The organism is Thalassospira lucentensis (genome assembly GCF_050516545.1).
GTDB lineage: Bacteria > Pseudomonadota > Alphaproteobacteria > Rhodospirillales > Thalassospiraceae > Thalassospira > Thalassospira lucentensis_C.
The window spans coordinates 502,501-560,171 of sequence record NZ_CP191544.1 but is presented as its reverse complement, the minus strand read 5'-3'; the positions used below and the strand labels follow the sequence as shown (position 1 = coordinate 560,171).

At 53.7% G+C, this 57,671-nt stretch carries 48 protein-coding genes (2 of these 48 only partly in view); 16 read left to right on the top strand and 32 right to left on the bottom strand.

What is annotated here, in order from left to right; all coding sequences use genetic code 11:
* On the top strand, positions 1 to 539 hold the 3' portion of the coding sequence (locus ACQ0MK_RS02430) for a fumarylacetoacetate hydrolase family protein (RefSeq protein ID WP_430474673.1). 646 nt of this gene lie to the left of the window's left edge; only the last 539 of its 1,185 coding nucleotides appear in the window; its start codon lies off the left edge, out of view; it ends in the stop codon at positions 537 to 539.
* A gap of 114 nt (positions 540 to 653) precedes the next feature.
* The gene (locus ACQ0MK_RS02425; protein ID WP_430474672.1) at positions 654 to 1,928 is read left to right on the top strand and encodes an ROK family protein; all 1,275 of its coding nucleotides are present in this window, start codon (positions 654 to 656) and stop codon (positions 1,926 to 1,928) included.
* A gap of 85 nt (positions 1,929 to 2,013) precedes the next feature.
* On the opposite strand, the gene ACQ0MK_RS02420 is transcribed toward ACQ0MK_RS02425, so the two are convergent.
* The 4 genes from ACQ0MK_RS02420 to araD form a co-directional block, all read right to left on the bottom strand.
* The gene (locus ACQ0MK_RS02420; RefSeq protein ID WP_430474671.1) at positions 2,014 to 2,739 is read right to left on the bottom strand and encodes a ribonuclease activity regulator RraA; all 726 of its coding nucleotides are present in this window, start codon (positions 2,737 to 2,739) and stop codon (positions 2,014 to 2,016) included.
* A 62-nt stretch (positions 2,740 to 2,801) separates the two neighbouring features.
* Positions 2,802 to 4,316 (bottom strand): aldehyde dehydrogenase (NADP(+)), encoded by a 1,515-nt coding sequence (locus ACQ0MK_RS02415; RefSeq protein ID WP_430474670.1) that lies wholly within the window; start codon positions 4,314 to 4,316, stop codon positions 2,802 to 2,804.
* Between the two features lie 28 nt (positions 4,317 to 4,344).
* Positions 4,345 to 5,256: a dihydrodipicolinate synthase family protein gene (locus ACQ0MK_RS02410; protein WP_430474669.1), complete on the bottom strand. Its 912-nt coding sequence runs from the start codon at positions 5,254 to 5,256 to the stop codon at positions 4,345 to 4,347.
* 79 nt (positions 5,257 to 5,335) lie between these two features.
* On the bottom strand, positions 5,336 to 7,081 hold the full coding sequence (gene araD / locus ACQ0MK_RS02405; protein ID WP_430474668.1) for an L-arabinonate dehydratase: 1,746 nt from the start codon (positions 7,079 to 7,081) through the stop codon (positions 5,336 to 5,338).
* Between the two features lie 349 nt (positions 7,082 to 7,430).
* Here araD and ACQ0MK_RS02400 point away from each other — a divergent pair, with 349 nt between their 5' ends.
* The 4 genes from ACQ0MK_RS02400 (at position 7,431) to ACQ0MK_RS02385 (ending at position 11,849) form a co-directional block, all read left to right on the top strand.
* The gene (locus ACQ0MK_RS02400; protein ID WP_430474667.1) at positions 7,431 to 8,477 is read left to right on the top strand and encodes a hypothetical protein; all 1,047 of its coding nucleotides are present in this window, start codon (positions 7,431 to 7,433) and stop codon (positions 8,475 to 8,477) included.
* Positions 8,478 to 8,638: 161 nt separating this feature from the next.
* Positions 8,639 to 9,064, top strand: a complete 426-nt coding sequence (locus tag ACQ0MK_RS02395) for a tripartite tricarboxylate transporter TctB family protein (RefSeq protein ID WP_430474666.1) — start codon at positions 8,639 to 8,641, stop codon at positions 9,062 to 9,064.
* Between the two features lie 50 nt (positions 9,065 to 9,114).
* Positions 9,115 to 10,617, top strand: coding sequence for a tripartite tricarboxylate transporter permease (locus ACQ0MK_RS02390; protein WP_430474665.1), 1,503 nt, complete (start codon positions 9,115 to 9,117; stop codon positions 10,615 to 10,617).
* Between the two features lie 191 nt (positions 10,618 to 10,808).
* Positions 10,809 to 11,849 carry a LacI family DNA-binding transcriptional regulator gene (locus tag ACQ0MK_RS02385; RefSeq protein ID WP_430474664.1) on the top strand — a complete coding sequence of 347 codons (1,041 nt, stop codon included), beginning with the start codon at positions 10,809 to 10,811 and terminating at the stop codon, positions 11,847 to 11,849.
* A gap of 38 nt (positions 11,850 to 11,887) precedes the next feature.
* Here ACQ0MK_RS02385 and fdhD read toward each other — a convergent pair whose 3' ends face one another.
* The 8 genes from fdhD to ACQ0MK_RS02345 all read right to left on the bottom strand — a co-directional run bounded on the left by fdhD (position 11,888) and on the right by ACQ0MK_RS02345 (position 20,999).
* Positions 11,888 to 12,697 (bottom strand): formate dehydrogenase accessory sulfurtransferase FdhD, encoded by an 810-nt coding sequence (gene fdhD / locus ACQ0MK_RS02380; protein WP_430474663.1) that lies wholly within the window; start codon positions 12,695 to 12,697, stop codon positions 11,888 to 11,890.
* The gene (locus ACQ0MK_RS02375) at positions 12,694 to 12,918 is read right to left on the bottom strand and encodes a formate dehydrogenase subunit delta (protein WP_350043112.1); all 225 of its coding nucleotides are present in this window, start codon (positions 12,916 to 12,918) and stop codon (positions 12,694 to 12,696) included. The genes fdhD and ACQ0MK_RS02375 overlap by 4 nt, the downstream gene beginning before the upstream one ends.
* A 94-nt stretch (positions 12,919 to 13,012) precedes the next feature.
* Positions 13,013 to 15,892, bottom strand: a complete 2,880-nt coding sequence (gene fdhF, locus ACQ0MK_RS02370) for a formate dehydrogenase subunit alpha (RefSeq protein WP_430474662.1) — start codon at positions 15,890 to 15,892, stop codon at positions 13,013 to 13,015.
* A gap of 5 nt (positions 15,893 to 15,897) precedes the next feature.
* The gene (locus ACQ0MK_RS02365) at positions 15,898 to 17,049 is read right to left on the bottom strand and encodes a complex I 51 kDa subunit family protein (protein WP_430474661.1); all 1,152 of its coding nucleotides are present in this window, start codon (positions 17,047 to 17,049) and stop codon (positions 15,898 to 15,900) included.
* A gap of 106 nt (positions 17,050 to 17,155) precedes the next feature.
* Positions 17,156 to 17,455, bottom strand: coding sequence for a hypothetical protein (locus tag ACQ0MK_RS02360; protein ID WP_430474660.1), 300 nt, complete (start codon positions 17,453 to 17,455; stop codon positions 17,156 to 17,158).
* Positions 17,452 to 17,925: a formate dehydrogenase subunit gamma gene (locus ACQ0MK_RS02355; RefSeq protein ID WP_430474659.1), complete on the bottom strand. Its 474-nt coding sequence runs from the start codon at positions 17,923 to 17,925 to the stop codon at positions 17,452 to 17,454. The genes ACQ0MK_RS02360 and ACQ0MK_RS02355 overlap by 4 nt, the downstream gene beginning before the upstream one ends.
* 134 nt (positions 17,926 to 18,059) lie before the next feature.
* A complete protein-coding gene (locus ACQ0MK_RS02350) occupies positions 18,060 to 18,953 on the bottom strand; it encodes a LysR family transcriptional regulator (protein WP_430474658.1) in 894 nt (297 codons plus the stop codon).
* A 309-nt stretch (positions 18,954 to 19,262) separates the two neighbouring features.
* Complete coding sequence (locus ACQ0MK_RS02345; protein WP_430474657.1) at positions 19,263 to 20,999, bottom strand: OFA family MFS transporter; 1,737 nt, start codon at positions 20,997 to 20,999, stop codon at positions 19,263 to 19,265.
* A gap of 502 nt (positions 21,000 to 21,501) precedes the next feature.
* On the opposite strand from ACQ0MK_RS02345, the gene ACQ0MK_RS02340 reads away from it, so the two are divergent.
* Positions 21,502 to 21,924, top strand: coding sequence for a VOC family protein (locus ACQ0MK_RS02340; RefSeq protein WP_430474656.1), 423 nt, complete (start codon positions 21,502 to 21,504; stop codon positions 21,922 to 21,924).
* A gap of 2 nt (positions 21,925 to 21,926) precedes the next feature.
* Here the strand turns inward: ACQ0MK_RS02340 and ACQ0MK_RS02335 are convergent, their stop codons facing one another.
* The 17 genes from ACQ0MK_RS02335 to ACQ0MK_RS02255 form a co-directional block, all read right to left on the bottom strand.
* Complete coding sequence (locus ACQ0MK_RS02335; RefSeq protein WP_430474655.1) at positions 21,927 to 23,933, bottom strand: sensor histidine kinase; 2,007 nt, start codon at positions 23,931 to 23,933, stop codon at positions 21,927 to 21,929.
* Positions 23,933 to 25,363 (bottom strand): sigma-54-dependent transcriptional regulator, encoded by a 1,431-nt coding sequence (locus ACQ0MK_RS02330; RefSeq protein WP_430474654.1) that lies wholly within the window; start codon positions 25,361 to 25,363, stop codon positions 23,933 to 23,935. The genes ACQ0MK_RS02335 and ACQ0MK_RS02330 overlap by 1 nt, the downstream gene beginning before the upstream one ends.
* Positions 25,364 to 25,604: 241 nt before the next feature.
* Complete coding sequence (locus ACQ0MK_RS02325) at positions 25,605 to 26,000, bottom strand: RidA family protein (protein ID WP_350046354.1); 396 nt, start codon at positions 25,998 to 26,000, stop codon at positions 25,605 to 25,607.
* A complete protein-coding gene (locus tag ACQ0MK_RS02320; protein WP_430474653.1) occupies positions 25,993 to 26,424 on the bottom strand; it encodes an acyl-CoA thioesterase in 432 nt (143 codons plus the stop codon). Before ACQ0MK_RS02320 ends, ACQ0MK_RS02325 begins: the two co-directional genes overlap by 8 nt.
* A 1-nt stretch (position 26,425) precedes the next feature.
* On the bottom strand, positions 26,426 to 27,115 hold the full coding sequence (locus ACQ0MK_RS02315; RefSeq protein ID WP_430474652.1) for an ABC transporter ATP-binding protein: 690 nt from the start codon (positions 27,113 to 27,115) through the stop codon (positions 26,426 to 26,428).
* A gap of 1 nt (position 27,116) precedes the next feature.
* Complete coding sequence (locus ACQ0MK_RS02310; protein WP_430474651.1) at positions 27,117 to 27,866, bottom strand: ABC transporter ATP-binding protein; 750 nt, start codon at positions 27,864 to 27,866, stop codon at positions 27,117 to 27,119.
* A complete protein-coding gene (locus tag ACQ0MK_RS02305; protein ID WP_430474650.1) occupies positions 27,859 to 28,845 on the bottom strand; it encodes a branched-chain amino acid ABC transporter permease in 987 nt (328 codons plus the stop codon). Before ACQ0MK_RS02305 ends, ACQ0MK_RS02310 begins: the two co-directional genes overlap by 8 nt.
* Before the next feature lies 1 nt (position 28,846).
* Positions 28,847 to 29,764, bottom strand: coding sequence for a branched-chain amino acid ABC transporter permease (locus ACQ0MK_RS02300; protein WP_350162591.1), 918 nt, complete (start codon positions 29,762 to 29,764; stop codon positions 28,847 to 28,849).
* An 81-nt stretch (positions 29,765 to 29,845) separates the two neighbouring features.
* Positions 29,846 to 30,985, bottom strand: a complete 1,140-nt coding sequence (locus ACQ0MK_RS02295) for an ABC transporter substrate-binding protein (RefSeq protein ID WP_350046360.1) — start codon at positions 30,983 to 30,985, stop codon at positions 29,846 to 29,848.
* A 138-nt stretch (positions 30,986 to 31,123) separates the two neighbouring features.
* On the bottom strand, positions 31,124 to 31,975 hold the full coding sequence (gene kynA / locus ACQ0MK_RS02290) for a tryptophan 2,3-dioxygenase (RefSeq protein WP_430474649.1): 852 nt from the start codon (positions 31,973 to 31,975) through the stop codon (positions 31,124 to 31,126).
* Positions 31,972 to 33,165, bottom strand: a complete 1,194-nt coding sequence (kynU, locus tag ACQ0MK_RS02285; protein ID WP_430474648.1) for a kynureninase — start codon at positions 33,163 to 33,165, stop codon at positions 31,972 to 31,974. Before kynU ends, kynA begins: the two co-directional genes overlap by 4 nt.
* A complete protein-coding gene (locus ACQ0MK_RS02280; RefSeq protein WP_430474647.1) occupies positions 33,162 to 34,787 on the bottom strand; it encodes an AMP-binding protein in 1,626 nt (541 codons plus the stop codon). Before ACQ0MK_RS02280 ends, kynU begins: the two co-directional genes overlap by 4 nt.
* Before the next feature lie 22 nt (positions 34,788 to 34,809).
* Positions 34,810 to 35,964 (bottom strand): acyl-CoA dehydrogenase family protein, encoded by a 1,155-nt coding sequence (locus ACQ0MK_RS02275; protein ID WP_430474646.1) that lies wholly within the window; start codon positions 35,962 to 35,964, stop codon positions 34,810 to 34,812.
* Entirely contained in the window at positions 35,964 to 36,776 is an 813-nt protein-coding gene (locus tag ACQ0MK_RS02270; protein WP_430474645.1) for an enoyl-CoA hydratase family protein, read from the bottom strand. The genes ACQ0MK_RS02275 and ACQ0MK_RS02270 overlap by 1 nt, the downstream gene beginning before the upstream one ends.
* The gene (locus ACQ0MK_RS02265) at positions 36,769 to 37,260 is read right to left on the bottom strand and encodes a MarR family winged helix-turn-helix transcriptional regulator (protein WP_350162595.1); all 492 of its coding nucleotides are present in this window, start codon (positions 37,258 to 37,260) and stop codon (positions 36,769 to 36,771) included. The genes ACQ0MK_RS02270 and ACQ0MK_RS02265 overlap by 8 nt, the downstream gene beginning before the upstream one ends.
* Before the next feature lie 2 nt (positions 37,261 to 37,262).
* Positions 37,263 to 38,021, bottom strand: coding sequence for an SDR family NAD(P)-dependent oxidoreductase (locus ACQ0MK_RS02260; protein WP_430474644.1), 759 nt, complete (start codon positions 38,019 to 38,021; stop codon positions 37,263 to 37,265).
* A 6-nt stretch (positions 38,022 to 38,027) separates the two neighbouring features.
* A complete protein-coding gene (locus ACQ0MK_RS02255) occupies positions 38,028 to 40,322 on the bottom strand; it encodes a bifunctional salicylyl-CoA 5-hydroxylase/oxidoreductase (RefSeq protein ID WP_430474643.1) in 2,295 nt (764 codons plus the stop codon).
* 203 nt (positions 40,323 to 40,525) lie between these two features.
* On the opposite strand from ACQ0MK_RS02255, the gene ACQ0MK_RS02250 reads away from it, so the two are divergent.
* The 4 genes from ACQ0MK_RS02250 (at position 40,526) to ACQ0MK_RS02235 (ending at position 46,360) form a co-directional block, all read left to right on the top strand.
* Positions 40,526 to 41,362 (top strand): alpha/beta hydrolase, encoded by an 837-nt coding sequence (locus tag ACQ0MK_RS02250; RefSeq protein WP_430474642.1) that lies wholly within the window; start codon positions 40,526 to 40,528, stop codon positions 41,360 to 41,362.
* Between the two features lies 1 nt (position 41,363).
* Entirely contained in the window at positions 41,364 to 43,322 is a 1,959-nt protein-coding gene (locus ACQ0MK_RS02245) for a 3-hydroxyacyl-CoA dehydrogenase NAD-binding domain-containing protein (protein WP_430474641.1), read from the top strand.
* Positions 43,323 to 43,964: 642 nt separating this feature from the next.
* Positions 43,965 to 45,230, top strand: a complete 1,266-nt coding sequence (locus ACQ0MK_RS02240) for an aromatic ring-hydroxylating oxygenase subunit alpha (protein WP_430474640.1) — start codon at positions 43,965 to 43,967, stop codon at positions 45,228 to 45,230.
* Positions 45,227 to 46,360: an FAD-binding oxidoreductase gene (locus ACQ0MK_RS02235; RefSeq protein ID WP_430474639.1), complete on the top strand. Its 1,134-nt coding sequence runs from the start codon at positions 45,227 to 45,229 to the stop codon at positions 46,358 to 46,360. The genes ACQ0MK_RS02240 and ACQ0MK_RS02235 overlap by 4 nt, the downstream gene beginning before the upstream one ends.
* Before the next feature lie 57 nt (positions 46,361 to 46,417).
* Here ACQ0MK_RS02235 and ACQ0MK_RS02230 read toward each other — a convergent pair whose 3' ends face one another.
* Positions 46,418 to 47,419 carry a GlxA family transcriptional regulator gene (locus tag ACQ0MK_RS02230; protein ID WP_430474638.1) on the bottom strand — a complete coding sequence of 334 codons (1,002 nt, stop codon included), beginning with the start codon at positions 47,417 to 47,419 and terminating at the stop codon, positions 46,418 to 46,420.
* Between the two features lie 324 nt (positions 47,420 to 47,743).
* Here ACQ0MK_RS02230 and ACQ0MK_RS02225 point away from each other — a divergent pair, with 324 nt between their 5' ends.
* A complete protein-coding gene (locus ACQ0MK_RS02225) occupies positions 47,744 to 50,305 on the top strand; it encodes a GcvT family protein (protein ID WP_430474637.1) in 2,562 nt (853 codons plus the stop codon).
* Between the two features lie 85 nt (positions 50,306 to 50,390).
* Here ACQ0MK_RS02225 and ACQ0MK_RS02220 read toward each other — a convergent pair whose 3' ends face one another.
* Entirely contained in the window at positions 50,391 to 51,383 is a 993-nt protein-coding gene (locus tag ACQ0MK_RS02220; RefSeq protein ID WP_430474636.1) for a GlxA family transcriptional regulator, read from the bottom strand.
* A 121-nt stretch (positions 51,384 to 51,504) separates the two neighbouring features.
* On the opposite strand from ACQ0MK_RS02220, the gene ACQ0MK_RS02215 reads away from it, so the two are divergent.
* From ACQ0MK_RS02215 to ACQ0MK_RS02200, 4 genes are read left to right on the top strand one after another with little or no spacing between them, the layout of a single operon-like run.
* Positions 51,505 to 52,758 carry a sarcosine oxidase subunit beta family protein gene (locus ACQ0MK_RS02215; protein WP_430474635.1) on the top strand — a complete coding sequence of 418 codons (1,254 nt, stop codon included), beginning with the start codon at positions 51,505 to 51,507 and terminating at the stop codon, positions 52,756 to 52,758.
* A gap of 11 nt (positions 52,759 to 52,769) precedes the next feature.
* Positions 52,770 to 53,090: a sarcosine oxidase subunit delta gene (locus ACQ0MK_RS02210; protein WP_430474634.1), complete on the top strand. Its 321-nt coding sequence runs from the start codon at positions 52,770 to 52,772 to the stop codon at positions 53,088 to 53,090.
* Positions 53,087 to 56,080, top strand: coding sequence for a sarcosine oxidase subunit alpha (locus ACQ0MK_RS02205; protein ID WP_430474633.1), 2,994 nt, complete (start codon positions 53,087 to 53,089; stop codon positions 56,078 to 56,080). The genes ACQ0MK_RS02210 and ACQ0MK_RS02205 overlap by 4 nt, the downstream gene beginning before the upstream one ends.
* A gap of 43 nt (positions 56,081 to 56,123) precedes the next feature.
* A complete protein-coding gene (locus ACQ0MK_RS02200) occupies positions 56,124 to 56,675 on the top strand; it encodes a sarcosine oxidase subunit gamma (RefSeq protein ID WP_430474632.1) in 552 nt (183 codons plus the stop codon).
* Between the two features lie 11 nt (positions 56,676 to 56,686).
* Here ACQ0MK_RS02200 and ACQ0MK_RS02195 read toward each other — a convergent pair whose 3' ends face one another.
* Positions 56,687 to 57,671, bottom strand: the 3' portion of a protein-coding gene (locus tag ACQ0MK_RS02195; protein ID WP_430474631.1) for a TRIC cation channel family protein. Its footprint extends 602 nt past the window's final position; 985 of the gene's 1,587 nt are visible here — the last part of the coding sequence; its start codon lies beyond the right edge, outside the window — the gene reads right to left on this strand; its stop codon occupies positions 56,687 to 56,689.

Genomic DNA, 57,671 nt, shown 5'->3' with positions numbered 1-57,671 from the left:
TGGTTCTTGCGGTAACCTCGAACGGGAAAATCGTTGGGGCCAGCCTTGGCAATGACGTCAATCTGCGCGATGTCGAAGGCCGATCCGCCCTTCTGTTGGGCAAGGCCAAAGACAATAACGGCTCTTGCGCAATCGGGCCGTTCATTCGCCTGTTTGATGATCATTTCACCCTTGAAACCATCAAGGGTGCCGATATCGCCATGGCGGTTGATGGACAGAATGATGGCTATCACCTTGATGCCGTCAGCTCCATGAGCCAGATCAGCCGTACCCCCGAAAGCCTTGTCGGTCAGGCCATTGGCAAACATCACCAATATCCCGATGGCTTCATGCTGTTTTTGGGAACCATGTTTGCCCCGACCGATGATCGCGGCGGTGCGGGTAAAGGCTTCACCCACCAGATGGGCGATCTTGTCACCATCGCCACGCCAAGCCTTGGCAAACTGGTTAATCAGGTGGATCGATCTGATGCCATCAATCCATGGCAGTTTGGCATCACCGCCTTGATGACCAACCTTGCGGCGCGCGGGTTGCTTTAGGCACCCAAACGCTCCCTGTCCTAATCCCTTGCCAAAACGGGACAAAAAATGCCCATATCTACAAGGCGGGTGCAAAACCCGCCTTGTCCATTTCACAGGATACATACCAGCCCCATGAACCGCCGCACGGACAGCGACACCCCACGCCAACCATCCCAGATCGCGATCTTGCGTTATTTGCGCATTCACGGCCCGGCTGCACGTATTGATATCGGCAGCGCCACGGGCCTTAGTCCGGCAACGGTAACGTCCCTTACCGCTGATCTGATGACCCAAGGGTTGGTACAGGAAAGCCAAAGCGCGAACGCACAAGCTACGGGCACCGGAAATGGCAACGGCAACGGAAATGCGAATGGCAATCACGGCGCCACACGTGGCCGCCCCAAGGTTCTGCTTGATCTGGTGCCAAATGCCGCCTGTGTCATCGGGGTTAAAATCACCATCAATCTGATTGAAATCGCCCTTGGCAATTTCAAGGGCGAGATCGAACACAGCTCGGAACACAGCATCAATACCCGCGATCTTGATGAAGCCGAACTGATCGCGACCCTGATCAAACTGATTGATCGCTTTATCGATAAGCACAAAAACTTTTCAGCCCGCCCGCCTGTCGGGATCAGCATCGCCGTCCAAGGTGTCTGCGACAGTAATAGCGGCGAGATCATCTGGTCGCCTGCCTTGCGTCAACGCAACATCGCCCTAACCAAGGCACTGAGCGAACGGTTCGGCGGCATTGTGCAAATGTCGAACGATGCCAACTGCATCGCCACCGCCATTTCGCAAAACACCAACTTGCATCGCGGCGGTGATTTTGCCGTGATCATGCTGGGCTATGGCATTGGTATGGGACTGGTTTTAAACGGGTCGGTTTATAATGGTGATTTCGGAACGGCCGCCGAATTTGGCCATACGAAATACCAACCTGACGGTCCGTTATGCAATTGCGGACGCCGTGGCTGTCTTGAAGCCTATATCGGTGATTACGCCATTTTGCGCGATGCACGCGGGATCATTGATCTGCCTGACGCCAACAGCCTGCATCCCAGCGAAGAACAAATGATGGATCTGGTCGCCCGTGCGCGCGGTGGTAACGAAGATCTGGCCGATTTGTTCCGCCATGCGGGCAAGGTTCTTGGATACGGCATTGCCAATCTGATCGCGCTTTTAGGTCCGAAACAGATTTTCATCACCGGATCGGGCGCACGGGCGTACGACATGATGGAACCGGAACTCATGCGCGGGCTGAGCTTGGCGCAAGTGCCCGAGCTGCGCCGAGGACCGGAAATCGTCCATCTGGCATGGGACAAGGATCTGGCCCTTCAAGGGGCCATTGGGCAAAGCCTTTTGCGCCACGACGAAAATATGTTTCAGGCAGCCGTCGCTGTCTGATCCGCAGCACGACGATCCTGCACTGTTGTCATAAAAAAGCCGCCCCGGTTCAGGAGCGGCTTTTGTTTTGGCTGTCAAAACGAACTTAACGCCCGTTTTTCTTGCGCCATGCTTCAAAGTTGGCCTTGGTTTCATCCTTGGTCGGCGGATACAGACCAATGATTGATGTGCCTGACATGACTTCTTCAAGAACGAAGTCTTCAAAGCTTTCCATGCCTGCACATTCTTCGGCCAGTTCATCTGCCAGATGGGCCGGAATAACCACAACGCCGTCTTTATCACCAACCAAAACATCGCCGGGGAAGACAGGCGCATCGCCACAGCCAATCGGCACATTTATGTCATAGGCTTCATGCAGGGTCAGGTTGGTCGGTGCAGACGGGCGCGAGTGATAGGAATGAATGGCAAGCTTGCCAATGCCATCGGCATCGCGAAAACCACCATCGGTCACAACACCTTCAACGCCGCGCTTCATCAGACGGGTGATCAGGATCGAACCCGCCGATGCAGCACGCGCATCTTTACGGCTGTCCATCACCAAAACATGACCGGCCGGGCATTGTTCGACGGCAACGCGCTGCGGATGATTGGGATCGCGAAAAACGTCAATCGGGTTGCGGTCTTCGCGGGCCGGGATGTAGCGCAGTGTATAAGCCTGCCCGACCATGTGTTCATCCTTAGGCGCAACCTGCTGCACATTCTGGATGTACTGGTTACGAATGCCGCGCTTGTAAAGCGCTGTGCAAAGCGATGCGGTACTTACGCGTTTAAGCTTGGCGCGAGTTGCGTCGCTCAGGACATAATCGCTCATATTTCATACTCCGGGGAGTGCCCGGCTGATCACAGCCGGGCGATATCATGGTGAAAAAGAGATCAGGCAATATCAGTCGGCAGGACATCCGCCGGAATGTTCTGATAGCAAACCGGACGCAAGAAACGCCGGATCGACATCGTCCCAACCGATGTTGCGCCAAAGTTGGTCGATGCCGGATACGGCCCGCCATGAACCATGGTGTCGGAAACTTCCACCCCGGTCGGGAAACCGTTGGCCAGAACACGCCCTGCTTTGCGTTCCAAAATCGGAAGCAATGAACGGGCATCGGCCGCATCATCGGCGTCCAGATGCAGCGTGCAGGTCAACTGACCTTCAAGCGATTTGGCAATAGTGCGCATTTCCACGACATCTTTAACCCGCACGACCAGACCAAGCGGTCCAAAGACCTCTTCACCCAGTTCATGGTTTGAAAGCCAGTTCTCACCGGTGGTTTCAAACAGATAAGGCGTTGCATTGCGAAGATCACATGACGTGGTCAGAACGTCTTTCACACCAGACGTTCCGGCAATCCGTTTGGCACCGGCGCGATAGGTTTCTGCCATGCCATCGGTCAGCATGGTCTGGGCGGCAACGCCCGACAAACCTTCTTTGGCCGATGCGATAAAGGCATCTGCATCCGGCCCGTCAATCACAACCGCAATCCCCGGATTGGTGCAGAACTGCCCCGCACCCATGGTCAGTGACCCGGCCCACCCCGTACCAAGCGCAGCACCGCGTGCCTTAACGGCAGCAGGCATCATAAACATCGGATTGACCGAACCCAGTTCGCCAAAGAACGGGATCGGTTCCGGGCGTGCCGCACACAGATCAAACAGCGCACGACCACCGCCAAGCGATCCGGTAAAGCCAACCGCCTTGATCAATGGATGCTGCACAAGACTTTGGCCGACATCACGCTTGCCACCCTGAATAAGGCTGAACACGCCGGGATGAACACCGCATTTTTTAACAGCGACATCAATTGCCTGTGCGACGATTTCACCGGTTCCCGGATGGGCAGAATGGCCCTTCACGACAACCGGGCAACCTGCGGCCAGGGCCGGTGCTGTATCGCCACCGGCAACCGAAAACGCCAGCGGGAAGTTCGAAGCACCGAATACAGCAATCGGGCCAATCGGACGCTGCATCAAACGCAGATCCGGGCGCGGCAATGGCGCACGATCGGGCAATGCTTCGTCATAACGACGATCCAGATAGGCCCCATCAAGGATATGACTTGCGAACAAGCGCAACTGGCCAACGGTACGACCGCGCTCGCCCTGAAGACGGGCTGCGGGCAGACCGGTTTCCTGCGTGCCGATTTCGGTGATTTCATCACCGCGTGCATCGATTTCATCGGCAATGGTGTTGAGAAGCTTGGCGCGTTCTTCACGGGTGGCATAGCCAAACGTCCAGAATGCGTCTTCTGCAGCCTTGGCTGCCTGATCAACAAGGGCCGGGGTTCCGACCGGGAATGTATTGGCCGGGCCGTGGGCCGGTTCGGACTGAAACGTCGTCTCACCTGCGACCCAGTCGCCTGCGATAAGATGTTTGCCGGTTAGTGTATAGGTCATAGATGCCTCCTTCGTGCGGCGGGGCCGCTTATTTCACAAGATTATTTTGACGCATGAAACCGACCAGCTTTTCGTGCTGCGTATCGGTCAGTGGCCAGGCAGATGGCGGGCGCGTTGCACCACAATCATCACCCAGCAATTTAAGAGCCGCCTTCACACCGGTCACGTTGGTGCCGTTCATTTCTTCGGCACGGACTTCTTCGAAGGCTGCCATGTCATGGATAAGCTGACGGGCCTTGGCATAGTCACCACCTTCTAGCGCGGCATGAATGGCCATGGAGCGTTCCGGCCAGACATTGATCAAACCCGATGTAAAGCCACGCGCACCGACCGCATAAAATGCCGGCGCCCAGGTTTCAGCCAACCCGCCGACCCAAACAATATCAGGGTCACATGCGTTAATTGCTTCGGAAAGCTTCATGGCATTTGGCGTTGCCCATTTCACACCAGCAACACCTTCGATCGCGCACAGATCGCTGATTGCTTTGGTGCCAATCGTATCGTTGCGCAGATACAGCATCATCGGAAGCCCGCCCGATGCGTCTGCAATGCGCTTGATATAATCAACAACCCCGCGGGGTGCGACAAACGGGTCTGGCGGCTGATGGATCATCAATGCTTCGGCCCCGGCCTCTGCCGATGCCTTGGCCAATGCGCAGGCATCGCGCACACCGCGCCCAATCCCGGCCAACATCGGTGCGCGACCATCAAGCATCTCGGTAACAGATTTTGCCATGGTGATAGCTTCATCGGTGGTCAGCGCATAAAATTCGCCGGTATTGCCATTCACCACCGGAAAATGCACACCCGCGGCAAGCGCACGGTCAATGATGGGGTTTAGCTTGGCGGGTGCCAGATCGCCATTATCGTCATAAGGTGTGACAAGAATGCCGGAAATGCCCGACAGCACGCCACGCAGGTCGGCTTTGGAAAGTGCCATGGATCGATATCCCTGAATGATGCAGTTCGCAAGGGTGCCAATCACACCCCTGCATCGTGTTTTTATGTCTGTCTATTGCTTAATAGATGTCCGGCTCGCCCGCCGTTTCGCCAAATTCCGGCGACAGGAAATCAAAGTCACAGCCTTCATTGGCCTGTGTGACATGCTTGCCAAACATCCAACCATATCCGCGCTGAAAACGTGGCTCCGGTTTTTGCCAAGCGGCCCGGCGACGTTCGATTTCATCTTCCTCGACCAGCATGTCCAAACGACGATTATCAAGATCAAGCTTGACGATATCGCCAGTTTTCAACAGTGCCAGCGGCCCACCAATATAAGATTCCGGCGCAACGTGAAGCACACAGGCGCCATAGGACGTACCCGACATTCGCGCATCTGAAATGCGCAGCATATCTCGGTGTCCCTGTTTGATCAGAGCCTTGGGAATTGGCAACATACCCCATTCCGGGAAGCCCGGCCCACCAAGCGGCCCGGCATTGCGCAGTACCAGAACATGATCAGGCGAGACATCAAGGTTCTCGTCATCGATCGCCTTTTTCATTTCCGGATAGCTGTCAAAGACAAGGGCTGGTCCCTGATGATTGCGGAACCGCTCATCACAGGCAGCCGGTTTGATCACCGCCCCATCCGGGCACAAGTTCCCGCGCAGAACCGCAAGCGATCCTTCATGATAGACCGGGTTCGACAAGGGTCGAATGACATCGTTATTATAAACCGTCGCACCTTCAAGCGTCTCGCCCAGCGTCTTGCCCGTCACCGTGATGACCGACCGATCAAGCTTGTCGCCAAGTTCCGCCATCAGGGCACGCAAGCCACCCGCGTAATAGAAATCTTCCATCAGATAATCGCCCGTGCCCGATGGGCGAATATTGGCGATCAGCGGTGTTGACCGACCAAGTGCATCAAGATCATCAAGTGTCAGTTTGATCGACGCACGGCGCGCCATGGCCAGCATGTGAACAACCGCATTGGTCGAACAGCCGGTTGCCATGGCAACAACCGCGGAATTTTTGATCGATGCCGGGGTGACGATTTTTTCCGGGGTCAAATCTTCCCAGACCATATCGACAATGCGGCGACCACATTGGGTCGACATCCGAATGTGACCAGCATCTGGTGCCGGAATAGATGACGCACCGGGAAGACAAAGACCCATCGCCTCGGCAATCGCGGTCATGGTTGATGCGGTGCCCATGGTCATGCAGTGACCGTAGGAACGGGCAATGCCGCCTTCGACACCGACCCATTCTTCGTCACTGATGTTACCAGCACGGCGTTCATCCCAGTATTTCCACGCATCCGACCCGGATCCCAGAATTTTACCGGCATAGTTTCCGCGCAGCATCGGACCGGCCGGCAGATAAATCATCGGCACACCGGCCGACAATGCGCCCATCACCAGACCCGGCGTGGTTTTATCGCACCCACCCATCAACACCACACCATCAAGCGGGTGCGAGCGGATCATTTCTTCGGCTTCCATCGCAAGCAGGTTGCGATACAACATCGACGTTGGCTTGGTGAAACTTTCATCAACGGAAATAGTCGGCAGCTCAACCGGGAAACCGCCAGATTGATGGACACCCTTTTTGACATCACCAACGCGTTCGCGGAAATGGGCGTGGCATGGGTTAAGCTCAGACCAGGTATTCAGGATACCGATCACCGGACGCCCGGTCCAATCTTCGGGATCAAGGCCCATCTGCATCAAGCGTGATCGATGACCAAATGAACGCAGATCGTCCGGCGCAAACCAGCGTGCACTTCTAAGATCTTCTGCGGATTTTTTAACTTTGTCGGACATGGCGTTCCTCCCGTCTTTTGGCTTTTGCCGATCATAACACTCTATACGCGATCAGGGTTGGCCTGTACTTTTCATTGATGATCTATGTATGCGCATACACTTACAAGATGTCAAGCATCCTTACAGGCTAAAACGGCAGAAACATTCACGCTAAACAATCGACATATTCAGCGATTGACAGGGATCGCAACAAGATGTATCAAATTATGTATGCGCATACATGCGGCTTGAAAATTTACAAGTTAAATAACAACAAGAACAAGCAACGCCAACGCCTTATGGGAACCACACCATCAGGTTATTCGGGGACACCCCTATATTCAGGACAGCGTCATTTGGGAGGAATCTTATGACCACACTCTTTAAATCCATCGCCGCAGCAGCCGGTTTTGCTGCCATGGTTGCATCACCAATTCTGGCTTCTGCTGCTGATCTGCCCAGCAACATTCGCCTTGTAATCGGTTCAAAATCAACCGGTGGTGACACCTATCAGAACAGCGCCATCGTTGCCGACGCACTGGCCAAAAAACTCGACATCAATGTAAAGGTTGATGCGGTTGGTTCAAGCGAAGCTTTCAAGGCCCTGCAGCGCGATTCGCGTGGCACCACGATCATGATCTTCCATGATCAGTCCTATCTCGGGAACCTGTATGGTGTTCGTGGCTATGACGACATCTTTGATAATTATGTTGTCGGCCCGACCGTCGCGATCAATCCGGGCAATGCTTACCTTGTTCCGAAAAACTCGCCGATGCAGTCCATGGAAGACGTGATCGCAGCAGCCGCTGCCGGTCAGCGCGTCCGTGTTGCCATTCAGGCAGGCGGTGTTTCCGAAATCGGTTTCTCGGCACTTAAAAACGCTGTCAAAGTTATGCATCCGGGTTCAGAAGGCAACATCGTCCCGGTCAATACCGGATCGCAAGCTGATAAAAACCAGTTGATGTTTGATGGTCAGGCCGACGTAATCAACGGTTCGGTTCAAGCCAACGAACAGTTCACCCAGCTTGATGCCGATGATCAGAAAGCAATGCGCTTCATCTGGCTGACCGCACGTGAAGAAACCATCGCACAGGCAAATGCCGAAGGCATGGGCGACACCACCCGTGACGAACTTCTGGCCTTCACCACCCCGAATGTCAGCGTCACCCTTGATGGTTCCAAAGACTTCACCTTCGACAAAGAATTCTTCTTGTTGTTCAACAAAGACATGGATGCTGAACAGATTGCGGTCATTGATACCGCATTGAAAGAAATCTACGAAGCAGGTGAAATCCAGAAAACCCAGAAAGCTTCGTTCTTCATCCCGAACTACAAGCCACAGGCTGAAGCAGCGGCGTATCTGAAAGCAAAGCGCGACGAATACCGTCACGTCATCGACGCGATTGCAACCAACTAAAATACTGGCTGGCCCGGCATTTCTATGCCGGGCCCCTTTTGCCTGATCTGGTGGAACGCATGTGAACCCACCGCCAATCCCATAAAACACCCCCTGCCCGATTTCCCTATTGCCTGGAAATCAGCACCATGGGGGAAACAGGCACAGTCCGGAGGCGTCCCATGTCGTTTGACTCCCCCTTTCATGTGACGATTGATTTCAGCACGTCACACACGATTTTTCCCACGATTATCGCCGTAATTTTGGGGATTTTGTTTATTTCCATTCTGATCACCCGTGGCCGCACCATGCTGGCAACAGTGACCAATGGCGCTTGGTGGCCCGCAGGCATCGACCATAAGCGTTTCTTTGGCACGCTGGTTCTTACCGTGATCTATTTTATGGCCATGCCCTCGGTCGGGGACATTTTCCCCAATACAGGACTTGGATTTTACCTGTGCTCGATCCCGTATCTGTTCGCACTAAGCACATTGTTCTTACATGAACGAAGCCGTCGAACCCTTACCATCGCAGCCGCAAACGCGATCATCGCGCCAAGTGTCGTCTGGTACATCCTGTCCGAACTTTTCAATATTTCGCTGCCTTAAGGGTCCGATACAGACCCCGTTCTGGCGCGGATTGAGCCAAGAGATTTATCATGGAACTCCTATCCATTCTGACACCGCTGTTCTTCGCCTTGGTTGCTGTCGGCACCGTGATCGGCATCATTTTCGGGGCCATCCCCGGCATGACGGCAACCATGGCCGTTGCTGTCTGCTTGCCGCTGACATATTCGCTTGGTCTTGAAAACGGGTTGGCCCTTTTGCTTGGCCTATATGTCGGGGGTATTTCCGGCGGTCTGGTCCCGGCGATCTTGCTGAACATTCCGGGCACGCCATCCTCGATCACGACCACCCTTGATGGCTATCCGATGACCCAGAAGGGCGAAGGCGAACGTGCGCTTAAAATCGGCATCACATCCTCGCTTGTCGGTGGTTTGATCAGCCTTGCTGCACTTTACCTGTTTGCTCCGGCACTGGCCGATTTTGCGATCAAATTTTCCTATATCGAAAAATTCCTGATCATCTTCTTTGCCCTGACTGTGATGGCCGCCCTTTCAAGCAGCCTTCTGGTCGGGATTTTCAGCGGTTTTCTGGGCATTTTCATCAGTCTGATTGGCGCCTATGACATATCGCGCGGCGGCAATGGCGAATTGCGCCTCGTCCCGGAATTCCTTGAATATTATCTTGAAAGCGGGTTTTCCCTGCTGCCGGTTCTGATCGGCCTGTTTGGGTTGGCAACCATCCTGATTGAAGCCGAACAGGGCATGAAAGAAGGTCAGGGACTTTCGGGTGTTAAAATCGGCGGCAAGCCTTTCAAGATTTCAGTGTTCAAAGGTCAGATCGTTAATCTGTTTCGGTCATCGGCCATTGGCACCTTTGTCGGCATTCTTCCCGGCGTTGGCGGCAGTGCGGCGTCCATTCTGGCCTATAGTCAGGAAAAGAACTTTTCCAAGAACCCGGAGAAATTCGGCAAGGGCGCACCAGAAGGTGTGATTGCATCGGAAAGTGCCAATAACGGCCTGACCGGTGGTGCCTTGGTCCCGTTATTGTCGCTTGGTATTCCCGGTGATTCAACCACCGCCATTCTGATCGGTGCCTTTACCCTGCAGGGCATTCAGGTTGGCCCGCTTTTCATCGGCAACAATCCGGTGACGTGGAATGCCATGATCATTGCCATGCTGGTAGCAAATATCGTGATGTTTCTGGTCATGGTCTTTGCCATCCGTCATCTGGCCAAGGTGGTCACGGTTCCGAAAAATATCCTGTTCCCGATCATCCTGATGATGTGCGTGGTTGGTGCCTATACGATCAATTACGGCGTGATGTTTGATGTCTGGACGCTTTTGATCTTTGGCTTGTTTGGCTATTTCGCCCACAAGGTCGGGCTTGAAATTGCGCCCTTTATCATCGGCTTTATCCTTGGTCCGTCGGCCGAAATATATTTCGTCAAAAGTCTGGAATCATTTGGCACACTTTCGATCTTCTTTACCAAAAGCTGGATCGCCGGATTGCTATGGGTCCTGATTGCCCTGTCGATTGCCTTTTCGATCTCGGTCGCGCGTAAGAAACACCGCATGGAAAATGGATCAGACAGCTAAATGAAATACACCTGGGCAAGAAGCGACAGTTCCCTCCCTGTGCTGTAACACGGTCATCACCCAGACCACGCTTCTTGCCCGCCTTTTATCGCTGATGTAATGTCCAAAACAGGTTGTTTCAGCCGGTTATGGACTTCACAATCGCCCTGCATTTCAACGTGCACGGCCAATAGATCAAGAGACAAAAACACTTGTCAGCCACACCGAAAAACAGTGATCCGATCATTGCAACCGAGATCAAAGGCGGCACTGTCACGATGGAGACAGTCGGTCGAATTGCAGGTGTATCGCAAGTCACAGTTTCACGGGCGCTGAGTGATCCCAAAAAAGTTTCCGCCAAAACCATGCAACGTATTCAGGATGCGATTGAGCTGACCGGATATGTGCCCAACATGGTGGCCGGTGCTTTGGCCTCCAAACGCAGCAAACTGATTGCTGCCCTGGTGCCATCGATTACCAACGTGATCTATGGCGACCTGATGCAAAACTTTATCGATGTTATTCGCGGGTCCGGCTATCACGTTCTGATGGCTGAAACCGGCTTTTCCCAGGAAGAAGAACAGGCCGTTGTCGCCACCATGCTCAGCCGCCGCCCCGATGGTGTTCTTCTCACCGGCATCCATCATTCAGCGGGCTGTAAACGCATGTTGCTTGGTGCGGGTATTCCGGTGGTGGAAGTCTGGGACCTGACGGAAAGTCCGCTTGATGTCTGTATCGGGTTTTCGCATATCAAGGCCGGTGAAGCCGTGGCCCGCCATGCGGTTGAACGCGGCTATGACAAGGCGTTGATTGTATCGGCCGGGGATGAACGCGCCCTTCGCCGCAAGGACTCATTTGCCGCCCAGTTCGGACAATTGACCGGGAATGTGCCCATCGAAGTTCTTTATGAAGCCGGGGCAACAATTGAACGCGGGCGTAATGGCCTGTCATCCGGATTGGAAAAGGGTTTCAAGAACGGCATCATCATGTGCAGTTCGGATCTTTTGGCCCATGGTGTCCTGATCGAAGCACAGGTGCGCGGTCTTCGTATCCCGCAAGACATCGCCGTGATTGGCTTTGGCAATCAGAACTTTTCACCCTTTACCCTCCCGGCCTTAAGCACGGTTGAAGTCAACCGCCCCTATCTTGGCAAACAGGCGGCAGAAGCACTGGTGGCCCGGATTGATAACAAGCCGCTGCCAACCAAATCAATTGATATTGGATTTGAAATTATTGCGCGGGATTCGACCTAAGACGTTTTTTTTTGGGTACCGTCCCGAAAAGTCGACTGTTACGCAAAGCGGCGAAATAGCCCGCGTCTTTCGCGACAAATCAATGTCAGCCCTGCTTGGCGCGCAAGGTTCACAGCCGTCAATGTTGGCCCGGACAAGGTCACAAGCCCCCCGACACCGCATTGAACGGTTTTGGTGACGATTTCATATGAACAGCGACTGGTCATCAGGATAAATCCCCCAGCGGTGTCAATCCCCTGACGGGCAACAGCCCCCAGCACCTTATCAAGGGCATTATGGCGGCCGATATCTTCGCGGGTAAGGGTGATGTTACCGCTAACATCGACAAACGCACTGGCATGCAACAGCCCACCGCCTTCGCGGTTGCGCGTTTGATGATCGGGTAAAGCATCAATGGCCTGCAGGACAATATCCTGTGGCATATTGCCCGGTGTGACCGTGCCGATTTTATCCATCGCAACCGCGTCAAGCGACTGAACCCCGCACAGACCGCAGCCTGATCGACCTTCTAACGTGCGTTGGCGCGCATCCAGTCGATCAAAAACGTCTTCATGCAAATCGGCCTCAACCACATAGCCCTGAAGGGTTTTGCGCACATCGCGCAATGTGATCTGGGATATATCATCGGCAATGCCTTCGGACAGGGCAAATCCGATCATGAAATCTTCGAGATCATGCGGGGATACCATCATCACCGCATGGGATCGCCCGTTAAAGGTCAGGGCTGCGGGGACTTCGGCCTGCAAGGCCATTGGCGCATCATCATTGCCGTCTGAATGCGCAACAGCACGGGCGAGATCAAGGTCCCGACCATCAACAATATAATTGTCTGATGATTTGGAATTCATGCGGTTTCTTTGACCTTGCGGATCGCAGGGGCTGCTTCGAGAACCAGCGGGTCAATCCCGTCATACTGATCGGCGATCAGGCCAAACAGCTGTTTGCGCATGCGGGGTTCCCAAAAATCATTGATATGGCCTGCAACACCAGCAACCCCTTCTGCGTGGGGTTTGGATTTGAAAAAGGTCGCGATCTGATTGGCCATATAGACAAGCTTGTCAGGTGCCATGAACTTTACTCTTTGACTGTAAACTTTTCTGTACAGGACAGGATTACCGGGCGCTGAACGATAACGATCATAGCACAGTGCCCGGCAGTATATCCTATTCGGCGGCATCCACACGCGGTTTGATCCGGCGCGACTGTTCGGCCTGACGATCATATTCCACCTGCCAGTCGCTTGGCCCGTTACTTGACGAGACCTGAACGGCTGTCACCTTATATTCCGGGCAATTGGTCGCCCAGTCGGTGAAGTCGGTGGTGATCACGTTGGCCTGTGTTCCCGGATGGTGGAAGGTCGTGTAAACGACCCCCGGTGCGACCCGATCTGTAATGGTGGCGCGAAGGGATGTTTCGCCAGATCGGGATACCAGACGGATCCAGTCACCATCGCGAACACCACGTTGTTCGGCATCATGGGGATGGATTTCCAAAAGGTCTTCCTGATGCCATGTGGTGTTTTCGGTACGGCGCGTCTGTGCACCAACGTTATACTGGCTCAGGATACGTCCCGTTGTCAGTAGAAGCGGGAAGCGCGGTCCGGTACGTTCATCGGTTGCGACATATTCCGTGACAACAAACTTGCCCTTACCGCGAACAAAGCCATCCATATGCATGACCGGCGTTCCCTTGGGTGCCTTGTCATTACATGGCCATTGAACCGAACCGTCGCGGTCCAACAGATCATAGGTAACATTGGCAAAGCCCGGTGTGGTGGCGGCAATTTCGGCCATCACCTGCGACGGATGGGTGTAATTCCAATCAAGTCCCATCGCCCGGGCAAGGTTCTGGGTGACTTCCCAATCGGCAAAGCCGTTAAGCGGTGTCATCACCTTGCGCACACGGTTAATGCGGCGTTCGGCATTGGTGAATGTCCCGTCCTTTTCAAGGAAGGTCGATCCGGGCAGGAACACATGGGCGTAGTTCGCCGTTTCGTTCAAAAACAGGTCGTGAACGACAACACATTCCATCGCGGCAAGACCGGCAGCGACATGTTTGGTATCCGGATCAGATTGAAGAATGTCTTCGCCCTGAATATAGATGCCCTTGAACGTGCCTTCGACAGCTGCATCAAGCATATTGGGAATACGAAGCCCCGGTTCATCATCAAGTTTGACACCCCAGATATCTTCAAAGATATCGCGGGTCGCCGTATCTTGAATATGACGGTATCCCGGTAATTCATGCGGGAAGGAGCCCATATCACAGGCCCCCTGCACATTGTTCTGACCGCGCAGCGGGTTAACACCCACACCCGGACGTCCGATATTACCGGTCGCCATGGCAAGATTGGCAATCGCCATTACGGTGGTTGAACCTTGGCTATGTTCGGTCACACCCAGTCCGTAATAAATCGCGCCATTGCCACCCATGGCAAATTCGCGGGCCGCTGTACGCATGATTTCCGGATCAACACCCGTAATCAGAGCAATCGCTTCGGGGCTGTGTTTTGGATCGGAAACGAATGTTGCCCAATCCTGGAATTCATCCCAGTCACAGCGTTCACGCACGAATGCCTCGTCAAACAGGCCTTCGGTCACGATGACATGGGCCAATGACGTCAGAACCGCAACGTTGGTTCCCGGACGCAGCGGAAGATGTGCCACGGCTTCGATATGGGGGGAGCGGACAAGATCAATCCGGCGCGGATCAATCACGATCAGTTTTGCCCCCTCGCGCAGACGTTTTTTCAAACGCGATGCAAAAACAGGATGCCCGTCGGTCGGGTTGGCCCCGATCAGGATCACAACATCGGTATGTTCAACAGAATCAAAATCCTGCGTCCCGGCAGATGTCCCGAAGGTGGTTTTAAGGCCGTAACCGGTTGGCGAATGGCAAACACGCGCACAGGTATCAACATTGTTATTGCCAAACCCGGCACGGATCAGTTTTTGAACAAGGAAGGTTTCCTCGTTCGTGCAGCGCGATGACGTGATCCCGCCCAATGCCCCCTTGCCGTATTTCGCCTGAATGCCTTTGAACTTATCAGCGGTATAGCGAAGGGCTTCTTCCCAACTGACTTCCTGCCAGGGATCATCAACACTTTCGCGGATCATGGGATTAAGAATGCGGTCTTTGTGGCTGGCATAGCCATAGGCAAAGCGCCCTTTGACACAGGAATGCCCGCGATTGGCCTTGCCATCCTTATAGGGCACCATGCGCACCAGTTCTTCGCCGCGCATTTCCGCCTTGAACGAACAACCAACCCCGCAATAGGCACAGGTGGTGACAACCGAATGTTCCGGCTGTCCGATTTCGATCACGGATTTTTCCTGTAGCGTGCCCGTCGGGCAGGCCTGGACACAGGCGCCGCAAGATACACATTCGGAATCAAGGAAATCTTCGTGCATGCCCGGTGATACGCGGCTTTCAAAACCACGGCCTTCGATGGTCAGGGCAAAGGTGCCCTGCACTTCTTCGCAGGCCCGCACACAGCGCGAACAGACAATGCATTTTGACGGGTCATAGGTGAAATACGGGTTTGTCTCATCCTTTGCCATATAGCGCGGATTTTCTTCGCCGTTCTGGCGGACCTTGACATGGTTGCCGCCGTCATAGCCATAGCGCACATCGCGCAGGCCAACGGCCCCTGCCATGTCTTCCAGTTCGCAATCGCCATTGGCCGCACAGGTCAGGCAATCGAGCGGATGGTCGGAAATATAAAGTTCCATCACGCCTTTGCGGATTTTCTTCAGACGATCGGTCTGGGTATGCACAACCATGCCATCAGCAGCGGGCGTGGTGCAGGATGCCGGTGTGCCGTTACGGCCTTCGACCTCTACCAGACACAGGCGGCATGACCCGAACGCATCGACCATATCGGTCGCGCACAGTTTTGGCACCTTGATGCCCGCCTCCATCGAGGCGCGCATCACCGATGTGCCTTCCGGTACGGTTACGTCTTTGCCATCAATCTTGAGCGTGACGGTTTTATCCGATTGGGCGGCGGGGGTTCCGTAGTCGACTTCTTTGATCAAGGACATCGTTCTCACTCCGCAGCTACATCAAGCGCACGTGGCTTGAAATCATCAGGGAAATGGTTAAGCGCGCTCATGACGGGATAAGGCGTAAAGCCCCCCAATGCGCACAGCGATCCGAACTTCATGGTTTCACAAAGATCACGCAGCAATTCGATCTGCAATTCCGGGTCTTCACCGCGTTCGATTTTATCGACAACTTCGGTGCCCCGGATCGATCCGATGCGGCACGGGGTGCATTTGCCACAGGATTCAATCGCACAGAATTCCATGGCAAAACGGGCCTGTTTCATCATATCGACCGTGTCATCAAAAACGACCACGCCTGCATGACCGATCAGACCGTTTTGCTTAGTGAACTCTTCGTAATCGAACGGCGTATCAAACAGCTCCTTGGGGAAATAAGCCCCCAACGGACCGCCAACCTGAACCGCCTTAATCGGGCGCCCGGTTGCCGTTCCACCGCCAATCTGTTCAACGATTTCGCCCAATGTCAGGCCAAATCCAATCTCGTAAAGACCACCATGCTTCACATTGCCGGCAATCTGGATTGGAATGGTGCCACGCGACCGGCCCATGCCAAAATCGCGGTAATAGTCCGATCCTTTTTCAAGAATAACCGGGACCGAACACAGCGAGATAACATTGTTAACAACGGTCGGGCGCCCCATGAAACCTTCAAGGGCGGGTAATGGTGGCTTGGCACGGACGACACCGCGCTTGCCTTCCATGCTGTTTAAAAGCGATGTTTCTTCACCGCAAACATAGGCCCCCGCACCCACGCGGACTTCCATGTCAAACGCCTTGCCAGACCCAAGGACATTATCGCCCAAAAGCCCGGCAGCACGGGCGACTTCGATGGCCTCGTTCATCACGTCAATGGCAACCGGATATTCCGAACGGATATAGACATATCCCTTGGTCGCGCCAGTGGCGAGACCCGCAATGATCATGCCTTCGATCAGAACGAACGGGTCGCCTTCCATAACCATGCGATCGGCAAACGTACCGCTATCGCCTTCATCGGCATTACAGACAATGTATTTTTGATCACCCGGTGCTTGGCGAACCGTATTCCACTTAATACCGGTTGGGAAACCCGCCCCGCCACGACCGCGCAGGCCGCTATCGGTGACGGCTTTGACAATGTCGGCATCCGACATCTTAAGCGCCTTTTCAAGACCGGCCAGACCATCATGCGCCCGGTAATCTTCAAGCGACAGCGGATCAATGATGCCGCACCGCTGGAAGGTCAGGCGTGACTGGTTTTTAAGGAAGGAAATATTCTGTGTCTTGCCAAGGGAAAGCTTGTGTTCCCCCCCCGCTTAGGAAATCCGATGCAAACAGATCATCGACATCTTCAACCGCGACAGGACCATAGGCGAGACGGCCATCAGGTGTTTCGACCTCGACCATCGGTTCAAGCCAATACATGCCAAACGATCCGTTGCGCACGATTTTGACATCGTCACCATTCGTTTCGGCCTTTTTGGCAATTGCGGCGGCAACATCATCTGCGCCCAAGGCAACAGAACCGGAATCAAGCGGGATATAGACTTTGATACTCATGACCGCACCTCTTCAAGGATACGGTTCATGCGATCCGGGCTGACCCGACCGACAACCTTACCGTCAACCATGGCGGCTGGTGCGCAGGCACAAAGGCCAAGGCAAAACACTGGTTCCAAGGTGACTTTGCGATCACTGGTGGTTTGTGACCAATCCACTTTCAAATGGCGGCGCACCTGTTCACCAAGCTGATCGGCCCCCATCGCCTGACAGGCTTCGGCCCGGCAAATTTTGATCACATGCTTCCCGGCTTTTTCTTCGCGGAAGTCATGATAGAAACTGGCAACCCCGTGGACTTCTGCCCGGCTCAGGTTCAGCTTCTTTGAAATGGTTTGGATTGCGCCATCAGGGATATAGCCAAATTCCTCCTGCACTTCGTGCAAGATTGGTAATAACGGGCCTTCCAGCCCGGACATCTGGTCGCAAATATCCGCAACCCGGACGCTGTGTTCCTCGATCTGATTTGACATGCCAGCCTCTCTCACTAAGCAGTCTATGTAATTTTTTATTCTTCTTACGTTCTTCTAAGCAGTGTCAGCGATATAGATCGCCTGTTCAATAAAGCCGTCCCGTTACGCGATAGCGTAAACCTATCAAGCCGCTATCACGCCTTTTCCAGTTCAGACAAAAGCTTTGCCTCTTTGAGCAAGGCCGAGACAACCGGTGTTGCCGGTTCACGTTTGGCCGCAATCATGCCGACCAGATGTGCCGCATCGGGTTCAATGATCGGGATGGATTTGACCCGGTCATGCATGCTGAATTCCTTGATCATTTTAACCGGCATGATGCTGGCCCAGTTTCCTGTATGAACATGGGTAAACAGGGCAATCATTGAATCACTTTCAAGTGTGGGACTGATCGGTGCCCCGGCTTCTTTCAAGTGCTGATTGATGATCCGTCGGTTTTGCATATCGGGGGTTAGCAGGCATAACGGGAATTCTGCCGCTTCGCGCCAGGTGATGCTTTCACGATCACCGATGTCGGCGAAGTTTGACGTCACCAGATGATAGCGTTCGTAATAAAGCGGGATCGATGTCACCCGACCAAGCGGTTCGTTATCAAGATAGGTAATCCCGACATCAATTTGCAGATCATCCAGCAGCGCCTGAATTTCGCTCGACGTGCGGGACAAAATTGCAAAGGTTACATCGGGATGTTTTTCCCGAAACGGTGTCGTCAATTCCTGCACCATTGAAAGGGCCGTGGGAATGACCGCAATCTGGACTTGTCCGGTCAGGCCGAACCGCATGGCGCGCATTTCATCGCGCATGGACCGGGTGCTGCCAACAATGTGACGCGCCCATTCCAGAACACGTTCACCTTCGGGAGTTAATCCTTGATAGCGTGATCCACGCCGAACCAATACCACGCCAAGATGGTCTTCAAGCTGGCGCAAGGCGCTTGACAGCGTTGGCTGCGTCACGCCGCATTCTTCGGCGGCATGGCCAAAATGCTGCTGTCGCGCAAGCACCATAAACATTTCAAGCTTATCGATCATTTTCTATCCAGCATGGCGTATGTGGCATCCGCTTTAAGATGCTTTGCTCTGGCAATGGTTGCGGTCTGTTTCGGGACCGCTTGTTTTCGGTCAAACACCATTTTGGGGCAGGTGTTCTAGTTGCAGGATAACCGATTGCCCTTACACGCCAAAAGGTTATTCCTGCAACAGAACGTGGGTCCAAACCGGATGAAGAAGCCCGGACCCGGGACATGACTATGCCATCTTGCCCCCGATTGGCTGACGGACAGACTACGTCAGCCAATCGGGCGTCGATCACGGGTGCGGTGATCGACGCCCAAAGTCAGGTCAGGCTTTGGACGTTGCTTCGCGTCCGGATGCCGTTGCACCACTTTCCTTGGTTTCCATGTAGTGTTTTTCGTCGATTGGACGGATCAGTTTGTTCGCGACCAAAGCAATCGCCAACAGAGCCGCCATCGCATACATGGTCGTGTTATACAGGCTTGAAGTCGGATCAACCGTTCCCGCCGGTGCAATTTCCATCAACCGCCCGATGGTGACGGTTTTGGCTGCAACCAGTTGGTCAAGCTGTTCAACGCCGGCCCCGAACTTCGCTTGGAAGGCTGCCGGATCGACCTTGGATGCCAAATCCTTGATCGAACTCACGACCGAGGTTTGACGCAGTTGGGTAATGGCCAACGGACCAAGCACACCTGCGGTACTCCAGGCTGTGAGAAGACGCCCATGAATACCACCGACATATTTGGTGCCAAAGATATCGGCAAGATAGGCCGGGATCGTTGCAAAACCACCACCATACATCGTGAAGATGATCATGGTCGCGGCATAGAACATCACCAGATAGGTGACAGCCGGGTTGATGCTGACCTGTTGGGCAGAATACGGAATCGACAGATACAGCACGATGCCAAGAATAACAAAGCAGTAATAGGTGTTCTTGCGTCCGATATAATCGGAAATCGATGCCCAGAAGAACCGCCCACACATGTTAAAGACCGAAATCATAAACACATAGGTCGCCGCAAAGGCGGAGTTAACGATCAATGGCAAGGTCGAGCCAAAGATTTCAAACATCATGGTCTTGGCAACGCCAATCACCCCGATACCTGCCGTCACGTTAAAGCACAACACAATCCAGATCAGATAGAATTGCGGTGTTTTAAGCGCCTGATCAATGTGAACGTTTTTCTGCGTGATCATGCGTTTTGATGCGGCATCCGCAGTCGGCGGAGTCCAGCCTGCTGGCAACCAGCCTTCGCGCGGTACGCGGTAGGAGAATGACGCAATGATCATGACGATGAAATAGGCAACGCCAAGAGTAAAGAAGGTCCCCGCAGCACCGGTATTGCCCGTGCCTGCGACGTAAACGCCTGCCTCAATCGGAACCGGGGCGGCTGCGACTTGTGCGGCACCGGCAATCACGACTTCGACCATCTGGCCGCCGACTTCTGCCATGCGCTTGCCACCTTCGGTCACAAGATTAACAGCACTTTCCGGGCCCAGATAATCAGGCACCTTGTAGAACGCCCCAAGCAAGGCTTCCTTGATCGGGGTTGCGATCATTGCACCACCGCCAAAGCCCATAATGGCCATGCCGGTTGCCATGCCGCGCCGATCCGGGAACCAGCGGATCAAGGTTGAAACCGGCGAGACGTAGCCAAGGCCAAGTCCGGCCCCGCCAATCACACCATAACCAAGATAAACCAGCCACAATTGATGCGAGGCAATCCCGAGACCGCCGATGATGAAACCACCACCCCAGCAGAATGCGGCAACAACGCCAACCATGCGCGGGCCGACTTCTTCAAGCCACTTGCCGCCAAAGGCCGCTGCAAGACCAAGACTTACGATCGCAACAGAGAAAATCCAGACAACGGACTGCAGTCCCCAGTCGCCCGAGCTTGCCGCAACCACACCGAATTCCTTGATCAGGGCCGGGTTGAAGATACTCCAGGCATAGACAGAACCGATACAAAGATGGATGGCAATCGATGCTGGCGGCACTTTCCAGCGATTGAAATCGTCGCCCGCGACGATGTGCTCTTTCTTTAGCTTATCAAACATGACGTTGTTTCCTCCCGGTATTATGGTTTTCTTGCCCCCCTTCCACACCAAATGCGGAGATGGTGCAGGGCAAACGCGGTTAAATCCGGAACTCTCAACATCGCAATCTCTATGCCATTCAGTTACTTGCCTGATTTTCTGTCATTTTAAGATGTAAAACCCTGATAGTGCAGCGCACGCGCATGGACAAAATGTCCAACCTTTGCCGCGCCAAAATTCACCGCTTGGACAAAATGTCCACTCGCAATCGCAGCATTTCCAAGGAAAAACGAGGATGCAATGCGGGCAAGTACGCCAAGCTTTCGCTGTGAAAACTGCGCTGGATTTTGGTTTGGCTTTTGCCAAAGCAGATCTGCTTTGGTATAAATTCCCCTGTCTGAAACAGGTTAGGTTCGGTGCGGTTAGCCCGGCCCCCGCAAAGCGGGTCCTTCCGTTGCATTGTAACGGCCCAAGACTTTCACACCGTGCGCACTTCCGTGCACGTCAAAAGAAAGTAATGGCCATGCAACAACAGATTTCCGTCATCACACTTGGCATCAAAGACCTTTGCCGTTCACGCAATTTCTATACAAACGGGTTTGGCTGGGTCCCGGTCTTTGAGAATGCCGAAATCATTTTCTATCAAATGAACGGGCTGGTGCTGGGCACTTGGCTTGAAGATGCCCTTCTTACCGACATGAAACGCCCTGCCCCAGTTGCTGCTGCGGCCAGTTCATTGGCGCATAATGTGCCCATAATGAATGATGTCGAACCGCTTATGGCGCGGTTGATTGATCATGGCGGCAAGGTGCTGCGCCCTGCCGATGCGCCGCCATATGGGGGATTAAGGGGATACATTTCCGACCCCGACAACCATGCGTGGGAAATCGCATGGAACCCGGCATGGGCTATTGATAACAAGGGCCATGTGACTTTTGGTCTTTAGGGTCAATTCACCTCGGGCAGCCAGATGGTAAAGGTGGTGCCCTGACCGGGCTTGCTTTGCACATCAAGCGCACCACTTTGCCGATCAATCAGGGTCTTGGTAATAGACAGACCAAGACCCGTCCCTTCACGGCGTTTGGTGGTGTAGAACGGATCAAAGATACGGTTCAGCACCTTTGCGTCCATGCCCGATCCGGTATCGCGCACCGTGATCAGAATGCCCGGTTTGCCATCGCGATCCGTATCGGCGTCGATCAGGGTCAAAGTGCCGCGGTCCGGCATGGCATGCAGGGCATTGACCATCAGATTAACCAAGACCTGTTGCAGTTCGGTTCGGTTCATCAAAACCAGTCGGGTAGATGTTTGTTCGCGGACAACCTCGATCTCGGCTCGACCCAGCAAATGGGCGACCAGCGGCAGGCAATCATCAATCACCTGCCCAACACTATGGCGCTCAACGAAACCGGCATATTCTTCGGGTTTGGCAAATTGCAGAAGCTTGGTCACGATCAGATTGATGCGATTAACCTGTTCATCAATCAGGCGAATTTCTGTATCGGCCAGCCTTACGTGATCGCCCAGAAGTTCGCGCAAAACATCAAGGTTGCCCTGAATAACCGCAACCGGGTTATTGATTTCATGGGCAACGCCAGCGGTGATTTCACCTATGGCGGCCAGCTTTTCGGACATGATCAATTGCTTGGTGGTGGTTTCAAGTGCCTGATTGGCTTCGCGCAATTCGCGCGTCCGGGCATCAACCCGGGCATTAAGTTGATCATTCCACGCCCGCAGACGCTTATCGCGTTCCTGCACCTGATCAAGCAGATCATCAAGATGTTCTGCGACAAGCGAAATTTCGTCATGGACCTGATTAAGGTTGGTCCGTGCCGAAAAGTCACCATTTTCGACCCGGCCAATTGTATTGGTCATCCGTTCAAGTGGTTTGAATATACCCCGTGCCCAACGCAGGAATATCGGAACAGACAGGGCCGCAACGAACAAAAACGCCCCGATCAGGATCAGCAGGCTTTCATATTTGGTCTGGGCAAAGGGGGCTTCGAGAAAGCCGACATAAAGCATCCCGACCCGCTTGCCATAGCTGTCCTTGATCGGCTCATAGGCCGATATATACCAGTCATTGACGACAAAGGCCCGGTCCAGCCAAATCTTGCCATCTTCAAGCACGGTCTTGCGCACAATACTTGAAACCCGTGTGCCCAATGCGCGGCGATCGGCAAACAGGCGGACATTGGTGCTGACCCGGACGTCATCAAGAAACAGCGTTGCCGTGCCCTGACTTCCTTCGGGCAGGCTGCTTTGTCGATAGACCAGATCATTGATCGTGTCGATGAACCCCAAATTCTGATTAAGCAAAATACCGCCAACCAAGGCCCCGTCCCCACCCGATGGCAGGGTAACGTGGCTGGCGGAATGCACGACCATGCCACGTGTTTCGGCATCTCGACTGGTTGGCACCGCATTAGGTGTTTCAACCAAATCAAGCTGCGCACGCGCCGCCAGATCAGGCGAGATCGCGGCAAGATCAGTATTGCTGAAAATATCAACGCTGGTGGATGATTGCCCGGCAAAGGCGCTTGCGACAACCGGCCAGTCTCCATCGCCATTGGGCGCACCACCTTGATCCACCCGGTCGATCAGATACAGGAAATCAAGCCCCAGGTCGTGCTGGCGTTTGGCCAGCAGGGCATTAACCGCATCGGAATCTTCGGATGTCAGAACGGTGCGAAAGGCCACCGATTGTCCCAAAGATTCGATCTGTTCGCCGGTATTTTCAAGAATGTGGGCGAAATATTGATGGGCAATGGTCAGATCGCCGCTGACCTTTGAAGTCAGAAGGGCATCAAACTTGGAATTCCACCGCACCATCATCACGCCAAGCAATAAGGGCAAGATGACAAGGGTTGGCAAAAGTGCAATCGCCAACAGCTTGAACCGCACCGAGCGGGTGCGTTGGGGGCGCTTCAAACCAAACAGTGACAGTGGTTTCATCACAGATCCCAGCTTGCGCATTTACGATCAATCGTCTTGCGCGAGACCCCCAGACGCCGGGCGGCTTCGTTACGATTTCCGCCGGTTTTATACAGCATCGCCAAAATGTGGCGGCGTTCCATTTCATCAAGTGTTTCATCGCCTTCAACCACCGATCCCTGATCTGCGCGTTCTTCGCGAAACTCATCAGGGAAGCGGCCAAGGATCAAGGTCCGTTCAATCAGATTGCGCAATTCACGCACATTGCCCGGCCAGTCATAACGCGTAAGCCCGGCACGAACCGCCCCATCCATCGGCACCTGTCGCACGCCAAGCTGTTTGGAAAGCTTGGTCATAAACAGTTCCGCCAGTTCCAGCACATCATCACCGCGCTCAGACAAAGGCGGCATTTCAATATGCATGACATTGATCCGGTAAAACAGATCCGCCCGGAAACGCCCGGCTTCGACTTCGGCCTCAAGATCGGCATTGGTGGCAAAGATAAACCGCAAATCCACCGGGGCTTCGCGTTCTGATCCCACGGGGCGGATACGGCGGCTTTCAATTGCGCGCAAAAGTTTGCTTTGGGTAGCAAGCGACAGCTCGCCGACTTCATCCAAAAACAGGGTTCCGCCCTGTGCATGCATGAACAATCCATCGCGCGCCGATTGCGCGCCGGTAAAGGCGCCTTTGACATGACCAAACAGCTCGGCCTCGATCATTTCAGACGGGATGGCGGCACAATTGATCGGCACAAACGGCTTTTGCACACGGTCCGATAAGGCGTGCAAAGAACGTGCTGTTACTTCCTTACCCGTCCCGCTTTGCCCCGAAATCAGGATCGAGGTTGGCAAGGGCGCAACACGGGCGATGGTTTCGCGGATTTCCTGAATTTGGGCGGAATAGCCAATCAGTTTGTCGCGCAACAACACATGATCGGATGTCGCGCGCAGTTCGTGACGCAACACATGGTTTTCACGGCGCAACCGCATGCGGTCAAGACAGCGGGCAACCGCGTTTAAAATCTGGTTGGAGCGAAATGGTTTTAAAACAAAATCCACCGCCCCGGCCCGCAATGCCTTGATCGCAGTATCAAGATCGGCATAGGCCGTCATTAGGATCGCGTCAGAGAAAAAGCCGATCTCGCGCTGTTCGGTCAGCCATTCCACCCCGCTTTTGCCCGGCATGATGTTATCAAGAATAACGACATCGAAATGGTGTTGATCCAAAAGGGCGGTGGCAGCTTCGCAATCGGCGGCCTCTTCAACCCGCTTGGCCCGCGGACCAAGGGTACGGACCAGAAAATTGCGCATTCCCGGTTCGTCATCGACAATCAGAATGGACGCCTTTTCCAGCCACGGGCCAAATTCCGGGCCCGGCGCGCTGTAATTTTCATCATTGCCAACGGCGGGTGTCGCCGTTTCGGGCGCACCCAAGACGTTCGATTTCATAACCTTCCTCCGTTGAAACTTATTTTTATTTTCAAAAAGCTTAGATCAGCAGAGGCGGAAAAGCAAAACCGTTGGCAGCAGGCCGGTTATTATCGCACGCAATTGGCGCATGCCGTAGCGTCAATTGCGACGATTTTGTTCTATAATAGACTGCATGTAAGGAAAGCCTGACACCCCGAACGGACAAAGGACAGCATTCTGATGCTGCCCTTTGCGTCTCGGAATGTGATCGATAACAGCCTTAGTGCGGAATAACCGCCGTTGCTTCGATCTCGATCATGGCTTCATCTTCAACCAATGCATTGACCACAACCATGGTCATTGCCGGGAAGTTTTTGCCAAGAACATTGCGGTAGGCCTGACCAACTTCGCGCTGTTTGGCGAGATATTCCTTTTTGTCAGTCACATACCATGTCAGGCGTGTCAGGTGTTCCGGTTTGCCACCGCCAGCTTCAAGAACGGCGGCAATGTTTTTAAGCGCCTGTTCCATCTGACCGACAAAATCCTTGGCAACGAAGACCTGATCGGCGTTCCAGCCAATTTGTCCTCCGATATACAGTGTCGCACCTTCTGCCAACACGCCGTTTGCATATCCCTTGGGCTCTTTCCATCCGTCTGGCTGAACGATTTTATGCATTTTTTTCTACCACTTGATTGATTTCTTTTTCGATTTTGGCACGCAAGTCATCCGGCCATGCCACCGACTTTCCGGCCCCTTTTTTCGTAAAGACCAATGTTAAACTTGTTTTCAGGCGTTGTTCGTCCCCGGCAAGCGCGACGATTTCCAGATCAAGGCTGGATCGTCCGATGCGCACCGGTTCGAGTTTAAATTCCAGCAAATCACCCAACATGCTTGGCGCGGTAAAGGAGATGGTCAGGCCCGCTGTCGGAACAGCGACCTGCATCGGGCCATGCATGGTTGGAAAACCACAGCCGATCACAACATCAAACCATTCTTCGACCGTGGCATTCACCATTTCAAAATAGCGGGGGTAAAAGACAATCCCCGCCGGATCGCAATGTTGAAACAGGACTTTCTGCCGATAGGTGAAGACTGCCATATCAGATCCCCAGATACCGGTCGGCAAGTTCGTCGGTCAGCTCGTTTACCGCACCGGTCCACGCTGTGACGCCCTTTTCGACAACCACGTATCGATCGGCGACACCTGAAAGTTCCTTAAGCGACTTGTCGACGACAAGGATCGTCAAACCCGACTGTTTCAACTGATTGATCGCAGCCCAGATTTCCTTGCGGACAACGGGTGCCAACCCCTCGGTCGCTTCATCCAAAATCAGCAAACGCGGATTGGTCATCAAGGCCCGACCAATCGCCAACATTTGCTGTTCCCCACCCGAAAGCGTCATCGCCTTTTGATCACGCCGTTCGGCAAGGCGCGGGAACAATCCGGCCACCCGGTCAAAATCCCATTCGCCGGGACGGGCAGCGGCAATCAGGTTTTCCATCACACTTAACCGGGCAAAGCACCGACGGCCTTCCGGCACCAGACCAAGGCCAAGACAGGCGGCCTTGTGCGATGGCATTTTCGCCAGATCCTGTCCGGCAAAGCGGATTGAACCATCCCGATGTTCCATCATGCGACAGATGGTTTTGATCGTGGTGGTTTTTCCCATGCCGTTGCGGCCCATAAGGGCGACGGCCTCGCCTTCATTTAACGACAAATCAATGCCAAACAAAGCCTGAGAGGCACCGTAAAAGGCCGTAACCCCACTAAGTTCGAGAAGTGCAGTCATATCAGGCATCCTCCCCGAGATAGGCACGTTTCACATCATCATTCGCACGAATGTCATCAACCGTGCCGGTGGCAATGATCCGGCCATAGACCAGAACAGAAATCCGGTCTGCCAAGGCAAAGACCGCATCCATATCATGTTCGACCAAAAGGATCGGGGCCTGCCCACGCAAACCATCAAGGAAGCCGGTCAGGCGTTTTGATCCTTCGGGGCCCATGCCCGCCATTGGTTCATCCAAAAGAAATGCTTTGGGTTCAAGGGCCAAGGCCACCGCCATTTCAAGTTGGCGACGTTCGCCGTGCGAAATATCGGCCGCCCGCATCTGTGCGCGATCAGCAAGGCCAACCCGTTCAAGCTGTGCCATGGCCGGTTCGATCAATGATGCATCACTTAGAACCGGGCGGAAGAAACGAAACACCTTGCCGCTAACCGATTGGCGGGCAAGCATCACGTTCTGCAAAACCGAGAACTCCGGCATCAAGGATGATACCTGAAACGTTCGGGCAAGCCCCATGCGCGACCGCGCCACCGCATCCAATTCGTTGATGTTTTGGCCATTGAAATGGATGTCGCCACTGTCTGATTTAATTTCGCCCGCGATCTGTTTGATCAGGGTCGATTTCCCGGCCCCGTTCGGACCGATCAAAGCGTGAATTTCGCCGGGACGCAGATCAAGCGTTACCGCGTCACTGGCCAAAAGCGATCCAAATTGCTTGGTGACGTTTGAAAGTGAAAGAATGGCATCAGGCATGTTTGCGTTCCCCCGCCAATACACCGACAAGTCCGCCACGGGCAAAAAGAACAACAATCAACAGCAACACACCAAGCGGCAATTGCCAAAATTCCCAAACACCACCCAGAAGATGTTCAAGGATGATGTAAAGCCCGGCCCCTGCAAGTGGTCCGAACAAACGTCCGACCCCGCCCAGAATGACAAACACCATGATCTCGCCCGACATATGCCAAGACAGCATGCTTGGGCTGACAAACCGGTTGAGATCGGCATAAAGCGCCCCTGCCAAGGCCGTGATCATTGCCGAAATGACAAAGGCCACCAGACGAATGCGGAAGGGCGCAATGCCAACGGCGGTCATACGCTGCGTGTTCTGACGCGCCCCTTGCAATGCCAGACCAAAGCGCGACCGGATCAGGACGGCAGAAAACGCCATCGCAATGCCAAGCATCACCACACACAGGGCAAAGAAGCTGATCGGATCAAGGGTATTAAGCCCCGGGAACCCGTTGCGCACATAGATCGACAATCCATCTTCCCCGCCATAAGCCGGCCAGGAAATCGCGAAATAATAGATCATCTGCGCGAATGCCAACGTGATCATGATGAAATAGACACCACTGGTCCGCAGCGTAATCGCACCGATGGCCAGCGCAATCAGGGCCGATGCGATGAGTGCCACAATCCAGATAATGATCATCTGGGTGGTGCCTTCAAGTTCGAACGGCCAGGACAGGATCGGTTCGTAATTCAGCGCATGGCTGGCAAGGATACCGGCAGCATATCCGCCAATCCCGAAGAACGCCGCATGGCCAAAGGACACAAGCCCGCCATAACCCAGAACAAGATTAAGCCCGACACCCGCCATGGCAAAAATCGCCACCTTGGTTGCCAATGTAATGATGAACGGTTCATCCATGCCAAGCGCGATCAGCGGTACAGCAATCAGTGCAATGGCAAGAATGGAATTGATAAGTGTTTCGCGGTTCATGGTCATATCAGGCTTCCGTCCCGAACAAACCGCTTGGACGCAGGAATAAAACCAACGCCATCACGATATAAATCAACATGGATGCAAGTGCGGAACCAATCGCGGTTGCACTGGCCGGATCAAGGAAGGTTGCGAAGGCGTGCGGCAACAAAAACCGCCCCATCGTGTCGGTAAAGCCAACCAGAAGCGATCCGATCAACGCCCCTTTGATCGATCCGATACCGCCAATAACAATCACAACGAATGCCAGAATAAGAACCGGCTCGCCCATCCCGACCTGAACCGACTGGGTGGTCCCAACAAACGCACCGGCAAGACCGGCAAGCGCAGCACCAAGGGCAAAGACAATCGTGTAAAGACGATCAATATTCACACCAAGGGCGGCAATCATGCCGCGATCTGCTTCGCCTGCACGGATACGGATACCAAGCCGGGTTTTCCCGATCAAAAGGAACAAGCCGGCGGCAACGGCAAGCCCGGCAACAATAATCGCCAGACGGAAAATCGGGTATTGCGATCCGCCCGGCAGGATGACGGTTCCGGTCAGAAAATCGGGAACACTTAAAAACAGCGGGAAGGATCCAAAAATCCAGCGCGTGCCTTCGGAAAAAATCAAAATAAGCGCAAAAGTCGCCAGAACCTGATCAAGGTGGTCACGGTTATACAAGCGGCGAATAATCAGTATTTCGACCAGCGCACCGGCAAGGGCGGCGGCCATCAAGCTGGCGACAAGGCCAAGCCAGAACGAACCGGTCCATGCCGCAACAGCCGCGCAGGCAAATGCACCAACCATATAAAGCGAGCCATGGGCCAGATTAATCAGCCCCATCACGCCGAAAACCAGCGTCAGTCCCGATGCCATCAAAAAAAGCATCACACCGGACTGAAGGCCGTTTAACAGCTGCTCGATGAAAAGAGAGAACATTATTAAATAACTCCGTCACAAGGTGGTCGGGGGCCGATTGTTAATATCGGCACCGGCCCCCACCGTCTTGTTCGCTCGTGATTACATCGAGCATTCCGACGCATAGGCGTCAGAGTGGTCTTTAAGAGCAACGCCAACGATTTTGTTGGTCAGAACGTCGCCTTCTTTCACGACTTCACGGACATAAATGTCCTGAATCGGATGCTGGTTCGGACCAAAGACAAACTTGCCACGGACCGAATTGAAGTCAGCTTCGCGCAATGCATTGCGGAACGCTTCCTTGTCCGAAACGCTTGCTTTGCCCATTGCCGAAAGCAACAGGTTTGCAGTGTCAAAGCCGTAAGACGCATAAAGCGACGGCAGACGACCATATTCAGCCTGGAAGGTTTCAACGAATGCCTTGTTGGTGGCATTGTCGATGTCTTTCGACCAGTTCGAGGTATTTTTGAAACCAAGTGCGTCATCACCAACGGCACCAAGGATACCCTGATCCATCGAGAATGCTGGACCGATCAACGGAAGATCAACACCCGACTGAGCATACTGTTTCATGAACGCAATGCCCATGCCACCCGGAAGGAAGAAGAAGACGCTGTCTGCACCCGATGCGCGGATTTCCGCGATTTCGGCTGCATAATCGGTCTGGCCAAGCTTGGTGTAAACTTCGCCTGCAATATCACCAAAGAAGAAGCGTTTGAAACCTGCGAGGGAATCTTTGCCTGCTGGATAGTTCGGCGCAAGAATGAAGGTCTTGTTATATCCTTCAGTCGAGGCATAACCACCAGCTGCTTCATGCAGGTTGTCGTTCTGATAAGAAACCGAGAAATAGTTCGCGTTGCAACCTTTGCCCGCCAGCTGCGACGGGGCAGCATTGACCGAAAGATACAATTTGTCCTGTGCAACAGCAGACGGCACAACAGCCATCGCCAAGTTCGACCAGATGATACCGGTCAGAACATCGACTTTTTCCTGCTGGATCATTTTGTCTGCAAGCTGAACAGCAACGTCCGGTTTGCGCTGATCGTCTTCGATCACGACTTCAAGGTCAGGATTGTTTGCCTGTTTAACGGCAAGCATAAAGCCGTCACGTGCATCAATTCCCAAACCGGCACCACCGCCCGAAAGCGTTGTAATCATGCCCACCTTCACCGGATCAGCATGAGCCGCCCCGGCAACAAGCAATGCAGCCACTGCTGCAATGGTTGTCTTAATACCCTTCATTTAAGCCTCCGTGTTTATACATTTTATTCATTTAGCAACACGTTGATCCCACGACATTTATGTCTTTTCGCGTCGTGGTTTTTACGAACTTGATGCCTGCCCCTGATCTTGCAGTATTTGCATCATGTCCGTCCATCCTCAAAGCGTGGTTCGCACCCGCCAGAGTTCCGGAAACAGTTCTACTTCCAGCATTTTCTTCAGATAACTGACACCGCCTGTACCACCGGTCCCGCGTTTAAAACCAATCACGCGTTCGACCGTGGTGACATGGTTAAAGCGCCAGCGACGGAAGTAATCTTCGAAATCCACCAGCTTTTCAGCCAGTTCATACAGCGACCAGTGTTTGGCAGGGTCGCTGTAAACCTTGTGCCAGGCGGCAATTACCGCATCATCTGGCGTATAGGGCTGTGACACATCCCGGTTCAAAATATGATCGGGAACATCAATGCCTTCGCCCGGCAACAGATGAAGTGCTTCGTCATACAGGCTGGGCGTTGCAAGTTCGTTTTCCAGCATCGCCAGAATATCCGCGCGGTGCGCATGGGGGCGCAACATCGCAGGGTTGCGGTTGCCCAACATGAATTCGATCTGACGATACTGATAGGACTGGAACCCCGATGACGGACCAAGCGCATCGCGAAACGTCGTGTAGTCGCTTGGCGTCATGGTCCGCAAAACGTCCCATGCGTTATTAAGCTGCTCAAATATCCGCGATACGCGGGCCAGCATTTTAAATGCCGGACGTAAATCACCGCGATGAATGGCACTTCGTGCGGCGTTGATTTCACGGATCGCAAGCTTCATCCAAAGTTCGGACGTTTGATGCTGAATGATAAACAGCAATTCATCATGGGCATCTGATTGCGGATGCTGAGCGGTCAGGATCGCATCAAGCGACAGATAATCCCCATAGGACATCTGGTCGGAGAAATCAGTTCGCGCACCTTCGGTGCTGGGATCATAGGGTTTGGTTTCTGTTTTTTTAATCATGTTACCGCATTCCGTTTATGGAATTCCGGTTTGTCCCATGCCTTGGTTTCCATGATCTCAGCCAAAATCTTGACCGCACCATCGACATCAGCATTATCGATATAAAGCGGGGTAAAGCCAAAACGGATCACATCGGGCGCACGGAAATCGCCAATGACACCGCGTGCGATCAGTGCCTGCATCACGGCATAGCCCTGATCAAACTTGAACGATACTTGCGATCCACGATGTTCCGGATTGCGCGGACTGACAAGGTCCAGCATTGGGCAGGTTGCTTCTACACCGGCAATGAATTGTTCGCAAAGCTCAATACTGCGTTTGCGGATATCGGCCATATCAACGCCATCCCACGTCTTCAATGCTTCTTCAAGAACCGTCATTTGAATGACCGGCGGCGTACCAACACGCATGCGCGAGACATCAGGTGCCGGGGTATATTCTGGATCAAAGGCAAATGGTGCGGCATGGCCCAACCAGCCCGACAAAGCAGGTCGGATGGTTTTGGCATGGTCCGGGCGGACATAGATAAAGGCCGGGGCACCGGGGCCACCGTTCAGGTATTTGTAGCTACAGCCAACTGCAAAGTCGGCATTACATCCGGCAAGATCAACCGGCACGGCACCCGCCGAATGGGCAAGATCCCAGATCACAATCGCACCCGCTGCGTGGGCCAGATCGGTGATGCGTTTCATGTCATACATGCGCCCGGTGCGGTAATCGATCTGGGTCAGCATCAAGACAGCCAGATCTTCGTTGATCAGGCTTTCGACATCTTCCGGGCTTGGTGCTTTAAGAACATGGCCCTTATCAAGGCTTCTGATCAGGCCGTCGGCCATATAAAGGTCGGTCGGAAAGTTCCCGTTATCGGAAACAATGACCTTGCGATCCGGGCGCATTTCAAGCGCGCTTGCCAAGGCCTGATAAACCTTGATCGACAAGGTATCGCCCATCACGACAGTACCGGGTGCCGCCCCAATCAAACGCGCAACCAGATTGCCGACACGTTCGGGTTGCTCCATCCATTTGGCATCATTCCAGCCCCGGATAAGCATTTCCCCCCATTCATCTTCAATCATCGACTTGGCACGATTTGCCGCCGATTTCGGCAGCACGCCAAGCGAGTTCCCATCAAGGTAAATCACACCTTTGGGGATATGAAACAAAGATTTGGTGGCGGCAAAGTCGATCATGCAGACGGTTCCTGTTTCAGTCTGAAGCGCTGAATTTTTCCAGTCGCGGTTTTTGGCAGTGTCTCGATAAAGACGATGGAACGCGGGTATTTAAACGGCGCGATCGTCGCTTTTACATGATCTTGAAGCTGTTTGGCCATCTCAGCAGTTGGATGGAAACCATCCGCCAGCACGATATGGGCCTGAACAATTGTACCGCGTTCTTCATCGGGGGCGCCAATGACCCCGCATTCCGCGACAGCAGGATGAGACAGCAAGGCTGATTCAACTTCCGGCCCGGCAATGTTATAGCCCGACGAGACGATCATATCGTCATTGCGGGCAGCAAAATGGTAATAGCCGTCTTCATCAACAAAGAACGCATCCCCGGTCAGGTTCCAGCCATCGCGGACATAAACACACTGGCGCACATCCCCCAGATAACGACAGCCCGTTGGCCCGCGCACTGCAAGTCTGCCAACGGTGCCAACCGGAACTTCGTTCATGTCGTGATCAACAATTTTGGCTTCGTACCCGCCCACCGGACGTCCGGTGCAGGCAGCGTGACTGTCGCCAAAACGGTTGGAGATAAAGATATGGAGCATTTCCGTCGCACCAATGCCATCAAGCATCGGTTTCCCGGTTTTTGCCATCCATGCGTCATAAACGGGTGCGGGCAACGTTTCCCCGGCCGAAACGGCGGCACGCAGCGATGACAAATCGGCACCTTCATCCATTGCCGACAGCATCACACGATAGGCCGTTGGTGCGGTAAAGCACACGGTTGCCTTATAGGTTTCGATGATTTCGATCATGTTGGGCGGGGATGCTTTTTCAAGCAAGGTTGCCGTCGCCCCAAAACGAAGCGGGAAGATCGCAAGCCCACCAAGACCAAAGGTAAAGGCAAGTGGCGGTGATCCGACAAACACGTCATCCGGGGTGACGTTCAGCACTTCTTTGGCATAGCCATCAGCAATGATCAAAAGATCACGGTGGAAATGCATGGTCGCCTTGGGGCTTCCGGTCGTGCCGGATGTAAATCCAAGAAGGGCGACATCATCGCGCCCGGTTTTGACCGCTTCGAATTTGACCGATTTGGTCAGGGCAATGCGATCAAGTTCCGCATCATGGTTAGCCGTACCATCAAACCCGATAACCTTTTTAAGGAATTTGCTTTCTTTGGCACAGGCAACCAGTTCATCCATCAGGCGCGTATCGCACAGGGCAAATTCAATTTCGGCCTTATCAACGATCTGGCCCAGTTCGCCCGCGCGCAGCATCGGCATGGTATTGACCACAACCGCACCTGCCTTGGTTGCCGCCAACCAGCACGCGACCATTGCCGGGTTATTGGCCGACCGGATCATAATGCGGTTGCCCGGCTTAACGCCGTAATCTTCGACAAGGGTATGGGCGATACGGTTGGTCCAGTCGGCGAGTTCCTTATAGGTCCGCTGACGACCATTTCCGATCAGAGCCGTGTTATCGCCAAAACCCTGTTCGACCATCTTGTCGGTCAGTTCAACCCCGGCATTCAGATATTCCGGATAGTCAAACCCGTCCAGATTGAATTCTGGCCATTCTGCGACCGGGGGTAAATTGTCCCGTGTGAAGCTATCGGTATGTGCGGTTGGTCCGAGCATTTTGAAGTCCCTGATACAGCCATTATTGCGCCAGCGTTTGCCGTGCGATGATTATTTTCTGGACGTCTGACGCGCCTTCATAAATGCGAAGGGCGCGAATTTCCCGGTAAAGCGTTTCGACGATGTGGCCACTGCGCACACCATCGCCGCCATGAATTTGCACCGCCTTATCAATGACGGTTTGTGCATGATCGGTTGCATAAAGTTTTGCCATCGCGGCTTCGCGGCTGACCCGTGCGGCACCGCTGTCTTTGAGCCACGCTGCGCGATAGACAAGAAGCGCACTTGCATCGATATCCAGCGCCATGTCAGCAACATGGCCCTGAACCATCTGAAGATCAAAAAGCGGTGCGCCAAACAGTTGGCGTTCGGAAACGCGGGTTACGGTTTCATCCAGCGCACGGCGGGCAAAGCCAAGCGCGGCTGCCGCCACGGTCGAGCGAAACACATCGAGAACCGACATCGCGATTTTGAACCCATCCCCGCCTTTGCCAATCAGGGCACTTGCCGGAATGCGGCAATCGGTGAATTTCAAACGTGCCAGCGGATGTGGGGCAATGGTGTGAAGACGTTCAGCAATTTCAAGACCCGGTGTGTCGCCCGGAATGACAAAGGCCGAAAGTCCCTTGGCCCCCGGTGCTTCACCAGTGCGGGCAAAGACACAATAAAAGTCGGCAATGCCACCGTTGGAAATCCAGGTTTTCTCGCCATTCAGAACAAAGTCATCGCCATCGCGCTTGGCATCAAGGGCGATATTGGCAACGTCTGATCCCGATTGCGGTTCGGTCAGGGCAAAGGCAGCGATCCCTTTGCCGGAACGTACTTTTGGAAGCCATTCCCCCCGGAGGGCCTCCGTTCCAAACAAAGAGATCGCGCCACTGCCCAGCCCCTGCATGGCAAAGGCAAAATCGGCCAACCCGTCATACCGCGCAAGCGTTTCACGGATCAGACAAAGGGAGCGTACATCAAGTTTTGAAGTGTCATCGGTGTGATCAATCGCAGCATGGGAAAGCCATCCACCACCCGCCAGCCGGGCAACGAGATCGCGGCATGCATCATCAACATCGCTGTGATCGATGCCATCAAGATTGGCCGACGCCCATGCATCAAGCTTTGCCGCCAACTCACGGTGACGGTCTTCGAAAAACGGCCAGTCAAGGTAGGATGTATCTGCCATCAGTTACCCTCAAACACCGGTTTTTCTTTGGCGACAAAGGCCTTGTAAGCGCGATTGAAATCTTCGGTCTGCATGCAAAGTGCTTGTGCCTGTGCTTCGGCCTCAATCGCCTGTTCGATCGACATATTCCATTCTTGTGCCAGCATGGTCTTGGTCATCATGTGACCGAAAGTCGGACCTTGGGAAATGCGGGTCGCCAATGTAATTGCTTCGGCTTCAAGAACATCCGCTTCGACCACACGGTTATAGAATCCCCAGCGTTCGCCTTCGTCCGCAGACATCGACCGCCCGGTATAAAGAAGCTCGGCCGCGCGGCCCTGCCCGATGATGCGCGGCAGGATGGCACATGCCCCCATGTCACATCCGGCAAGACCAACACGGGTAAACAGGAATGCTGTTTTCGACGCAGCCGTTGCCAGGCGAAGGTCGGATGCCATGGCAATGATTGCCCCCGCACCCACACAAACGCCATCCACTGCCGCAATCACCGGCTTACCACAGCCAATGATCGACTTGACCAGATCACCGGTCATGCGGGTGAATTCCAAAAGACCTTTCATGTCCTTGGCGATCAGGGGACCGATAATGTCATGCACATCCCCGCCAGAGCAGAAATTGCCACCATTCGATCCAAAGACAACCGCCTTAACATCCTCGGCATAGACCAGATCGCGGAATGTATCGCGCAGCTCGGCATAGCTTTCAAAGGTCAGCGGGTTTTTACGGTCCGGGCGATCCAGCGTAATGACCGCAACGTCACCTTCCATCCGCCAATTGAAATGGGTTGGTTTGATGTTGGCCATTTTAGTCATGGGGCGCCTCGTTATGATGAGAAATGGTACGCAAAATCCGGATCAACGCATCGGCATCACCAGATGACAGATCGGAAAACAAATCCGACACCCAGCTTTCATGCACCAATGCCCGTTCGGCGAAATCCTTTTCGCCGTCACTGGTCAGGCGCACGATCGATGCGCGGCGGTCATTTTCGACCGGCACACGCACAATCAATCCTTCGGCCACCAAACGATCAACAATGCCTGTGACATTGCCGTTCGATACCATCAGGGATTTGGAAAGTTCGCTCATGCGCATGCCGTCGCGTTCACGATAAAGGGCGGCCAGAACATCAAATCGCGGCAAGGTTGATCCAAATTCAAGGCGCATTTTTTCGCGCAACTCGCCTTCGACCTTCCGCGAGACTTTCAGTATCTGAAGCCATGCGCGCAGACGAGCCTTGGACAGGTCAGACGTTTCGTTCTCCGCGTGACCGGGAAGCCCTTCGGAATTGTTCATATTCATATTTCTCCTCCCGAAACGGAAATCGTCTGTCCGGTCATAGAGGCCGCATTCGGGCTGCAAAGCCACATCACGGTATCGGCAACCTCTTTGGGTTGGATAAGGCGGTTTTGCGGATTGATTTTGGCCAGGCTTGCGCGCGCATCATCGGCACTCATGCCGGTTTTTGCGACAATGTTATCCACCGATTTTTCAAGCATCGGCGTTTCCATAAAGCCCGGACATACCGCATTGACCGTGATCGGGGTTTTGGCAAGTTCTGCTGCCATGCCCTTGACCAAACCAACAACGCCATGCTTTGCCGCGCAATAGGCCGTGACATAGGCATACCCCTTAAGCCCGGCGGTTGATGCGATTGAAATCAAACGCCCCGGCTTGGTCTTGTCCATCACAGCCAAGCCTTCGCGGAAGGTCAGAAACGTTCCGGTCAGATTGACATCAATCGTGCGCTTCCACAGATCAACCGATGTTTTTCCAATCGGTGCACTTTCTGCCATGCCTGCATTGGCAATCACCAGATCAGGTGCGCCAATCACACCAATCATGGTCGCATACATGTCACGGACGGACGTTTCATCCGTGACATCAGCAGAGATCGCTGTGATGTTTTTATGATTTGCGACCTCGGCCAAGACATCTGCACGACGACCAGAAACAGCAACCTTTACCCCGGCATCCGCCAGCATGCGGGCCATGACGGCCCCCACCCCGGAACCACCCCCGGTAATCAATGCTGTTTTGACGGCAAGATCAGCCATGGGTGCTTATACCTTTCCGGTCATGGTTTCAGCCCGCTCGGCCAGGCGGTGCATCTGATCCCGACCCGGGTAATAGGGGGCCGGCCAGTTTTGTGTCTGGCTGCCAAGGGTCGCTGCCTGATGCAACGTCCAGTACGGATTGGCCAAATGCGGACGGGCCAGACACACAAGATCGGCACGCCCGGCCATCAGGATCGAGTTAACGTGATCAGGTTCGTAAATATTACCAACCGCCATGGTCGCAATCTTGGCTTCGTTGCGAATACGATCAGAGAACGGCGTTTGGAACATCCGACCATAAACCGGGCGGGCTTCCTTGGTCGTCTGACCGGCCGAGACATCACAAATGTCAACGTCATTGGCCTTAAGAATACGGGCAATTTCAACCGCTTCTTCGGGTGTCACACCAGCATCCCCGACCCAGTCATTGGCCGAAATACGAACAGATAACGGTTTATGCGCAGGCCACGCGGCACGCACCGCATTGATAACTTCAAGCGGATAACGCATGCGGTTTTCAAGTGACCCGCCATATTCATCAGTGCGGATATTGCTGACCGGGCTGATGAAGGATGACAGAAGATAACCATGGGCGGCATGGACTTCGATCATGTCAAACCCGGCACGATCAGCCATCTTAGCACCAGACACAAACTGATCCCGGACCATGTCCATATCGTCGCGTGTCATTGCCTTTGGTGTCGCATTCCGATCCGACCATGCAATGGCAGATGCCGACAAAAGCGGCCAGTTACCATCAACAAGCGGTGCGTCCATTTCTTCCCAACCAAGCTGGGTCGACCCCTTACGCCCGGAATGACCAATCTGCATGCAAAGCTTGGCATCGGTTTCGCTGTGAACAAAATCGACAATGCGTTTCCATGCCTGTTCGTGCGATCCATCATACAGCCCCGGACAGCCGGGCGTGATGCGACCATCGGCCGATACACAGGTCATCTCGGTATAAACCAGCCCGGCACCACCTTTGGCCCGTTCGGCATAATGCACCAGATGCCAATCGGTCGGGCAACCATCAACCGCCTTATACTGGGCCATTGGCGATACAACGATGCGGTTCTTCAAATCCATATCGCGCAATTTGAATGGCACGAACATCGGATGGCGCACCGGTTCATTTGCAGGAACACCTGCCTTACGCTGGAACCAGCCTTCTGCTTGCCCAAGCCATTTGGCATCGCGGACACGCAGGTTTTCGTGGCTGATGCGTTGGGATCTGGTCAGCAGGGAATAGGTGAACTGGACGGGATCGAAATCAAAATACCGTTCAATTTCTTCGAACCATTCCATCGAATTGCGTGCAGCCGATTGCAGGCGCAGCACTTCAAGACGGCGTTCGTCTTCGTATTTGCCAAAGGCAGATTTCAAATCCGGTTCGGAATGCAGATAGTTTGCCAGCGCAATCGCACTTTCAAGCGCCAATTTGGTGCCCGACCCGATCGAGAAGTGGGCAGTCGCCGCAGCATCCCCCATCAGCACGATATTGTCATGCGACCAGCTTTCACACAGCACACGCGGGAAGCTGATCCAGGCTGAACCACGGACATGGTGCGCGTTGCTGATCAGGTTATGGCCGCCCAGATGATTTTTGAAGATTTCCTCGCAGGTTGCGATGGAGTCTTCTTTGCTCATCTCGCCAAAGCCAAAGGCATCCCACGTTTCCTGCGAGCATTCGACAATGAAGGTCGCTGTTTCATCATCAAACTGATAGGCATGCGCCCAAACCCAGCCTTTGTCGGTTTCTTCAAAGATAAAGGTAAAGGCATCATCAAATTTCTGATGGGTTCCCAACCAGACAAATTTGCATTTTCGGTTATTGATATCGGGTTTGAACTGCTCGGAAAATTCGGTGCGGGTTTTTGAGTTCAGACCATCACAAGCAACGACAAGGTCATATTCCTTGGCATAAACCGATGCACTTTGTGCTTCGGTTTCAAAGCGCAGCTCAACACCCAATTCACGCGCACGGGCTTGTAAAAGAATCAGAAGTTTTTTGCGCCCGATGCCACAAAAACCATGGCCTGTCGAAATGGTCTTTTCACCGCGATACTCAACCGCAACATCATCCCAATAGGAAAAATGCGCCCGAATGGCTTCGGCACTTTTGGCGTCGTTTTCAGCAAGGTTCGTAAGAGTCTCGTCAGACAGCACAACGCCCCAGCCAAACGTATCGTCAGGCTTGTTGCGCTCGATCACCACGACGTCATTCGCGGGATCACCCAATTTCATTGATATTGCAAAATACAGCCCCGCAGGACCACCACCCAGACAAGCTACTCTCACCAGCTTTTCCCTTCCTGATTTGTTTGGTTGTTTCGGGAAACTGATAAAACGGTACGCCTCGAATTGTTTTATTTCAAGCATAAATATTTTGAGTTTGAAATATCTGCGAATTTGCCTAGAATTTGGCTTATAAACATTCTGTGCTCATCGCTCGCACGCGGCATCGGGCACACAACCAAATCGACGTCAGGGAAGACCATCATATGATTACCGACTGGGACGATGCTTATGCCAATGGCGATTACATTGCGGATGCCGGATCATATCCGGGCATGTGGGCCAAGCAATCCGGTCAGTTTCGCGAAACGCTTTTGAACGCCAACCGGGCCGAGCTTGACATTGCCTATGGCGATGGACCCCGCAAAAAATATGATCTGTTCCTGCCTGACGGCACGCCCAAGGGCCTTGTTGTGTTTGTCCATGGCGGCTATTGGAAGGCGTTTGATAAATCAAACTGGTCACATCTTGCCCATGGTGCGGTTGCCAAGGGATGGGCGGTTTGCATGCCAAGTTATGTCCTGGCACCCGATGCACGTCTGTCGCAAATCACCCGTCAGGTCGCAACCGCCATCACCCACGCCGCCAAACGGATTTCAGGTCCCGTTCATCTGGCCGGCCATTCCGCAGGTGGACATCTTGTCAGCCGCATGGTCAGTGAAACGTCCCCACTGTCGCCGGCAATCCTTGCACGTGTGGAAAACACAGTTTCCATCAGCGGCCTTCATGATCTGCGACCGCTTTTGCAAACATCGATGAATGATGTTCTGGGGCTTGATGCCGACGAAGCAGTTGTTGAAAGTGCAGCCCTTCTGCGCCCCACTCTTCCATGTTCGATCACCTGCTGGGTCGGTGCGGATGAGCGCCCTGAATTTGTGCGTCAAAATGATCTTCTTGCCAATATCTGGACCGGGCTGGGTGCCTCCACCCGTGCGGTTCACGCTCCCGATAAACATCACTTTGATGTCATTGCCGATCTGGCCGATCCGGACTCTGATTTAACCGCCTGTCTTCTCACCCCGATCAATCCGGAGGACATTTGATATGGCGACCGTCACGCTAACCCTTGCCGATGATGTTGCCGTCATCACGATTAACAATCCCCCCATCAATGCCACCAGCCATTCGGTCCGGGCCGGGTTGGTCGATGCCCTTGATAAGATCGAAAAGGATGCAGCGATCAAAGCGGCCATCCTGATATGTGACGGCAAAACCTTTATCGCCGGTGCGGATGTGAGCGAATTTGGCCAACCGCCCAAGAATCCGATCCTACCCGATGTGATCAAACGTCTGGAAGCATCGACAAAACCGATTATTGCCGCGATCCACGGCCATGCTTTGGGCGGCGGGCTTGAAGTTGCCTTGGGCTGTCATTACCGGATTGCCGACACATCTGCCAAACTTGGCCTGCCGGAAGTCAATCTTGGTCTTATCCCCGGCGCGGGCGGCACAGTGCGTTTACCACGCCTGATCTCGACCGAAAATGCCATCTCCCTGATCACAGGTGGCAAACCGGTTTCGGCCTCAGCGGCAAATGATATGGGCCTGATTGATGCCATTGCCCATGGCGAATTGATCGATGCGGCCAAGGATTTTGCCAAAACCATTATCGATCAACCCTGCCCGACCCCCCTTGTGGACCGCGCACCTGTTGACACCCTTAGCGATGATCAATGGCAAGAAACTTTTGCCGCCGTCACAAAGAAGGCCCGCGGTCAGATTGCCCCACAGATCGCCGCAACCGCCATTCGCACCGGGATCGAACAGGGAGCAGAGGCTGGCCTTCTGCATGAGCGCGAAAAGTTTGTTGAGCTTCGCGACAGTGATCAGTCCAAAGCCCTGCGTCACATATTCTTTGCCGAACGATCCGTTGGCAAACTTCCTGACCTTGATGGGGTTAAACCCAACACTCTTTCAGAAATTGGCGTCATTGGCGGCGGCATCATGGGGGCTGGCATTGCAACCGCCTCGCTTTTGGCCGGGTTCAAAGTCAAGATCATTGAACGCAACGAAGATGCCTGCGCAACTGGACACGCAACTGTTGAAAAGCACCTTACTGGGAGTCTTAAGCGCGGCCTGATCAGTCAGGAACGGTTTGATAGCTTGATGGCATCGCTTTCAACCAGCATGGATTATGCCGATCTGGGCAATGCCGATCTTGTGGTTGAAGCGGTCTTTGAAGACATGTCTGTCAAACATGATGTCTTTGGCAAACTCTCTCTTTACTGCAAACCCACAGCGGTTCTGGCATCGAACACCTCATATCTTGATATCAACGAGATTGCGGTGAAATGCGTTAACCCTGCGCGGGTGATCGGGCTTCATTTCTTCTCGCCCGCCCATATCATGAAACTTCTTGAAATCGTCCGCACCGACAAGGCCGATGCCCAAAGCCTTGCGACCGCCTTTGCCTTTGCCCGTAAGCTTGGCAAAATTGCCGTGCCGTGCGGAGTGTGTGATGGCTTTATCGGCAACCGGATCATGTCGGCCTATCGCAAACATTGTGAATACATGCTCGAAGATGGCGCCCTTCCCCATCAGATTGACGATGCGATGGTGGCGTTTGGTTTCCCGATGGGGCTGTTTGCCATGCAGGATATGGCCGGCCTTGAAATTTCATGGGCCACCCGCAAACGCCTGGCCCCCTTCCGTGATCCGTCTGAACGCTACGTCGCTCTTGGCGATTATCTGTGCGAAATGGAACGGTTTGGCAAAAAGAACGGCCTTGGCTGGTATCGTTATGACGAAACCGGCAAGGCCCAACCAGACGCAGATGTTGACGCATTGGTCATTGCCGATTCCGCAAAAAAAGGCATCACGCGCCGCAATTTCACCCATGACGAAATCATCGAAACCATCCTGTCGGCCATGCGAAACGAAGGCGACAAGATATTGGCAGAAGGCATTGCCAACAGTCCCGATGCCATCGACGTTGTCATGATCAATGGATACGGCTTCCCAAGGCATAAAGGCGGGCCGATGTTTTTGACCCGGTCCAAGTAACAACAGGGCCCTGGCAGAAGGCAAAGACTTTACGAGTCCAATTGCTTTCTGCCGCCTTTCGCCTGACCTTACGATCTGGTCATCTACCGACATTAAGCACCAAACCAACACTCTGAACTGACGTCAAAGTCATGGCTATTGTGCCTTTTGGTCGCACAATACAGCACAGCGTCGCAAACCTACTGCACATTTGACTTAACATTTCTGCCACCTAAAGATCATTCCGAAATAGATTTTCGGATTGTCAAACCTTCGCGTTTGGCGATCAAAGAGCAGGCTACCTGCCGACGACGATTAGGGAGATTTTGGGTGAGAGAGACAGCCCATGACGCCGACAGTGCTTGGCACGTGACTGAATATATGTGTTTTGCATCCTGTCGAAACGCATATCGCCCCCTGATCGATGATCGCGCGGCGAAAGATCAATCACGACCTGCTTTCAGGTCGACGTCATTGTATCCTGTCTGTCCAATACCTCGGCCAACTTGGCTGTAACGCGTCCAAACCCTTTCTGATCAAAAATTAGGAAGGTTGAACGACAAGAATGTATACTTGTTCCATAAGACGCTAAGGATCTGCTGCGGAAGTTGCGCTCTGCACTGCCCCTTTTCAGGCGCCACATAGAAGCCGAGGTATTTGACCATGCCTGACATTAAACAACTCCTGCACCGTCGCGAAAAAGGCAAAAGCCTCGAAGCGCCATTTTATAACGCGCAAGATATCCTTGATCTCGACATTGAGGTGATTTTTGGTCAGCACTGGATTTTCGTCGCAACCGAGCCAGAGCTCCCGGAACCGGGCGATTGCGTCACGGTCGAGGTTGGGCAGGCCTCGCTTCTTTTGCTGCGCGGCGACGACATGCAAATTCGCGGGTTTCACAATGTCTGCCGCCACCGCGGCGCGCGCCTGATTGATGAACGCGCAACAACGATTGGCAACATTGTCTGTCGCTATCATGGCTGGACCTATAACGAAGATGGCGAGCTGATCCTTGCCGACCATATGGGTGCCGGGTTTGATAAAAGCTGCCACGGGCTTAAATCCATTCATGTGCGGTCCATTGCCGGTCTGGTCTTTATCTGTCTGGCGGAAAATGCGCCCGATGACATCGAAGAGATGGCGCGGGTTATGGAACCCTATATTGCCCCGCATGACATCGCCAATTGCAAGGTCGCCCATACGTCCGACCTGATCGAAGACGGCAACTGGAAGCTTACGCTGGAAAACAATCGCGAGTGTTATCACTGCGAAGGCAACCATCCGCAATTGACCGTTCCGTTGTCCGAATTCGGGTTCGGGTTCTCCCCTGATGAAACCGACGAACGCCGTTCAGAAGACATCAAGAATTATCTGAGCATGCTTGAAAACGACCACAAGCATTGGGAATCCTGCGGCCTGCCTTCTGCCGAGTCTGATCACCTGGCAAATGTCACCGGTTTCCGCACCATGCGCCTGCCGCTGATGCGCGAAGGTGAATCCCATACGCTTGATACCAAGGTCGCCTCGAAGAAGCTTCTTGGCAAGTTCACCGATGCACGGTTGGGCGGGCTTAGTTTCTGGACGCACCCGAATTCCTGGCATCATTTCATGAGTGACCATATCGTCACGTTTTCGGTGATCCCGCTTAGCCCGGACAAGACGTTGGTGCGTACCACCTGGCTTGTGCATAAGGATGCGCATGAAGGAGAACATTATTCGCTCGATAACCTGCTTCAGGTCTGGAAGATGACCAATCAGCAGGACGCCGACCTGGTCCGCCTTGCCCAGCTTGGCACGCTGACCCCTGCTTATGAACCGGGCCCCTATTCCGAATATACCGAACCGCATGTCGAAGCATTCTGCGACTGGTATATCAAACGGTTACATGATCACTTCGCCTCTAACACGTCTGAATTGGCTGCAGAATGACACAGCAAAACGGCCCTGACGCGACGCCCCCCAGTGTCACGACACAAGAAGAAATGCTGACCGAAGCAACACGTGTTCCGCTTTGGGACCCGGAATATGACGACGTGCTGGTGTGCCGACAGGTCCGTCAGGAAACCCATGATGTAAAGACCTTTGTCTTTTCGGGCCGCGAACCCCGCGACTTTCGGTATTATCCCGGACAGTTCATGACCTTTGAACTTCCGATCGAAGGTATGGTGACGCGCTGTTATACAATTTCGGCGTCTGCTGCCCGCCCTTACCGCCTTGAAATCACGGTCAAGCGTGTGCCGGGTGGCCCGGCATCGAACTGGCTTCATGACAATATGATCCCGGGCAAGGAAGTGAATGTTTCCGGCCCCGGTGGTGAATTCACAACCGATGCCACGGCGGATGAGAAATTTCTGTTCATCTCGGCAGGCAGCGGCATTACGCCAATGATGTCGATGACGCGCACAGCCTGTGATTTATCAGAACCATACGATCTTCATTTCGTCCATGCGGCCAGAACGCCGTCAGACATGATTTTCCATGACGAGCTGTTGCTGCTGGCGTCGCAAAATTCGGGCTTAAAGCTTTCATTTACCTGCGACACGGCAGCGGCACACCACCGATGGACCGGCTTTACCGGACGGCTCAGCCTTTCGATGCTGTCGTTGATGTCGCCGGATTTCAAGGATCGCAAAGTCTTTTGCTGTGGACCGGGCCGCTTCATGGAGGGTGTTCGCAACATGCTCGGTGAAGCTGGCTTTGACATGGAAAAATATTATGAGGAAAGTTTCGACTTCGGGGCTGAAACTGCCGGAACGCTTGAAGAATACGCATCCGTTGCACCAGAAATCAGTGATCAGACATTCCGTGTCAGCTTTAGCAAAACCGGGCATGTGGTGGAATGCAGTCCGGGCATGACGATCCTCTCAGCCGCCCGTGAAGCAGGCTTGCGCCCGATGTCATCTTGTCAGCGCGGAATTTGCGGTACCTGTAAATCAAAACTGATTTCGGGCGATATCGACATGCAACATAACGGTGGCATCCGACAGCGCGAGATTGATCAGGGCAAAATCCTGATCTGCTGTTCGACACCTTTGTCCGATATTGAAGTCGAAATTTGACGGCTTCCTAACTGCAGCGAAGCCTTAGGGAAACCTGCAACCATCTTTTCGCAGTGCTTATGCTTCCTGTGCGATCTCTGCCGGATTGCGCAGGGCTTGTGGCGTGCATCCATAGCGCCGGCGAAACATCCGGCTGAGATGCGATGAATCGCAGAACCCGCAATCAACCGCAATCTGGGCAATGGATTTTTGCCCCGTCGCGATCAGGTGATGGGCAAGATCAAGACGAATGGTCAGGAATGCGGCCTGTGGTGATGTATCGAGACTAAGCCGGAAATGACGTTCGATCTGACGTTTGCTATTGCCCATCCGACGTGCGATTTCCTGAACGGAAACCGGCATATCGATATTTTGCTGCATGATCAGTAAGGCACGCTGCACAATCGGGTCTTGCGTTTTAAGATCAAGGGGAATGCCCGGCTGAGGTTTTTCGGCTTGAAGGGCATCATCAATGATCATGATATGCAGGCTTTTATTTGCCTGTGCGCGACCAACATGCTTATCAACCAGATAGGCGGCAAGATGTGCAGCACTTACCCCGCCAGAACAGGTCAAGCGATCCCGATCAACAACGAAAATTTGATCTGAAACCGTGTTAAGACCTTCAAATTGTTCGATAACTTCTGGGCTATGGAACCAGCTTACACAGCATTTATAACCATCAAGAAGCCCCGCCTCATGCAGTAAGAATGCGCCACTACACACCCCGACCAAGGGGACGCCTGCCTCGGCGGCTTCATGAAGGAATTTTTTATAAGCCGGGCTTAGATTGGGCCCATCATCCATCAGCCCGCCGACCACAACGATATAGTGAAACCGGCGCGGATTGCCGAGGCGTTCTTTGGGCTGAACCGAAATGGCACTGCTTGATGGGATCGGGTCCATTGTATCAGACAGAACCGTCCAGTTGCACAGGATCGGTCGGCTGCGATCCCCTTCGTCAGCAGCAAGTCTTAGAACATCGACGAAATTGGCAAATGCGCATAACGTAAAGCGTCTTGCCAGAATAAATCCGACATTAAGACGCGGCGTTGTGACAAGACGGGTGTCGGCATTCATGAGAACCGAGCCTCCAATACAGCCAATGTTCTTATAATTGTCGTAGCGATAATCTCACTTTGACGCAATCATTCTATTGTCTCGCACGAAAAGTCGCCAGATTATCAATTATAATTACGCCTAAGAATATCGCCAGAACCGCTGAGAACCTTATCGCTTGGCAATGGTGCCAAGACTTTGTCCACTGCTGTCAAAAATCCGTCCACGCAGTAGATTTGCGTCCGGGCGATCTTGATGCTCCGCAACCATGTTACCAATTAAAGTTGCGATTCTGGGATTTTTGCGCAGCACGCGCAAGACTGTTTCAAACAAAAGGAATGAAAAATGGCCGCATTTCCCGACAAAGCAAAAGTCGTCATCGTCGGACTTGGCGGTATTGTCGGGGCTTCGGTCACGCATCACCTGATTGAAAACGGTTGGGATGACATTGTGGGCATCGATAAGTCGGGCATCCCGACCGATATCGGGTCAACCGCGCATGCATCTGATTTTTGCTATGCCACCAGCCACGATCTTTTGTCGTGCTGGACCACCATGTATTCCATGGATTTCTATGAAAAGATGGGCCATTACGCGCGGATCGGCGGCCTTGAAGTTGCCCGTGTCGGCGATGATGAACGCATGGAAGAACTCAAACGCCGCGTTGATTCCGGCAAGGCATTTGGCACCAATGTCAAAATCATCAGCGCTTCCGAGGCCAAGGAAAAATTCCCCCTTCTTGAAGAAGATCAAATTCAAGGTGCCTTGTGGGACCCTGATGCGGGTCTTGTCACACCGCGCTCGCAAACCGTTGCTGGCAAACTGATTGATCAGGCCGAAGCAACTGGCAAGTTGAAGATTTTCGCCAATACATCCGCGCTTGATCTGATCACGGAAAATGGTCGCATTACCGGTGTTAAAACCGACCGTGGCACAATCCATGCCGATTATGTGGTTGTTTGTGCCGGCCTTTGGGGCCGTCTGATTGCCGAAATGGCGGGTGAAGACTTACCTGTCATGCCGGTTGATCATCCACTGACCTTCTTTGGGCCATATAACCAGTTCGAAGGTACCGGTGTTGAAATCGGCTATCCGCTTTTGCGCGATCAGGGCAATTCGGCCTATATGCGCGACACCGGCGATCCCAAAAGCACGGAAGGTGGCCAGATCGAATGGGGTTATTATTACGAAGATAACCCGCGTCTTGTGCATCCGCGCGACATCCTTGAAAAGGATCAGGCACGTCTGTCCCCGTCCCAGCGCGATCTTGAACTTGAAGACGTTATCGAGCCGCTTGAACGGGCAATGGAACTGACCCCGATCCTGACCGAGCTTGGCTTTAACGAAAGCCATTCGTTCAACGGCCTTTTGCAGTCATCTGCCGATGGCGGCCCATCCATGGGTGAAAGCCAAAAACTGCGTGGTCTTTGGTATGCGGTTGGCATCTGGATTAAAGACGGACCGGGCATGGGCAAGTTGATTGCCGACTGGATGACCCATGGCCGTACGCATATCGATCACAACTCGGTTGATTTCTCACGCTTTAACGAATTCCAGCTGAACGAGAAATACATCTACGACCGTTGCTACGAAACGGCCAAAAAAATCTATAACCCGCCGGTCCATCCGCGTGAGCCATTTGCAAATGCGCGTGGCATTCGTCGTTCGCCGTTCTATGAGCGCGAAGTCGAATTGGGTGGTTACTTCATGGAATTGGGCGGTTGGGAACGCGCCCATGGCTATGCGTCTAACGAGCACCTTTTGGAAAAATATGCTGACCGCGTGCCTGTCCGTGAAAATGAATGGGATACCCGCCATTTCTGGCGTGTATCAAATGCTGAACAGCTTGCGATGAGTGACGATTGCGGCATCATCAACCTGTCGCATTTCCACATGACCAACATCGAAGGTCCCGATCATGTCGAACTGATGGAATGGCTATGCGCTGCCAAGGTCGGTGGGGACGCCAATATCGGCAAGGGCATCTATACCCATATGCTTGACGAAGAAGGCATGGTTCGTGCGGACTTTACCATGTTCCGCATGGTAGACCGTTGCCGTCTGGTGAATGGTGCGGATGCCGGTCCACGTGACCTTATCCATATGCGCCGTGTTGCAATGGACAAGGGCCTTGATGTTACCATTACCGATGTCACCGAGGACTTCACGACCATCGGCATCTGGGGACCAAATGCGCGGGAAAACCTGCAAAAAGTCGTTGAAGACCCGGAAGCCCTAGGCATCGAGGCCTTCCCGTTCGCGGCAATCCGTGAAATCAAAATTGCGGGTAAAAGCGTGACGGCATTCCGCATTTCCTATGTCGGTGAACAGGGGTGGGAATTGCATATGCGCTATGAAGACGGCCTTGCCGTCTGGGATGCGTTGCGCGCAATTGGCGTCATGGCTGTTGGTGTTGAAACCTATGCCAACTCACGCCGTTTGGAAAAGTCTCTGCGCCTGCAAAACGCGGACCTTCATACGCAGTACAACTTGCTCGAAGCCGCATTGTCCCGCCCAAAAGTCAAAGAAGCTGATTTCTGCGGCAAGGCAAAGCATGTCGAATATCGGGAACGTGACCATCAACCCGCCATGCTATGCACCCTTGTCATGACCGACAATATCGACGCCAAGGGTGTGGCGCGCTATCCGGTTGGCAATCTGCCTGTCATGGATCCCGAAACCGGTAAAACATTGATCGATGAACTTGGTCGTCGTTCTTACACGACCTCCATCGCCTTTGGCCCGACCATTGGCCAGAACATCGCCCTTGCCTATCTGCCATGGGATTATTGTCAGGAAGGCCGCAAGCTCACGGTATCCTACTTCGATGAAATCTATCCGGTTGAGGTTGTCGGGATCGGTTACAAGCCGCTTTATGATCCGGAAAACCTTAAACCACGCAGCTAGCACTAAGGCCTAAGCATTCGAAAGGCGCAGTCATTGTCACGACTGCGCCTTTTTCATAACGCTTACGGACCATCTGGACCAATAATCAAGTATCAGTTGGCGCCCGCCTGCTTGCCTGACGGTAGGCGGCAGGCGCCTGCCCTTCCTGCTTTGAAAACACCCGGCTGAAATGCGACGCATCACAAAAGCCGGTTGAGTTGGCGATATCGACAATCGTTCGATCAGTCCGTTCAATCATCATTTTTGCCTGTGCCAAGCGGATCCGCATGGCCGCATTTGACGGCGTAAGATTAAGCGCCTTTTGAAAATGGCGTTCAAGTTTGCGTTTGCTGACACCAAGTGCCTTTGCAAGGCTTTCGGCGGGTTCAGGTGCATCAAGACGTTGTTGAATACGCCGCAAAGCCCGACTGACCAGCGGGTCACGGGTGGACAGTTCAAGCGGCAAACCAGGTTGTGGTTTTTCGGCCACCTGCACTTCATCAATGATCATGATATGCAGACTTTTTTGGGCTGCGGCGCGCCCGACATGGCGTTCGACCAAAAATGCAGCAAGATGGGCGGAACTGGTCCCGCCAGAACAAGTTAGGCGATCCCGATCAACCACAAAGATTTGATCGGAAATCGGTACCATGCCTTCAAATGTTTCCAGAAAATCGTCGTGATGGAACCAGCTGACACAGCATTTATAACCATCCAGAAGCCCGGCCTCATGCAGCAAGAAAACAGCGGTGCACAGCCCGACAAGCGGCACACCGTGATCTGCTGCATCGCGAAGAAAACGGATATATTCCGATCCGATTTTAACCCGCTCCTTGAGAAGTCCACCGACAACAACAATGTAATCATAATCTTGCGGACGGGCCAAAGGGGCGTCTGGCCGTACCTCAACCGCAGAACTTGATCGCACCGGCTGGCCATTATGCGATAGGATATGCCATTCGCAATTGATTTGCCGCGACTGATCACCGTCATCAGCAGCCAAACGCAAGACATCAAGAAAACTGGCAAAGGCAGAAATTGTGAAATGGGGTGCCAGGATAAAGCCGACCCGGAATTTTGGCGTTTTCGACGGCGTCATCAGTTTCCCTCACAACAGATGACAAATACTTACAACGAATGTGACGCAAATATCCAATCACGATTTCGAAAAATAGCTTCTAATTGAAAAGTTTGATGACACCCAGTGGAGCCCACTCACCATGACGCATTTTTCTGCCTTGTCGCTGCTAAAGAATGCGCTGACAGGCCAAAAGAACTGGCAGGCGCAATGGCCTGACAGTCAACCCAAGGCGGAATATGACGTTGTCATCGTTGGTGCCGGTGGACACGGGCTTGGTGCTGCGCATTATCTGGCCAAAGAACATGGTATCACCAATGTTGCGGTGATCGACAAGGGCTGGCTTGGGGGCGGCAACACCGGACGAAACACCACCATCATTCGGTCGAACTATCTTTATGATGAAAGCGCCAAGCTTTATGACCACGCGGTTGATCTGTGGGATGGGCTTAGTCAGGACCTGAACTATAACGTCATGTTCTCGCGCCGCGGTGTTCTGATGTTGGCGCACAATGTTCATGATGTGCAATCGTTCCAGCGCCACATTCATTCCAACCGCCTTAATGGTGTTGATAACCGCTGGCTTTCAGCGCAAGAAGCCAAGGAATTTTGCCCTCCGCTGAACATTTCGCCAGAGGCACGCTATCCGGTCGTTGGCGCGGCTCTTCAGATGCGTGCGGGAACCGCACGTCATGATGCGGTTGCCTGGGGCTATGCCAGAAGTGCGTCCCAGCGTGGTGTTGATATCATTCAAAACTGCCCGGTCACCGCAATTCGCCGGGGTCCCGATGGCGCGGTCGAGGGTGTTGAAACCGCCAAGGGCTTTATCCGTGCCAAAAAAGTCGCGGTATCCGCAGCTGGCCACACCAGCGTTGTGATGGATTCTGCAGGGGTGCGCATGCCGCTTGAAAGCTATCCGCTTCAGGCACTGGTCTCCGAGCCGATCAAACCGATTTTCCCGTGCGTTGTCATGTCCAACACGGTGCATGCCTATATCAGTCAGTCTGATAAGGGTGAGCTCGTAATCGGGTCCGGGACCGACCAATATACCAGCTATTCACAGCGTGGCGGCCTGCCGCTGATCGAGCATACGGTTGCTGCAATCTGCGAGATTTTCCCGATCTTTAACCGCATGCGGATGCTGCGCAAATGGGGTGGCATTGTTGATGTTACGCCAGATCGCTCGCCAATTCTTGGCACAACGCCGGTTCCGGGTCTTTATGTCAATTGCGGCTGGGGCACGGGCGGCTTTAAAGCCACACCGGGTGCTGCCCATACCCTTGCATGGACGGTTGCCAAAGGCACCCCGCACGATATCAACGCCCCCTTCACGCTGGATCGTTTCCGAACTGGCCGCCTGATTGACGAAGCGGCGGCTGCCGCTGTCGCACACTGAGGAGAACGAACATGCTTCTCATCCATTGCCCTTATTGCGATGAAACACTGCCGGAACTTGAGTTCACCTATGGCGGTGAGGCCCATATCGCCCGCCCGGAAACGCCGGCAGATAAAACCGATGACGAATGGCGCGATTTCCTGTTCATCCGCACCAATGTCAAAGGTCCGCATTTTGAACGCTGGCGCCACGCCCATGGCTGTGGCCGGTTCTTCAATGCTGTGCGCGACACGGTCTCGGATCGTTTCCTGACAACCTATAAGTCCGATGCGCCAAAGCCCGATCTTGCTGTCCTGATGAAAGAAGCCGCGATGAAGGAGCCTTCGAAATGACCACTTTCCGCGTACCGGGACGTGGCCGTGTCCTTCACAACCGGCCTGTTTCATTCAGCTTTGATGGCACGACCTATCAGGGTCTTGAAGGCGATACTGTTGCATCGGCCCTGATTGCCAATGGCGTTCAGTTGATGGGACGTTCATTTAAATACCACCGTCCGCGTGGTCCGATGGCCGCAGGGTCAGAAGAACCCAATGCGCTGATCGGCACCCGCCGTGGCAAAGGCCAGTTCGAACCAAACACACGCGCAACCGTTCAGGAAATCTGGAACGGGCTTGAAACCAACAGTCAAAACAAATATCCCAGCCTGAAATTTGATATCGGGGCGATCAATGACCGCGCCTATAGGCTGTTTTCCGCCGGGTTCTACTACAAAACCTTTATGTGGCCGCGGTCCTTCTGGGACAAGGTTTATGAGCCGTTCATTCGTGCGGCGGCCGGTCTTGGCGTTTCACCAAGTGAACCTGACCCTGATAATTATGCATCACGCTATCTGCATACCGATGTTCTGATCGTTGGCGCCGGTCCTGCTGGTCTGGCATCCGCACGTGCCGCCGCCATGGCCGGATTACGCGTTACATTGGTTGATGAAAATTCGGAACCGGGTGGAACGCTTCTGAGCGAACCACAGGCATCGATTGATGGCAAACCGGCGTGGGATTGGCTCGACGCCGAACTTGATGCCCTGACCGATCTTGGCGTGCGGATCATGACCCGCACGACCGCGATTGGCTATTACCACCAAAACATGATTGGCCTGTGTCAGAAACTGACCGATCATTTGGAAACACCGGTCGAAGGTGCTCCGCGTGAACGCATGTGGCGCGTGCGGGCCAAGCAGGTCATTCTGGCACAGGGTGCGCTTGAAAAACCGTTGGTGTTTGATGGCAATGATCGCCCCGGTGTGATGCTGGCCGGGTCGGCGCAAACCTATTTGAACCGCTATGGTGTCCGCGTTGGCAACAAGGCCGTGATTGTGACCAGTCACGACAGCGCATGGTCTGCCGCCTTTGATCTTGCCTCTTCTGGAACCGAAATCGCGGCCATCATCGATACCCGCCCAGCACCGAATGCGGACCTTGTCAAAGAAGCTGCGGCACACGGGATCACGGTTCTTGCCGGATATACCGCCACGGGCACATCTGGCCGCCTGCGGATCAAATCAGTGCGTGTGAACAAGGTTGAAAACGGCAAAGTTCTTTCCGCTCAGACCATCGCGTGCGACAGCCTTCTGATCTGTGGTGGCTGGACACCGACACTTCATCTGTTTTCCCACACCAAGGGATCCCTTAAATGGGATGATGCCACCCAAACCTTCCTGCCCGATCGCATCACCGAGGATTGCCAAATTGCTGGTGCCGGTCGTGGTCTTTGGGGCATTGGGACAGCATTGAACGATGGTGCTGCCATGGGGGCAGAGGCTGCTAAGGCACTTGGAAAATCGGCAAAAGCCCAAACAGTCACCGTTGCCAATGATCGTCCCGGTACGGGCGAAAGCCACACCGAATTACCGACCGATCTTGATGCAGGCAAGGCGCGCGCCTTTGTTGACTATCAGAACGACGTGACGGCCAAGGATTTGCGCCTTGCGGTCCGTGAAGGCATGCGCTCGATCGAACATGTCAAACGCTATACCACCAACGGCATGGCAACCGATCAGGGCAAGATGTCAAACATCAACGGCCTGAACATTGCCGCCGATGCCCTTGGCAAAAAACAGCCGGAAGTCGGTTTAACAACCTTCCGCCCGCCCTATACCCCGACCACCTTTGGTGCCTTTGCCGGCTATCATAAGGGGGACCATTTCGAAGTTACCCGCAAAACTCCGATTGATCGCTGGGCCGAAGAAAACGGTGCAGTGTTTGAACCCGTCAGCCTGTGGCGTCGTGCCTGGTATTTCCCGAAGGACGGCGAAGACATGGACAGTGCCGTGCGTCGCGAATGCCGCGAAACGCGCAAGTCGCTTGGCATATTTGACGCATCAACGTTGGGTAAGATCGAAGTCGTTGGCCCCGATGCGGTTGAATTCATGAACCGCATGTACACCAACCCATGGACCAAATTGGCACCGGGGCGGACCCGCTATGGTCTGTTGCTCGGCGATGACGGTTTCATCCGCGATGATGGTGTGATCGGGCGCCTTACCGATGACCGTTTCCACATCACCACCACGACTGGCGGTGCGGCACGGGTTCTTAACATGATGGAAGATTACCTGCAGACCGAATGGCCAGACCTTAAAGTCTGGCTGACCTCGACCACCGAACAATGGGCGACCATTGCGCTGAATGGTCCGAACGCACGTAATCTGATTGAACCCTTTGTCGAAGGACTTGATATTTCCGATGCGGCATTCCCGCATATGTCGATTGCCGAATGCACATTCGCCGGTTTCCCTGCCCGTCTGTTCCGCGTCAGCTTTACCGGCGAACTGGGGTTTGAGATCAATGTCACGGCCCGTCATGGCCGTGCGCTTTGGGAAACATTGTTTGAGGCGGGCCAGAAATATGACATCTGCCCGTACGGTACGGAAACCATGCATGTTCTGCGTGCTGAAAAAGGCTTTATCATTGTCGGTCAGGATACAGACGGCACGGTAACCCCCTATGACGCCGGTGCTGGCTGGGCGATTGGCAAGAACAAACCTGATTTTGTCGGGATGCGTGCGCTTAACCGTCCTGATCTGATCGCAGAAGGCCGCAAACAATTGGTCGGACTTCTGACCGAAGATGGCACATCAAAACTTGAAGAAGGTGCGCAGATCGTTCTTGATCCGAACCAGCCCATTCCAATGAAGATGGTTGGTCATGTCACATCCTCCTATCACAGCGATGCGGCGGGCCGTCCAATCGCACTTGCCCTGGTTGAAGGCGGTCATGGGAAAACCGGCGATACGGTCTATATCCCGATGCCTGATCGCACAATCACGGCAACGATCACTGGCACGGTCTTTTACGATCCCGAAGGTGCGCGTTTAAAGCTCTAACCTTATCAATTTGAATACCGTCCGATGAACGGAGACGACTGCAATGACTACCTATGTCGATCTAAATATGGCCCGGACACTGGCGAAAAATTCCGCGCTTAGCGTTGAACTTCTCGCCCCCGTCGCGCGCTTTTCACTGCGTGCCGGAACGGATGCGCAAGCTGCCCTGTCCAAGGCACTTGGTGCGGCCCTTCCAACCAAGATCGGCCAATGCACACGCAAAGGATTTCTTGAAGTTCTCTGCCTTGGTCCGGACGAATGGACCATCTTGGCCCCTGAAGATCATGCTGCCAAAATCACGGATGCCTGTAAAAAAATATATGCCAAAGCACCGCACAGCCTGACAGAAATTTCAGACCGCGAAGTTGCCATTCATATCACCGGCTCAAAAGCCACCGATCTCATGACAATCGGCTGCCCACGCGATCTTGATCAACTCCCGGTCGGCGAAGCGCGCCGCACGGTGTTTGATGGTGTCTCGGCCGTTCTTTGGCGTGATGGCGTCGAAGAATACCGCCTTGATCTTTGGCGCTCATTCGCCCCGCACGTCATTTCGCTGCTCGAAACAGGCTGTAGCGAACTTGCCGCAGAATGACGCCCGAGCACTCAGAACCGGGGGCTTTTAAGGCCAAACATCACGATCAGCATTCGCATGACAAACGCCCCGACGACATTGATCACAACTGCAAAGAAAATGTCTGATGTTTCGGCCTGATGCCCATGCAGCCAGAAAAACCCTGACAGGATAAATCCCCAAAACAAGGGGATCTCGGCATAAAACGATGTCTTGAGTGCCGGGTTGTTCCGATCTGCCCGAACCACATCGCGAATAATCCCGCCGCCTGCCCCGGTCAACATCGCCAGCAACGGCCCCCACAATAAAAGCGGGGTACTGTTCATCGTCACGGCGACATAAACACCCGTGACGGTAAAGGCGGAAAGCCCGATGGCATCGGTTGTCTCGATCACATTGCCCATGGTCATCATCCGACGGAACCGGCTTTTGCGGCCGACGGCTTGACCCGCTTTGGGCACATTTGTCGATTTTGGTAATCTGTCAAAAATGAAATAGATGATGTAACCGGCCAACACCGTCCCGATCACCAACAATATCCCGTTGGGAGATTGCATGATGCCTATCGGTTCGCGCCCGGATAACAAGTCACGGACAACTCCGCCGCCAACGCCCGGCAAGGCCGACAGTACAAAAGCACCAAAAATGCTGTAACCTTCGCGCCGTGCCAGAAGCACGCCCGAAATGGCAAAGGCCACAGTGCCGAGAATATCAAGGGCAGTAAACCAACGCCCGCTCAGCGCGATGCCAAACCGGATCGGGGTAACAAAGGACTGAATGATGCTGTCATGCGTCCCGTCATTTCGCACCGTGCGCAATGCAATATTGAAATCATCGACGGTTTCTTGCGATACCGTGGCCCGCGAAAACATTGCATGAATGTCACCGGAAAATACCGGCATGGAATGGCGGTCAATCTTGTTGCCATATCCATCCCGGATCAGGGCGGATTCAACAAATACCTGATCAGAGAGCAACGCATCAATCTGCCCGTGTTCCAGACTTTGCAAAGCCTTT

Bases quoted from the DNA above. Each gene is read 5' to 3' on its own strand.
- ACQ0MK_RS02330 (WP_430474654.1), bottom strand. From the start codon at position 25,363: ATGAAATCGAACGTCTTGGGTGCGCCCGAAACGGCGACACCCGCCGTT.
- ACQ0MK_RS02345 (WP_430474657.1), bottom strand. From the start codon at position 20,999: ATGTTTGATAAGCTAAAGAAAGAGCACATCGTCGCGGGCGACGATTTC.
- ACQ0MK_RS02245 (WP_430474641.1), top strand. From the start codon at position 41,364: ATGGCGACCGTCACGCTAACCCTTGCCGATGATGTTGCCGTCATCACG.
- ACQ0MK_RS02315 (WP_430474652.1), bottom strand. From the start codon at position 27,115: ATGACTGCACTTCTCGAACTTAGTGGGGTTACGGCCTTTTACGGTGCC.
- ACQ0MK_RS02410 (WP_430474669.1), bottom strand. From the start codon at position 5,256: ATGGCACTTTCCAAAGCCGACCTGCGTGGCGTGCTGTCGGGCATTTCC.
- ACQ0MK_RS02205 (WP_430474633.1), top strand. From the start codon at position 53,087: ATGACCACTTTCCGCGTACCGGGACGTGGCCGTGTCCTTCACAACCGG.
- ACQ0MK_RS02220 (WP_430474636.1), bottom strand. From the start codon at position 51,383: ATGACGCCGTCGAAAACGCCAAAATTCCGGGTCGGCTTTATCCTGGCA.
- ACQ0MK_RS02325 (WP_350046354.1), bottom strand. From the start codon at position 26,000: ATGCATAAAATCGTTCAGCCAGACGGATGGAAAGAGCCCAAGGGATAT.
- ACQ0MK_RS02250 (WP_430474642.1), top strand. From the start codon at position 40,526: ATGATTACCGACTGGGACGATGCTTATGCCAATGGCGATTACATTGCG.
- ACQ0MK_RS02390 (WP_430474665.1), top strand. From the start codon at position 9,115: ATGGAACTCCTATCCATTCTGACACCGCTGTTCTTCGCCTTGGTTGCT.
- ACQ0MK_RS02280 (WP_430474647.1), bottom strand. From the start codon at position 34,787: ATGCTCGGACCAACCGCACATACCGATAGCTTCACACGGGACAATTTA.
- ACQ0MK_RS02275 (WP_430474646.1), bottom strand. From the start codon at position 35,964: ATGGCAGATACATCCTACCTTGACTGGCCGTTTTTCGAAGACCGTCAC.
- fdhD (WP_430474663.1), bottom strand. From the start codon at position 12,697: ATGAATTCCAAATCATCAGACAATTATATTGTTGATGGTCGGGACCTT.
- ACQ0MK_RS02210 (WP_430474634.1), top strand. From the start codon at position 52,770: ATGCTTCTCATCCATTGCCCTTATTGCGATGAAACACTGCCGGAACTT.
- ACQ0MK_RS02355 (WP_430474659.1), bottom strand. From the start codon at position 17,925: ATGTCAAATCAGATCGAGGAACACAGCGTCCGGGTTGCGGATATTTGC.
- ACQ0MK_RS02375 (WP_350043112.1), bottom strand. From the start codon at position 12,918: ATGGCACCTGACAAGCTTGTCTATATGGCCAATCAGATCGCGACCTTT.
- fdhF (WP_430474662.1), bottom strand. From the start codon at position 15,892: ATGTCCTTGATCAAAGAAGTCGACTACGGAACCCCCGCCGCCCAATCG.
- ACQ0MK_RS02235 (WP_430474639.1), top strand. From the start codon at position 45,227: ATGACACAGCAAAACGGCCCTGACGCGACGCCCCCCAGTGTCACGACA.
- ACQ0MK_RS02415 (WP_430474670.1), bottom strand. From the start codon at position 4,316: ATGACCTATACACTAACCGGCAAACATCTTATCGCAGGCGACTGGGTC.
- ACQ0MK_RS02310 (WP_430474651.1), bottom strand. From the start codon at position 27,866: ATGCCTGATGCCATTCTTTCACTTTCAAACGTCACCAAGCAATTTGGA.
- ACQ0MK_RS02215 (WP_430474635.1), top strand. From the start codon at position 51,505: ATGACGCATTTTTCTGCCTTGTCGCTGCTAAAGAATGCGCTGACAGGC.
- ACQ0MK_RS02305 (WP_430474650.1), bottom strand. From the start codon at position 28,845: ATGACCATGAACCGCGAAACACTTATCAATTCCATTCTTGCCATTGCA.
- kynU (WP_430474648.1), bottom strand. From the start codon at position 33,165: ATGATCGACTTTGCCGCCACCAAATCTTTGTTTCATATCCCCAAAGGT.
- araD (WP_430474668.1), bottom strand. From the start codon at position 7,081: ATGTCCGACAAAGTTAAAAAATCCGCAGAAGATCTTAGAAGTGCACGC.
- ACQ0MK_RS02265 (WP_350162595.1), bottom strand. From the start codon at position 37,260: ATGAACAATTCCGAAGGGCTTCCCGGTCACGCGGAGAACGAAACGTCT.
- ACQ0MK_RS02260 (WP_430474644.1), bottom strand. From the start codon at position 38,021: ATGGCTGATCTTGCCGTCAAAACAGCATTGATTACCGGGGGTGGTTCC.
- ACQ0MK_RS02340 (WP_430474656.1), top strand. From the start codon at position 21,502: ATGCAACAACAGATTTCCGTCATCACACTTGGCATCAAAGACCTTTGC.
- ACQ0MK_RS02270 (WP_430474645.1), bottom strand. From the start codon at position 36,776: ATGACTAAAATGGCCAACATCAAACCAACCCATTTCAATTGGCGGATG.
- ACQ0MK_RS02335 (WP_430474655.1), bottom strand. From the start codon at position 23,933: ATGAAACCACTGTCACTGTTTGGTTTGAAGCGCCCCCAACGCACCCGC.
- ACQ0MK_RS02365 (WP_430474661.1), bottom strand. From the start codon at position 17,049: ATGTCGGATGCCGACATTGTCAAAGCCGTCACCGATAGCGGCCTGCGC.
- kynA (WP_430474649.1), bottom strand. From the start codon at position 31,975: ATGATTAAAAAAACAGAAACCAAACCCTATGATCCCAGCACCGAAGGT.
- ACQ0MK_RS02240 (WP_430474640.1), top strand. From the start codon at position 43,965: ATGCCTGACATTAAACAACTCCTGCACCGTCGCGAAAAAGGCAAAAGC.
- ACQ0MK_RS02395 (WP_430474666.1), top strand. From the start codon at position 8,639: ATGTCGTTTGACTCCCCCTTTCATGTGACGATTGATTTCAGCACGTCA.
- ACQ0MK_RS02425 (WP_430474672.1), top strand. From the start codon at position 654: ATGAACCGCCGCACGGACAGCGACACCCCACGCCAACCATCCCAGATC.
- ACQ0MK_RS02320 (WP_430474653.1), bottom strand. From the start codon at position 26,424: ATGGCAGTCTTCACCTATCGGCAGAAAGTCCTGTTTCAACATTGCGAT.
- ACQ0MK_RS02295 (WP_350046360.1), bottom strand. From the start codon at position 30,985: ATGAAGGGTATTAAGACAACCATTGCAGCAGTGGCTGCATTGCTTGTT.
- ACQ0MK_RS02300 (WP_350162591.1), bottom strand. From the start codon at position 29,764: ATGTTCTCTCTTTTCATCGAGCAGCTGTTAAACGGCCTTCAGTCCGGT.
- ACQ0MK_RS02420 (WP_430474671.1), bottom strand. From the start codon at position 2,739: ATGAGCGATTATGTCCTGAGCGACGCAACTCGCGCCAAGCTTAAACGC.
- ACQ0MK_RS02400 (WP_430474667.1), top strand. From the start codon at position 7,431: ATGACCACACTCTTTAAATCCATCGCCGCAGCAGCCGGTTTTGCTGCC.
- ACQ0MK_RS02350 (WP_430474658.1), bottom strand. From the start codon at position 18,953: ATGATCGATAAGCTTGAAATGTTTATGGTGCTTGCGCGACAGCAGCAT.
- ACQ0MK_RS02225 (WP_430474637.1), top strand. From the start codon at position 47,744: ATGGCCGCATTTCCCGACAAAGCAAAAGTCGTCATCGTCGGACTTGGC.
- ACQ0MK_RS02230 (WP_430474638.1), bottom strand. From the start codon at position 47,419: ATGAATGCCGACACCCGTCTTGTCACAACGCCGCGTCTTAATGTCGGA.
- ACQ0MK_RS02360 (WP_430474660.1), bottom strand. From the start codon at position 17,455: ATGAGTATCAAAGTCTATATCCCGCTTGATTCCGGTTCTGTTGCCTTG.
- ACQ0MK_RS02200 (WP_430474632.1), top strand. From the start codon at position 56,124: ATGACTACCTATGTCGATCTAAATATGGCCCGGACACTGGCGAAAAAT.